The 57,671-nt window shown below is 72.0% G+C and carries 45 protein-coding genes, 1 tRNA gene and 3 pseudogenes; 28 read left to right on the forward strand and 21 right to left on the reverse strand.

From position 1 onward, the window contains the following. A pseudogene (locus ACH4KB_RS25590) lies at positions 1–640 on the forward strand (hypothetical protein); the annotation flags it as partial. 111 nt (positions 641–751) lie between these two features. On the opposite strand, the gene ACH4KB_RS25595 reads toward ACH4KB_RS25590, so the two are convergent. Next, positions 752–1,444 carry an HAD family hydrolase gene (locus ACH4KB_RS25595; protein ID WP_398068353.1) on the reverse strand — a complete coding sequence of 231 codons (693 nt, stop codon included), beginning with the start codon at positions 1,442–1,444 and terminating at the stop codon, positions 752–754. Positions 1,445–1,754: 310 nt separating this feature from the next. On the opposite strand from ACH4KB_RS25595, the gene ACH4KB_RS25600 reads away from it, so the two are divergent. After that, a complete protein-coding gene (locus tag ACH4KB_RS25600) occupies positions 1,755–4,337 on the forward strand; it encodes a bifunctional FO biosynthesis protein CofGH (protein ID WP_398068231.1) in 2,583 nt (860 codons plus the stop codon). Positions 4,338–4,409: 72 nt separating this feature from the next. Here ACH4KB_RS25600 and ACH4KB_RS25605 read toward each other — a convergent pair whose 3' ends face one another. From ACH4KB_RS25605 to ACH4KB_RS25615, 3 genes are read right to left on the reverse strand one after another with little or no spacing between them, the layout of a single operon-like run. Beyond that, entirely contained in the window at positions 4,410–4,928 is a 519-nt protein-coding gene (locus ACH4KB_RS25605) for a hypothetical protein (protein WP_398068232.1), read from the reverse strand. Then, the gene (locus tag ACH4KB_RS25610) at positions 4,925–7,069 is read right to left on the reverse strand and encodes a hypothetical protein (RefSeq protein WP_398068233.1); all 2,145 of its coding nucleotides are present in this window, start codon (positions 7,067–7,069) and stop codon (positions 4,925–4,927) included. The genes ACH4KB_RS25605 and ACH4KB_RS25610 overlap by 4 nt, the downstream gene beginning before the upstream one ends. Before the next feature lie 52 nt (positions 7,070–7,121). Beyond that, positions 7,122–7,547: a hypothetical protein gene (locus ACH4KB_RS25615; RefSeq protein ID WP_398068234.1), complete on the reverse strand. Its 426-nt coding sequence runs from the start codon at positions 7,545–7,547 to the stop codon at positions 7,122–7,124. Positions 7,548–7,698: 151 nt separating this feature from the next. On the opposite strand from ACH4KB_RS25615, the pseudogene ACH4KB_RS25620 reads away from it, so the two are divergent. Both ACH4KB_RS25620 and ACH4KB_RS25625 read left to right on the forward strand, forming a co-directional pair. Then, positions 7,699–7,899 (forward strand): annotated as a pseudogene (locus ACH4KB_RS25620) (SAM-dependent methyltransferase); the annotation flags it as partial. A 149-nt stretch (positions 7,900–8,048) separates the two neighbouring features. Next, entirely contained in the window at positions 8,049–8,945 is an 897-nt protein-coding gene (locus tag ACH4KB_RS25625) for an NPP1 family protein (RefSeq protein WP_398068235.1), read from the forward strand. 27 nt (positions 8,946–8,972) lie between these two features. On the opposite strand, the gene ACH4KB_RS25630 is transcribed toward ACH4KB_RS25625, so the two are convergent. Continuing rightward, positions 8,973–9,536: a TetR/AcrR family transcriptional regulator gene (locus tag ACH4KB_RS25630; RefSeq protein WP_398068236.1), complete on the reverse strand. Its 564-nt coding sequence runs from the start codon at positions 9,534–9,536 to the stop codon at positions 8,973–8,975. Positions 9,537–9,610: 74 nt separating this feature from the next. Between ACH4KB_RS25630 and ACH4KB_RS25635 the strand changes: the two genes are divergently transcribed. Continuing rightward, entirely contained in the window at positions 9,611–10,015 is a 405-nt protein-coding gene (locus ACH4KB_RS25635; protein ID WP_398068237.1) for a hypothetical protein, read from the forward strand. Between the two features lie 493 nt (positions 10,016–10,508). Here ACH4KB_RS25635 and ACH4KB_RS25640 read toward each other — a convergent pair whose 3' ends face one another. Continuing rightward, positions 10,509–11,639, reverse strand: a complete 1,131-nt coding sequence (locus ACH4KB_RS25640; RefSeq protein ID WP_398068238.1) for a LuxR C-terminal-related transcriptional regulator — start codon at positions 11,637–11,639, stop codon at positions 10,509–10,511. A 141-nt stretch (positions 11,640–11,780) separates the two neighbouring features. On the opposite strand from ACH4KB_RS25640, the gene ACH4KB_RS25645 reads away from it, so the two are divergent. The 9 genes from ACH4KB_RS25645 to ACH4KB_RS25685 all read left to right on the forward strand — a co-directional run bounded on the left by ACH4KB_RS25645 (position 11,781) and on the right by ACH4KB_RS25685 (position 22,180). Beyond that, the gene (locus tag ACH4KB_RS25645) at positions 11,781–12,404 is read left to right on the forward strand and encodes an NADPH-dependent F420 reductase (RefSeq protein WP_398068239.1); all 624 of its coding nucleotides are present in this window, start codon (positions 11,781–11,783) and stop codon (positions 12,402–12,404) included. A gap of 42 nt (positions 12,405–12,446) precedes the next feature. Then, entirely contained in the window at positions 12,447–13,352 is a 906-nt protein-coding gene (locus ACH4KB_RS25650) for a BTAD domain-containing putative transcriptional regulator (protein ID WP_398068240.1), read from the forward strand. A gap of 339 nt (positions 13,353–13,691) precedes the next feature. Continuing rightward, a complete protein-coding gene (locus ACH4KB_RS25655) occupies positions 13,692–15,065 on the forward strand; it encodes an FAD-binding oxidoreductase (protein ID WP_398068241.1) in 1,374 nt (457 codons plus the stop codon). A gap of 111 nt (positions 15,066–15,176) precedes the next feature. Beyond that, complete coding sequence (locus tag ACH4KB_RS25660) at positions 15,177–16,529, forward strand: MFS transporter (RefSeq protein ID WP_398068242.1); 1,353 nt, start codon at positions 15,177–15,179, stop codon at positions 16,527–16,529. Between the two features lie 284 nt (positions 16,530–16,813). Further along, positions 16,814–17,872, forward strand: a complete 1,059-nt coding sequence (locus tag ACH4KB_RS25665) for a phenazine biosynthesis protein (protein ID WP_398068243.1) — start codon at positions 16,814–16,816, stop codon at positions 17,870–17,872. Next, a complete protein-coding gene (locus ACH4KB_RS25670) occupies positions 17,872–19,242 on the forward strand; it encodes an aldehyde dehydrogenase family protein (RefSeq protein WP_398068244.1) in 1,371 nt (456 codons plus the stop codon). The genes ACH4KB_RS25665 and ACH4KB_RS25670 overlap by 1 nt, the downstream gene beginning before the upstream one ends. Before the next feature lie 55 nt (positions 19,243–19,297). Next, the gene (locus ACH4KB_RS25675; RefSeq protein WP_398068245.1) at positions 19,298–19,684 is read left to right on the forward strand and encodes a tyrosinase family oxidase copper chaperone; all 387 of its coding nucleotides are present in this window, start codon (positions 19,298–19,300) and stop codon (positions 19,682–19,684) included. A 39-nt stretch (positions 19,685–19,723) separates the two neighbouring features. Further along, positions 19,724–20,644 carry a grixazone synthase gene (griF, locus tag ACH4KB_RS25680; protein WP_398068246.1) on the forward strand — a complete coding sequence of 307 codons (921 nt, stop codon included), beginning with the start codon at positions 19,724–19,726 and terminating at the stop codon, positions 20,642–20,644. A 177-nt stretch (positions 20,645–20,821) separates the two neighbouring features. After that, positions 20,822–22,180 (forward strand): MFS transporter, encoded by a 1,359-nt coding sequence (locus ACH4KB_RS25685; protein WP_398068247.1) that lies wholly within the window; start codon positions 20,822–20,824, stop codon positions 22,178–22,180. On the opposite strand, the gene griH is transcribed toward ACH4KB_RS25685, so the two are convergent. The 4 genes from griH to ACH4KB_RS25705 all read right to left on the reverse strand — a co-directional run bounded on the left by griH (position 22,155) and on the right by ACH4KB_RS25705 (position 26,133). Next, positions 22,155–23,327 carry a 3-amino-4-hydroxybenzoic acid synthase gene (gene griH, locus ACH4KB_RS25690; RefSeq protein WP_398068248.1) on the reverse strand — a complete coding sequence of 391 codons (1,173 nt, stop codon included), beginning with the start codon at positions 23,325–23,327 and terminating at the stop codon, positions 22,155–22,157. The genes ACH4KB_RS25685 and griH overlap by 26 nt on opposite strands. A 105-nt stretch (positions 23,328–23,432) precedes the next feature. Continuing rightward, positions 23,433–24,257 (reverse strand): 2-amino-4,5-dihydroxy-6-oxo-7-(phosphonooxy)heptanoate synthase, encoded by an 825-nt coding sequence (gene griI / locus ACH4KB_RS25695; protein WP_398068249.1) that lies wholly within the window; start codon positions 24,255–24,257, stop codon positions 23,433–23,435. A 56-nt stretch (positions 24,258–24,313) separates the two neighbouring features. Continuing rightward, positions 24,314–25,600 (reverse strand): aspartate kinase, encoded by a 1,287-nt coding sequence (locus ACH4KB_RS25700; protein WP_398068250.1) that lies wholly within the window; start codon positions 25,598–25,600, stop codon positions 24,314–24,316. A gap of 158 nt (positions 25,601–25,758) precedes the next feature. Beyond that, positions 25,759–26,133 carry a MerR family transcriptional regulator gene (locus ACH4KB_RS25705; protein ID WP_398068251.1) on the reverse strand — a complete coding sequence of 125 codons (375 nt, stop codon included), beginning with the start codon at positions 26,131–26,133 and terminating at the stop codon, positions 25,759–25,761. Between the two features lie 59 nt (positions 26,134–26,192). Here ACH4KB_RS25705 and ACH4KB_RS25710 point away from each other — a divergent pair, with 59 nt between their 5' ends. From ACH4KB_RS25710 to ACH4KB_RS25725, 4 genes are all read left to right on the forward strand, one after another. Continuing rightward, positions 26,193–26,990, forward strand: a complete 798-nt coding sequence (locus ACH4KB_RS25710) for an SDR family NAD(P)-dependent oxidoreductase (RefSeq protein WP_398068252.1) — start codon at positions 26,193–26,195, stop codon at positions 26,988–26,990. Positions 26,991–27,311: 321 nt separating this feature from the next. Further along, positions 27,312–29,723: a tetratricopeptide repeat protein gene (locus ACH4KB_RS25715; protein WP_398068253.1), complete on the forward strand. Its 2,412-nt coding sequence runs from the start codon at positions 27,312–27,314 to the stop codon at positions 29,721–29,723. A 9-nt stretch (positions 29,724–29,732) separates the two neighbouring features. Next, on the forward strand, positions 29,733–30,350 hold the full coding sequence (locus tag ACH4KB_RS25720) for a hypothetical protein (protein WP_398068254.1): 618 nt from the start codon (positions 29,733–29,735) through the stop codon (positions 30,348–30,350). 160 nt (positions 30,351–30,510) lie between these two features. Further along, a complete protein-coding gene (locus tag ACH4KB_RS25725; protein ID WP_398068255.1) occupies positions 30,511–31,626 on the forward strand; it encodes an ADP-ribosylglycohydrolase family protein in 1,116 nt (371 codons plus the stop codon). A gap of 85 nt (positions 31,627–31,711) precedes the next feature. Here the strand turns inward: ACH4KB_RS25725 and ACH4KB_RS25730 are convergent, their stop codons facing one another. Both ACH4KB_RS25730 and ACH4KB_RS25735 read right to left on the reverse strand, forming a co-directional pair. Then, positions 31,712–33,295 (reverse strand): sodium:solute symporter family protein, encoded by a 1,584-nt coding sequence (locus ACH4KB_RS25730; RefSeq protein ID WP_398068256.1) that lies wholly within the window; start codon positions 33,293–33,295, stop codon positions 31,712–31,714. 365 nt (positions 33,296–33,660) lie between these two features. Continuing rightward, on the reverse strand, positions 33,661–34,443 hold the full coding sequence (locus tag ACH4KB_RS25735) for an SDR family oxidoreductase (protein WP_398068354.1): 783 nt from the start codon (positions 34,441–34,443) through the stop codon (positions 33,661–33,663). A 108-nt stretch (positions 34,444–34,551) separates the two neighbouring features. On the opposite strand from ACH4KB_RS25735, the gene ACH4KB_RS25740 reads away from it, so the two are divergent. After that, entirely contained in the window at positions 34,552–35,463 is a 912-nt protein-coding gene (locus tag ACH4KB_RS25740; protein ID WP_398068257.1) for a hypothetical protein, read from the forward strand. Positions 35,464–35,564: 101 nt separating this feature from the next. On the opposite strand, the gene ACH4KB_RS25745 is transcribed toward ACH4KB_RS25740, so the two are convergent. The 3 genes from ACH4KB_RS25745 to ACH4KB_RS25755 form a co-directional block, all read right to left on the reverse strand. Continuing rightward, positions 35,565–35,771 carry a DUF397 domain-containing protein gene (locus ACH4KB_RS25745; protein ID WP_398068258.1) on the reverse strand — a complete coding sequence of 69 codons (207 nt, stop codon included), beginning with the start codon at positions 35,769–35,771 and terminating at the stop codon, positions 35,565–35,567. Positions 35,772–36,070: 299 nt separating this feature from the next. After that, positions 36,071–36,928: a helix-turn-helix domain-containing protein gene (locus ACH4KB_RS25750; protein ID WP_398068259.1), complete on the reverse strand. Its 858-nt coding sequence runs from the start codon at positions 36,926–36,928 to the stop codon at positions 36,071–36,073. A gap of 255 nt (positions 36,929–37,183) precedes the next feature. Further along, positions 37,184–37,903 carry a GPP34 family phosphoprotein gene (locus ACH4KB_RS25755; protein WP_398068260.1) on the reverse strand — a complete coding sequence of 240 codons (720 nt, stop codon included), beginning with the start codon at positions 37,901–37,903 and terminating at the stop codon, positions 37,184–37,186. Between the two features lie 192 nt (positions 37,904–38,095). On the opposite strand from ACH4KB_RS25755, the gene ACH4KB_RS25760 reads away from it, so the two are divergent. Continuing rightward, positions 38,096–40,636, forward strand: a complete 2,541-nt coding sequence (locus ACH4KB_RS25760; RefSeq protein ID WP_398068261.1) for a serine hydrolase — start codon at positions 38,096–38,098, stop codon at positions 40,634–40,636. 163 nt (positions 40,637–40,799) lie between these two features. Further along, complete coding sequence (locus ACH4KB_RS25765) at positions 40,800–42,851, forward strand: MFS transporter (protein ID WP_398068262.1); 2,052 nt, start codon at positions 40,800–40,802, stop codon at positions 42,849–42,851. A gap of 172 nt (positions 42,852–43,023) precedes the next feature. Here the strand turns inward: ACH4KB_RS25765 and ACH4KB_RS25770 are convergent, their stop codons facing one another. Further along, on the reverse strand, positions 43,024–43,818 hold the full coding sequence (locus tag ACH4KB_RS25770; RefSeq protein WP_398068263.1) for an ATP-grasp domain-containing protein: 795 nt from the start codon (positions 43,816–43,818) through the stop codon (positions 43,024–43,026). Positions 43,819–43,896: 78 nt separating this feature from the next. On the opposite strand from ACH4KB_RS25770, the gene ACH4KB_RS25775 reads away from it, so the two are divergent. Next, a complete protein-coding gene (locus ACH4KB_RS25775) occupies positions 43,897–44,325 on the forward strand; it encodes a hypothetical protein (RefSeq protein ID WP_398068264.1) in 429 nt (142 codons plus the stop codon). On the opposite strand, the gene ACH4KB_RS25780 is transcribed toward ACH4KB_RS25775, so the two are convergent. Continuing rightward, entirely contained in the window at positions 44,303–46,543 is a 2,241-nt protein-coding gene (locus ACH4KB_RS25780; RefSeq protein ID WP_398068265.1) for an MMPL family transporter, read from the reverse strand. The genes ACH4KB_RS25775 and ACH4KB_RS25780 overlap by 23 nt on opposite strands. Before the next feature lie 273 nt (positions 46,544–46,816). Here ACH4KB_RS25780 and ACH4KB_RS25785 point away from each other — a divergent pair, with 273 nt between their 5' ends. Further along, the gene (locus tag ACH4KB_RS25785; protein WP_398068266.1) at positions 46,817–47,566 is read left to right on the forward strand and encodes a TetR/AcrR family transcriptional regulator; all 750 of its coding nucleotides are present in this window, start codon (positions 46,817–46,819) and stop codon (positions 47,564–47,566) included. A 21-nt stretch (positions 47,567–47,587) separates the two neighbouring features. On the opposite strand, the gene ACH4KB_RS25790 is transcribed toward ACH4KB_RS25785, so the two are convergent. From ACH4KB_RS25790 to ACH4KB_RS25800, 3 genes and pseudogenes are all read right to left on the reverse strand, one after another. Then, entirely contained in the window at positions 47,588–48,454 is an 867-nt protein-coding gene (locus ACH4KB_RS25790) for an erythromycin esterase family protein (protein ID WP_398068267.1), read from the reverse strand. A 276-nt stretch (positions 48,455–48,730) separates the two neighbouring features. Next, positions 48,731–48,946 (reverse strand): annotated as a pseudogene (locus tag ACH4KB_RS25795) (restriction endonuclease); the annotation flags it as partial. 224 nt (positions 48,947–49,170) lie between these two features. Beyond that, positions 49,171–49,243, reverse strand: a tRNA-Arg gene (locus ACH4KB_RS25800). Between the two features lie 212 nt (positions 49,244–49,455). Here ACH4KB_RS25800 and ACH4KB_RS25805 point away from each other — a divergent pair. The 3 genes from ACH4KB_RS25805 (at position 49,456) to ACH4KB_RS25815 (ending at position 53,567) form a co-directional block, all read left to right on the forward strand. Beyond that, complete coding sequence (locus ACH4KB_RS25805; protein WP_398068268.1) at positions 49,456–50,217, forward strand: RNA polymerase sigma factor; 762 nt, start codon at positions 49,456–49,458, stop codon at positions 50,215–50,217. Then, entirely contained in the window at positions 50,214–51,419 is a 1,206-nt protein-coding gene (locus tag ACH4KB_RS25810) for a CU044_5270 family protein (protein ID WP_398068269.1), read from the forward strand. Before ACH4KB_RS25805 ends, ACH4KB_RS25810 begins: the two co-directional genes overlap by 4 nt. Positions 51,420–51,620: 201 nt before the next feature. Next, positions 51,621–53,567 (forward strand): class I adenylate-forming enzyme family protein, encoded by a 1,947-nt coding sequence (locus tag ACH4KB_RS25815; protein WP_398068270.1) that lies wholly within the window; start codon positions 51,621–51,623, stop codon positions 53,565–53,567. On the opposite strand, the gene ACH4KB_RS25820 is transcribed toward ACH4KB_RS25815, so the two are convergent. Next, positions 53,554–54,831: a M6 family metalloprotease domain-containing protein gene (locus ACH4KB_RS25820; protein ID WP_398068271.1), complete on the reverse strand. Its 1,278-nt coding sequence runs from the start codon at positions 54,829–54,831 to the stop codon at positions 53,554–53,556. The two genes, ACH4KB_RS25815 and ACH4KB_RS25820, sit on opposite strands and share 14 nt — an antisense overlap. A gap of 270 nt (positions 54,832–55,101) precedes the next feature. On the opposite strand from ACH4KB_RS25820, the gene ACH4KB_RS25825 reads away from it, so the two are divergent. Both ACH4KB_RS25825 and ACH4KB_RS25830 read left to right on the forward strand, forming a co-directional pair. Next, positions 55,102–55,806, forward strand: coding sequence for a TetR/AcrR family transcriptional regulator (locus ACH4KB_RS25825; RefSeq protein ID WP_398068272.1), 705 nt, complete (start codon positions 55,102–55,104; stop codon positions 55,804–55,806). A gap of 179 nt (positions 55,807–55,985) precedes the next feature. Then, positions 55,986–57,515, forward strand: coding sequence for an MFS transporter (locus tag ACH4KB_RS25830; protein ID WP_398068273.1), 1,530 nt, complete (start codon positions 55,986–55,988; stop codon positions 57,513–57,515). Positions 57,516–57,671: the final 156 nt, after the last annotated feature.

Below are 57,671 nucleotides of genomic sequence, written 5' to 3' on the forward strand. Positions count from 1 at the left end.
GCTCGGCAAGAAGATCACCGTCACCGTCACCGCCCGGCTGACGGGGCACGCCGACGGCAGCGCGACGAGCGCGGCGGTCACGGTCGCGAGGGGCGATGCTCCGAAGGCGACGATCGCGCCGGTGATCTCCGGCACGGTCAAGGTGGGCGCGACGGTCGGGGTCGGCCGGGGCGCGTGGTCGCCGAAGCCCTCCTCGTGGGCCTACCAGTGGAAGGCGGACGGTGTGGCGATCTCCGGCGCGACGGGCACCACGTACGCGGTGCCGGCGTCGTTGCTCGGCAAGAAGATCACCGTCACCGTCACCGCCCGGCTGACGGGGCACGCCGACGGCAGCGCGACGAGCGCGGCGGTCACGGTCGCGAGGGGCGACGCTCCGAAGGCGACGATCGCGCCGGTGATCTCCGGCACGGTCAAGGTGGGGTCCACGCTCGCCGTCGGCCGGGGCGCGTGGTCGCCGAAGCCCTCCTCGTGGGCCTACCAGTGGTACGCCAACGGCGCGGCCATCTCCGGGGCCACCGCCGCCACACTGCCGCTCAAGGCGGCCCAGCGGGGCCGGACGATCACGGTGAAGGTCACCGCGCACCTCACCGGCCACGCCAGTGGGTCGGCGGTCAGCAAGGCGACGAAGGCGGTCGTTTAGCCGTACCGACCTCCAGCGGCCTCCCACCGGGCACCCGGTGGGAGGCCGCTGTTGTTCCCGGACCGACTACCGCGCTCGCGCGGCCCCCGGGGCGATCGCCGAGGCGCCCCTCTAACGCACCGCCCGCAAAGTCCTCGGCCGCTCCGCCCGCGCCTCCCCGTCCCCGGCCGGGAGCGCCAGGCCCACCAGCTCCGTCAGCGCGTCGATGCGGAAGTCCGCCGTCTCCACCACGTCGGGGTGCTCCGCCCACCAGTGCCCGTACGGCCCCCGTCGCAGGTGCGCCGTCCGCATCCCCGCCGCCGCGGCCGGGAACAGGTCCTCCGCCGGGTGGTCGCCCACGTACAGCGTCGCCTCCGGGGCCGCGCCCGCCACCTCCGCAACCCGCGCGAAGAACTGGGGGTCCGGCTTCCGGGCGCCCCACTCGTCCGAGGTGACCACCAGATCGACGGGCAGGTCCAGGCCCCGCAGCAGCTCCCCGGCCCGGACCGTCCCGTTCCCCGCCACCACGACCCGGACGCCCGCGGCCCGCAGCTCGCCCAGCGCGGGCCGGACGTCCTGGTAGAGGTCCGACTCGTCGAGGTGCTCTCCGCGCCCGGCGGCGGCCCGCGCGCGGCAGGCCTCCTCGACGTCCATTCCGGGCCGCAGGACGCGCAGCGCGTCCGTGGCCTCGCGGCCCTGGGCGACGGCCGCGCCCACCAGCGCACTGAGCGTGTGCGGCGGTACGCCGAGCCAGTTGGCCCAGGACGCCCAGTGCCGGTCGTCGCGTACGAGGGTTTCGCCGATGTCGAGGACGATCGTTTCCATCACCGTTCCGACACTAGGCGTGAGGACACCGTCGGCGGGGTCTCATCCGGGTGAGTCGGCCCGCACGAGTGACCACGTACACGACCACGGGCAGACCACGTACACGACCACGGACAGAACACGGGCACGACCACGGACAGAACACGGGCACGACCACGGACAGAACACGGGCACGACCACGGACAGAACACGGGCACGACCACGGGCAGACCACAGGCATGACAACCGGCCGGTCGCGACCGGCGATTCCTGGACAAGCGACCCCCGATGCCCTGGTCCGGCGCGCGCGTCTCGCTCGTATGCTCGGTTCATGACCGATGCTCAGAGCGGACGCCCCACCTCCAACGCCATGCGGCGCGCACTCAAACGCGCCCGTGACGGTGTCGCCCTCGATGTCACCGAGGCCGCCGTCCTGCTCCAGGCGCGCGGTGACGATCTGACGGACCTCTCGGCGTCCGCCGCCCGCGTCCGTGACGCGGGCCTGGAGGCGGTGGGCCGGCCGGGCGTGATCACGTACTCGCGCAAGGTCTTCATCCCGCTCACCCGCCTCTGCCGTGACAAGTGCCACTACTGCACCTTCGTCACCGTCCCCGGCAAGCTCCGCCGGGCCGGCCACGGCATGTTCCTGTCCCCCGACGAGGTGCTGGCCATCGCCCGCGAGGGTGCGGCGATGGGCTGCAAGGAGGCGCTGTTCACGCTGGGGGACCGGCCCGAGGACCGGTGGCCCGAGGCGCGGGAGTGGCTGGAGGCGGAGGGGTACGACGACACGCTCGCCTACGTACGGGCGATGGCGATCCGGGTCCTGGAGGAGACGGGCCTGCTGCCCCACCTCAACCCGGGCGTGCTGACCTGGACCGACCTCCAGCGCCTCAAGCCCGTGGCCCCCTCGATGGGGATGATGCTGGAGACGACGGCGACCCGCCTGTGGTCCGAACCGGGCGGCCCGCACCACGGCTCCCCGGACAAGGAACCGGCCGTACGGCTGCGCGTACTCGAAGACGCGGGGCGCTCCAACGTCCCCTTCACCACCGGCATCCTGATCGGGATCGGCGAGTCCTACGAGGAGCGCGCCGACTCCCTCTTCGAGCTGCGGAAGACGGCCCGCGCCTACCACGGCATCCAGGAAGTCATCGTGCAGAACTTCCGCGCCAAGCCGGACACGGCGATGCGTGGGATGCCCGACGCGGAGCTGGAGGAGCTGGCCGCCGCCATCGCGGTGGCCCGGCACATCCTCGGCCCGTCCGCCCGGATCCAGGCCCCGCCGAACCTGGTGGACGCCGAGTACGCGCTCCTCATCGGCGCGGGCATCGACGACTGGGGCGGGGTCTCGCCGCTCACCCCCGACCACGTGAACCCCGAGCGCCCCTGGCCGCACATCGACGAACTGGCGCGGAAGACGGTGGAATCCGGCTTCCAGCTCCGCGAACGGCTCACGATCTACCCCGAGTTCATCCAGCGCGGCGAGCCCTGGCTCGACCCCCGTCTCCTCCCGCACGTCCGCGCCCTGGCCGATCCGGAGACGGGCCTGGCCCGCGAGGACGCGATCCCGGCCGGTCTGCCCTGGCAGGAGCCGGACGAGGGCTTCAGCTCCTTCGGCCGCACCGACCTCCACACCACCATCGACACCGAGGGCCGCACCGGCGACCGCCGTGACGACTTCGACGAGGTGTACGGGGACTGGGAGGCGCTCCGCGAGGCGGCGGCCCCCGGCATGGTCCCGTCCCGCATCGAAGCCGACGTACGCCAGGCGCTGAGCCAGGCCGCCGACGACCCGACGAAGCTCACCGACGACCAGGCGCTCGCCCTGCTCCACGCGGACGGTCCGGCGCTGGACGAGCTGTGCCGGATCGCGGACGCGCTGCGCAAGGACGTGGTCGGCGACGAGGTCACGTACATCGTCACGCGGAACATCAACTTCACCAACGTCTGCTACACCGGCTGCCGCTTCTGCGCCTTCGCCCAGCGCCGCACGGACGCCGACGCCTACACGCTCTCCCTGGACCAGGTCGCCGACCGGGCGGCGCAGGCGTGGGACGTGGGCGCGGTCGAGGTCTGCATGCAGGGCGGCATCCACCCGGACCTGCCCGGGACGGCGTACTTCGACATCGCGCGCGCGGTGAAGGAACGCGTACCCGGCATGCACGTCCACGCTTTCTCGCCCATGGAGGTCGTCAACGGGGCCACCCGCACCGGCCTGTCGATCCGCGACTGGCTGACCGCCGCCAAGGAGGCCGGGCTCGACTCGATCCCCGGCACGGCGGCGGAGATCCTGGACGACGAGGTCCGCTGGGTCCTCACCAAGGGCAAACTGCCCACGGCCACCTGGCTGGAGGTCATCAGGACCGCCCACGAGGTGGGCCTGCGCTCGTCCTCGACGATGATGTACGGGCATGTGGACCAGCCCCGGCACTGGCTCGGCCACTTCCGTACCCTTGCCCGGCTCCAGCAGGAGACCGGCGGCCTGACGGAGTTCGTGACGCTCCCCTTCATCCACACCAACGCCCCCGTCTACCTGGCCGGCATCGCCCGCCCGGGCCCGACGGACCGCGACAACAGGGCCGTCACCGCCATGGCGAGGCTCCTGCTCCACCCGCACATCACCAACATCCAGACGAGCTGGGTGAAGCTCGGTACGGAGGGCGCGGCGGAGATGCTGCGCTCGGGCGCGAACGACCTGGGCGGCACGCTGATGGAGGAGACCATCTCCCGTATGGCGGGGTCGGGTTACGGCTCGTACCGCTCGATCCAGGGCCTGGAGGCCATCGCCGAACTCGCGGGCCGCCCGTCCCGTCCCCGTACGACCCTGTACGGGGAGGTCCCCGCCGAACGCGTCGCGGCGGCCACCGCCTCGGATGGGCATCTGCCGGAGCTGCTGCCGGTGCTGCCGAGCTGAGGGCGGGCGGAGGGCGGTGGGGAGGCCGGTGCGGGGCGGGGAGCGAGCCCGCCCGTACCGGCCTCCCCGCTCTCAGCAGCCCAGGGCGGCGAGACCGGTCGGCAGATACGACCTGACGAAACGCTCAAGGTCCTCGCTGTGGTCCTTCTCGGTGTTCGGCAGGTCCAGGTCGAGGATGTAGTTCTTGCCGGACTTCGGGCAGGGAGCCATCACCACGGTCCGGGTGTGGGACACCACGGCGTTGTCGCTGACGTCCGAGGCCCTGAGCTGCTCGAAACCCCCGAGCTTCCCATCCTTCGCGCGCTTCAGCACGTCGAACTCCCGTTGCCCGGAATGCTCGGTGAAGGCGAACTCCATGGCGTCGTCGATGTAGATCTCGCACGAGAACGGTTGGTCGGACACTGACGACTTGTCCCGTAGCTTCCCGCCGCCGGGCAGGAGTTCCGCGAGCCGGTCCTTGTCCATGTCCCGTCCGCAGGCCTTGCTGGGAACGGTGTACTCCTGTGCGTCGCCGCACGCCGCGACGCCTGCCAGGAGAAGGGCGGTGAGGGTCAGGTGAACGGCGGTGGTCCGCGTCCTTCCGGTCATCATGATCCCACCGTTCCGTTCGCGCTCTTGTTTCCGTTGAGGGCGGCGAGGGAGATGTCCATCTGCCGCAGGTATGCGTCGCCCTCCGCCGAGAGCTCGTGGTCGGGATTGACGCGGCTCCACTCCTCGCCGAGGGCGGTGAGATAGGCCTGTCGGCTCTGGAAGTTCTCGCTCTTGTCGATGGCGAGTTTGTCGTCGATGCGCCCTTGCTCCTCCACCTGCCAGGCGTAGGCGCCGGCGTCCACTCCTCGCTGCAGAACGTCTCCCACCACGGGGACGAAGTTCGCCACGCTCCCTGCGCCGTGGTAAGCCCATTTGGCCGGCCACGAGGGGTCGTCCTTGTCCGTGTCCAAGGCGTGATAGCGCGCAGACTCCATGAACCCGACCGTCTGACCGGCCCGCAGCAGCTCCTCCTTCGGGTTTCCCTCGTGCGGAGCATGCATATCGGCGATGATCGCCTGGTTCACGCCCTCCATGAGCATCCCGTAGGAGTCCTGGTCCCTGGACACCTGCTTCGATACTTCAAGGAGGTCCTTGTAGTCGAGTGGGCCGCTTCCCGATTCCAGCGAACTGGCCGACTGATGCACGGCGTCGCCGTGGTTGCCGAGCAGCGCGGCCATGTCATCGCGGAGTTCGGGCGGGAACTCGTCCTTCTTACCGGCCAGCACGTCCAGGGATTTGTCCAGCACCGCGCGCTGGTCGGGAGTGCGGTCGTAGCCGGTGACCACGGCGGGCTCGTCGGGGTCGAGGCCGGTGCCGGCGGCGAGCAGCGCCTTGCCGAGGGCTTCCCGCGACTGCATGGTGCCGTCGCCCTTGCCGAAGGGGTCGTCCTCGTCGTAGAACTCCCGCTCGGACAGCAGATAGTCCGCCATCGTCCTCGTCGGCGCGTTCGGGTCGTCGTTGTCGCCGGGGAGTTCCTTGAGAAACAGGTCCGTCGCGAAGTCCGGATTGTGCGACACGGCCTTGAGGTAGCCCGCCATGGGGTCGCTGCCCGGCGTGCCGCCGGCTCCCGTGTAGTCGAGCTGGGCCGCGATAAGTGGGTTGCCCCAGACGGACGCCGGATTGAACTGAGCTCCCTTGGACTGCTCGAACGTCCGCACCGCACTGCCGTAGTCGTCCAGGAAGCCGCTGTCGAACTTGCCCTTGACCATGAGATTGCTCATGATCTGGAAGCCGTACGGCTTCACCATGATGCCCTCGTGGCCGAACTGCTTGCCGCCCGAGGCGATGATGTCCTTCTTCCAGGCATCCATGGCGGGACTGTCCACGTGGGACGCGGTCGCCAAGGACATGCTGAGGTTCTCCTGGACCTGGCCGAGGAACCTGGCCCTTTCGCCTTCGGGCGTCTTCCCCTGGCCCGGGTCTGCGATGTCCCGCCAGAACTGCATCGTGCCGTCCGCGCCCAGCGTGGTGGCGAACCGTTCGCTGAATCCCGGATTGTCACGCTGGTCGATCAGCATCTCGTTGAAGCGCTCGATCTCCTTGTCGCTCCACTCCGAAGGATCGCTCTCCTTCACCTTCTTCGCCCAGTAGTCGGCGTCCGCCTTGCCCTGTCGGTCGTCGGCCTCCTTGAGCCCGCCCGGACCGTCGCCGGTGAAGTCATGCTTGTTCTTGGCGAGGGCGCGCAGGGCGCGGGCCACGATGCGGTCGGTCTCGCTCGCCTCCCGGAGAACCCGCTTGACCCGGCGCTCCGCGACGGCGAGTTCCTCGTCACTGGGGGTGGGGATGTCCCCCTTGCCCGCCGCGGCGCCCGAGGGCACGGAGGCGATGGCGCTGCCCTTGGCGTTGATGTAGATGTTCTGCTTGGCGACGTCGTCGATGACCGTGCGCAGGGCGGCCTTGTGCTTCTTGAAGGCCGCGCTAGCGTCGCGCAGGATGCCGAGCACGCTCGTGGCCTGGCCCGCCACGTCCTGGAACTCGACGGCCGTCTTGGAGACGAAGTCCTTGGTGACGGTGGCGTTGAGGCCGTTCCAGTCCGCGGCGTTCGCCTCCGTCTGCAGCCTCTTGGCGTTCACCCCGCCCCCGTCACCGGTGGAGAGTGCCTTGAGGCGCCTGGCCATGGTCTCCCAGTCCGCGATCGCCGTGTCCAGTGTGCCCAGGCGCAGATCCGTCAGTTCCTGCGCGGTCATCGTCTCGGTCGCCATGCGTTGTCCAGCCCCCGTGTGTTCTTCGCCGGAACTTTCCGGTTTGCGGAAGTTACTTTATGTAGCTGTCGATCTTGGAGACGGGCATGCTCGTCGCGACCTGGACCTGGTCCTTCGCGTGCTGTGCGCGGCTGTAGTCGAAGTGGTTGGAGATGTGCGCGCAGGCGTCCTTGAGCGTCTTCGTCTGGCTGTTCCACGCGTCGTGGAGCTCGGTCAGGGCCGCGCCCATGTCGAGCCCGTCGTTGAACAGGTCGATCGACGCCGCGAACGTGCCGGGGCGGGCGAGGTCGCTGTCCACGCCGAATTTCTGGCGCAGTTCATACGCGGTGTTGCCCATCCGGCCCAGCTCGTCGTCATGGACGGTCAAGTCGCCGGTGCCCGTGGTGCCGCCGCCGGGGGGTACCCCGTTGAGCTGAGTGGAGGCGGAGGACCGCTGCGCCGCTTCGCTCTTGAGCTGTTCCCATTCGTCCCATGCCATGAACTGAACCGTCCCCCTGCGCGCGGTTGACCACGAACTCATTCACCCTGCACGTTAGCAACCTGCGTGTCATGTGAACCTGTCGGAGGGTGATCCACACGACTCGGTCACACCCGTAGGCGTCCGTCCGGGTGCGGCATAACCTCGCGGGATTCTGAAAGCCCCGCCCCTGGGCCAGATCCGGCAGTCGTACGACGCCGTCGCCGCCGACTACGCCCGGTCCGTGAAGAATCCGAGCGAGCTGGACCCGTCCTCGCGCGCCGTGCTGGGCGGCGTCCTGGCGTTCTACTCCACGCGTCATCTGCCGTCGGAGTCGCTGCCCGGAGTGTTCGCCGAGTTCCATCGGGGTTTGATCGTTTGCCGGGTGGACGCCGACTGAATGCCGGCGGGCAGGTGGGAGGCGGTCTTCCGTTTCGCTTTGTCATGCTCCGGGCAATTCTTGCGGGGGTCGATCCCCGTCACCGCGAGTCGATGTGTCCGATGAATCAGGAGCGAGAAGCCATGCGAACTCCGCCGAAACCGACAACTCCGACCGGGATCCCCGGCGCCGCACCCGCTGTCGCGGGAGCCCCCCTGCTCTCCGTCCGCAACGGGTCCGTCGCCCGTGCCGACGCCGGTGCCGCCCGCAGGCGCGCCACCCGCACCGCCGCCGTACTCGCCGCCGCAGGTCTCCTCGTGCTGGGCACCGCCTCCGCCGCCCACGCCGACCCGCCCGGCAACCTGCCCCAGAACGCGGGCGGTTACGAGCAGGCGTTCTCGCCCGCCTTCGACTACGACGGCGACGGCTGCTACGCCACCCCCGCCATCGGCCCGGACGGCACGCTCGCGCCCGGGCTGAAGACGAGCGGCGCGATCAACGGCAGTTGCCGGGACCGATGGGACCTGGACAACTCCCAGACGTACGCCCGCTCGAAGTGCAACAACGGCTGGTGCGGCATCGTCTACGCGAGCTACTTCGAGAAGGACCAGGCCGTCCACGGCAGCGGACTCGGCGGCCACCGCCACGACTTCGAGCATGTGATCTCCTGGGTCAACCAGGGCTCCGACCAGGTGGACTACGTCTCGACCACGCAGCACAGCACGGTGAAGACCTACCCGCGCTCGCAGGTGCGGTTCGACGGTTCGCACCCCAAGGCCGTCTACCACAAGGACGGGCCGAGCACGCACTTCTTCCGGCTCGCCAACGGCAACGACGAGCCGCCGGAGAACCACTACGGCAACTGGCGCTACCCCCCGGTCGTCGACTGGAACGGCTTCCCCAGCACGGGGTTGCGCGACAGGCTCATGAACGCCGACTTCGGTGCCGCGACCATCAAGGTCACCGACAAGGACGACCGCTTCCGCAACCTGCTCAACAGCTCCAAGCCGGCGGGCATCCCCTTCGACCCCTGGGCCTGACGGCTTCGGAGACGGCCACGGAGAAGGTCATCCGGGCGGGCGGCGCTCCTCGTCGTGGCGGGGCAGGCCGCGCAGCAGGGTGCCGAGGTAGAGGCCGAACGGAGGCTCGGCCGGGGCGTCGCCCGCCGCCGCCAGCCAACGGACCACGCCGAGGCCGAAGACGGACCAGTTCTGTTCGGCCTGCGGGGTGTCCGCGCCGCCCGCCCGGAACGCGGCGACGGCGCGGTCGTGCAGCCGCTCGAAGGACGCGGGGTGGTGGCGGTGCGGGCGGGCCACATGCGCGGCGTATCCGGGTACCGCCAGGAACTCGTCGTGCATCGCCCACGCCAGCCGCTCCAGCCAGTCGAGCCAGGTCCCGGCGTCGGGTTCGTCCCCGGGGAGCACCCGGTCCACCATGACCTCGCTGACGAGGTCCAGTACGCCGTCGCGGTCGGGCACCCACCGGTACAGCGACGAGTGCGAGACCCCGAGCCTCGTCGCGAGCTCACGCATGGTGAGCGTCGCCACGTCCCCCTGCAAGGCGGCATCGGCGATCCGCTCCCGGCTCAGCCGGGGCGGCCGCCCGGGCCCGTTCCTTCCGGTGCTTTTCATCGGGGCAAGCGTATGCGGGGAGGAATGAACCCTTATTAGTGACCAGTGGTCGCTAATGCTGTTAGGGTCGGCTGATGGACATGCGGGAAACGGCACGGACACCACGCGAGATCGACGCCTCGGGGCTGCCGATGGACCAGGCCCAGGCGCTCGTCCTCGACGAGCTGCGCGCTCTCACCGAGCGCGTCGAGCCCTTCACGGCGATCCTCCTGATGCCCGCACCGCCGGAGGGGCGCCCTACCGCGGCCGTGGCAACGGCGTCCGGCACCTCCTCGGCCGACCGCGTCCGCACCCTCAAGTCGATCCGGCCCGGCCTCGCGGCGTACTGCCTCGGTCTCGCCTTCGTGGCGCCGGCGGACATCCCGGCGGAGCGCGCGGCAGAGATCCACAGCGGCGAGCAGCTGTGGGGGTGCCCGACGATGGCCACGCAGGACGTGAGGGCCGCCCGCGCCTGGGCGGGGGCGCGGGCCGAGGGGTGACGAGGGAGGCTCGGCGGGAGGGGGGTGACGAGGGCGGCTCGGCCGAGGGGTGACGAGGTCGGCTCGGCCGGGGGAGCCGGCGGCTCGGCCCGGAAGCCTTGGGGGCCGGTACTCAGGGAGTGCCGGGAGAATCCGCACCGACAGATGAGAAGGTCCTCACCTACATTCGGACGAAGTGGGTGCGGGGCCGCCCCCGGCCCGCGACCGAAAACCCTCCATCCGGATGCGGCGGTCCCGGTGGCCCAGCGATGCCGGGGCCATGCGGCGTACGGTCACGGTCAGCTGTGGTGCGTTCTTATGTCCTGACGGCCTCTTCCTCGTGACCGAACGGAACGGCGGGGGGCTACTACGCGCCTATTCCCGATGGTCCGATTCCCTGCCGTCATGGCCGGAGAACATACCGAGAGCAGGCACCGTTCTCAGAAGTGCCCCGCACGCGCGCCCGGGGCGAATGGGGGGAAAGGTGTCGCTGCTTCGGTGCGTCGTCCGTCGCTCAGCTGGTGTGGACCCGCGTCATGTTCCGCTCGGCGAGCGGCGCGTAGTACTCGGTGAACAGTTTGCCCACCAGTTCGCCGCGGCTGGAGACCCCGACCTTCTCGAAGACCGCCTTGATGTGGTCCCGGACCGTGTGCGGGGAGAGGTGCAGCTGAGCGGCGATCTCGCCGGTCGGGAGGCCGCGTGCGATGTACTGGGTGACCTCGGTCTCCCGGTCGGTCAGTTCGTACGCGTCCACGATCAGCGGGACGATCTCCGAGGTCTTCGCGGGCTCGATCACCACCGCGGACGCGCCGAGCCGGCCACCCGCCTCCCGGAGGCAGGAGGCGTGGCAGACCAGCCAGCGGCCGGCCCGGTTCCGTACGCGTGCACGTGCCTGGCCGCGGTCCCGCTGCTGGGCGACGGCGCGGGCCTTCATCGCGGTCGCCTGGACCCAGGCCGGCACCCGGATGCCCTGGGGGGAGGGCACGGAGGGGCCTTCGGGGAGGGTGTCGAGATAGGCGAGGGCGTCGTCGTTGACCGACAGCAGCGCGCCGCTCGGATCGAACAGGAGGAGCCCGGGGCCGTGCGGAGCGTCCGGCAGCGGCTGCGGGGCGGGTTCGGCGAAGGAGCGCAGCTGCTTGGCCAGCGGAGTGAGGACGGAGGCGATCAGCTGGGTCTCGGCGTCGTCGAAGGCCGGGCGCCCCTCGGCCCGGAACAGGCTGATGTGACCCTGGGGGTGGCCTCCCACGCGCAGCACCGCGCGCAGTTCGTCCTGGAAACCGCGGGGCCGCATGAAGGTCTGGTAGAGCGTGCTGCGCGCGGGCAGGTCACCGGTGGTCTGCCGGAGCCCGGCGACCGGGACGGAGGCCTGCGCCAGATCGCGGAACAGGTTGACGTTCTCGGTGAACAGCTCGGATTCCCAGTAGACGGCGCAGCCGCCCTCGTCCAGGTTCTCCGCGCGGATCGGCGCGGTCATCATGCCGGTCACCGGGTCGGTGACCCGCCATACCGCCGCGTCGTACGGGATGAGCCGGCGCAGCTGGGTCGAGGCCTCGGCGAACATGCTGAGCGCGTCGGTGGCCTTCGCGGACCGGGAGAGCAGTTCCGCCCGGCCTACCGAGGTGCGCGAGATCGTCGAACTGGTCATCCCCCGACTGTGTCAGCCCCGCCGCCCGGCTCCAACCCCCCGTCTGAGGGGGACGGTTCTTTCACGCCGCTTCTCCGGGGGGCTTCGCCCCCCTTGATTGCGGGATGGGAACCGCGCCCGTATCCCGCAAGTGTGCCGTTCATGCGGATTGGGATTATCGGAGCGGGAATGCTGGGGCTTGCCGTCGCCCGGCGGGCGGCGCTGGCGGGCGCCGCGGTGCAGCTGGCGGACCGGAGCATCGGACGGGCCCGAGCCGCGGCGGCCGGGGCGACGACGGCGGGGGCGGCCGGCACCGTGGTGGCCACCACGGTGGCCGCCGCGCTCCGGCCGGAGATCGTGGTCTTCGCGATCGGGTGGCCCCAGGCTCTGGAGCTGACCCGGCTGCACGCCGGGCTGCTGGCCGGCAAGGCGGTCGTGGACCTGAGCGTTCCCTCGCGGACCGATCCGGCGTCGAGCGCGGTCCGGCAACTGGTCGGTCTCGCACCCGAGGTGCGGTGGGTCAAGGCTCTGACCACCGCCGACGCCGGTGCACTGCACCGGGGGTCCAGCGACGGGCTCCCGGTGGACGTGTTCGTCGCGGCCGATGACGACCGCGCCAAGGTGGCCGTTGTGGAGTTGTTCGACCGGTCGGGGCTGCGCGCCTTCGACGCCGGTGGCCTGGACAACGCCTGGGTGCTGGAAGGCATGGGGCGGCTGGGGCAGGAGGTGGGAGAGCGGCTTCAGCTCAGCGAGAGCTGGAGCTTCAAGTTCATGCCCAGCTGGTGATCTCCCGGACATTGCGGTTGAGTTTCAGGAAGGCGTTCACATATGTCTACGCACCATCAATTCTCCGTTCTCGGTCCACTCGTCGTCCAAGGTGCGCACGGGCCCGTGCGCCTCGGCGGAAATCGGCAGCGGATTCTGCTGACCCTGCTGTTACTGGAAGCGAACCGGGTGATCGGCGTGGGCCGGCTGATCGAGGCGATCTGGAGAGAGGCGCCCCCGGCGACGGTCCGCAGCCAATTGCGGATCTGCGTATCCGGCCTCCGAAGACTTCTTTCGGCCGCTGGGGTCGCGGCCGAGATAGAGACGCACCCCTCGGGCTACCTGATCCGCGTGCCCCGGATGCATCTGGACCTGTCCCACTTCGAGGATCTTCTCAGCCGGGCGCGGATGGAGGCGCGGTCGGCGTCACCGGAACGCGCGGTCGTGCTGTTCCAGCAGGCGCTTCAGCTCTGGCACGGGCCGGTCGGGTCCGGGCTGGGAAGCTCGCTCCTGGAGACCGTGGCCCTCAAGGTGAACGAGGACCGGCTGTCCGCGATCGAGGACCGCATCGAGCTCGAACTCGCCCTGGGCCGGCACCGCCAGGTGCTGGGCGAGCTGAGCCGGCATGTGGCGGAGAACCCCTTCCAGGAGTCCCTGTGCCTCCAGTTGATGCTGGCGCTGTACCGGTCCGGCCGGACCGCGGAGGCGCTGTCCGTCTACCGGGACACGCGCAGGAGGCTGGCGCGGGAGCTGGGTCTCGAGCCGAGCGAGAAGCTGCGCATGATGGAGCGGCTGATCCTGGACCGGCGCCCGGCGGGAGAGCTCTCGCCGAGCCTCACCCTGGTGCCGCCGATCCCCGTGCGCGCCGTCGCCACGGGGCCGCAGGACCGGATCGCCCTGCTGGAGCGGGAGATCGCGGACCTGCGCGACGCGAGCATGGCGCGTGACACGAGCGTGCGTCCCGGCTGACCGCTGTCCGCCACCGCGTGCGTGCGTCCCGGCTGACCGCTGTCCGCCACCGCGTGCGTGCGTCCCGGCTGACCGCTGTCCGCCACCGCGTGCGTGCGTCCCGGCTGACCGCCGTCCGCCACCGCGTGCGTGCGTCCCGTGTTCCCGGGGCCGACGCCGGGGCCGGGCCGGGGTCGGGGCCGGGGCCTCGGCCGGGGTCGGGGCCCCGGTGGAGGGGTGCCTCCTCTCCCATCCCCCCTAAGCAGGGGATGGGAGAGGGCCCGCCGGACGAGAACACTGCTCCTCATCGCCGCCGCGCCATGCGGGACCGCCGCGCGGCACGGGAGGAAGGACACGATCGTGGCAGGACAGGCCGGACACGCCGATATCGCCGAGAGCGCCCTGGACGGGCTCGTCGCACGGCTCAAGGGTGAGGTCTTCACTCCGCGGGACGCGGGGTACGAGAGGGAGCTCGCGGGGTTCAACCGGGTCGGGCGGCACCGGCCGGACGTGATCGTCGCCGCCCAGTCGGCCGGGGACGTGTCCGCCGCGGTGTCCTTCGCCGCCCGGGAGGCGCTCCCGGTCGCCGTCCAGGCGACCGGCCACGGCATCGCGGCGTCCGCGCGCGGCGGTGTCCTCGTCTCCACCCGCCGGATGAACGCGGTCGCCGTCGACCCGCTGACCCGTACGGCACACGTGGAGGCCGGAGCACAGTGGCACCAGGTGATCGCCGCCGGCGCGCCGCACGGCCTGGCGCCGCTCAACGGGTCGTCGCCGCTGGTCGGCGTCGTGGGCTACACGCTGGGCGGCGGGCTCGGTCCGCTGGGCCGGCAGTACGGGTACGCGGCGGACCACGTGACCTGCATCGAGGTCGTCACCGCCGACGGAAGCGTCCGGCGGGTCACCCGCGACGAGCACCCGGACCTGTTCTGGGCGCTGCGCGGCGGCAAGGGGAACTTCGGCATCGTCACCGGGATGTGGTTCGGCCTGCTGACGGTGCGCCGGCTCTACGGCGGCGGGATCCACTTCCCCGGGGAGCAGGCGGCGCAGGCCCTGCACACCTGGCGGCAGTGGACCGCGACCGTCCCCGAGGAGATGACCTCCTCCGTATCGCTGCTGCGGCTGCCGGACGTGCCGGACGTGCCGGAGTTCCTTCGCGGGACGTTCGCCGCGCATGTGCGGATCGCGTTCACCGGCCCGGCCGAGGAGGGGGAGCGGCTCGTCCGTCCGCTGCGCGAGTGCGGTACGCCGCTGGCGGACACGGTCGCCGAGATGCCGTACACCGCGGTGGCCGACATCCACCAGGACCCGGTGCATCCCCTGGCGTACCACGAACGCAACATCGTGCTGCGGGAGTTGGGCTCCGAGGCCATGGAGGCGTTGCTGCGGGCGGCCGGAGCCGGTTCGTCGTGCGCCGATCTGATGGTCGAGGTGCGGCACCTCGGCGGCGCGCTCTCCCGGCCCGCCGAGGTACCCAACGCGGTCGGCGTCCGCGAGGGCGCGTTCACGCTCGCGACGCTCTCGCCCCCGGACTCGCCGGACGTGGTCCTCGGGGCGATGGAGCCCTGGAGCACGGGCCGCCGCTATCTGAACTTCCTCGCGGGCGCGGACACGGCCGACTCGGCGGCGGAGTGCTTCGACCCGGAGACCCTGGGCCGGCTGCGGCGCGTGAAGGCCGCGGTCGACCCCGACAACCTCTTCCGGCTCAACCACAACATCGCGCCTCTTCCGTAGGGCGGCAGCCGCCCGCGCCCGCATCGCCGAGCGGGCCCTCGCGCTCCGGTGGACCGGGGCGGCCGAGCCGCCGGCGATGCGACAGGTTCTCGTCAATCCTTGGAGCCCATCATGACCACGCACGAGGCCGCGTCGACCGCGGCCACAGGCACCGTCTCCTCCCCGGGGGCCCGCTCGGACGGGCTGCGCTACGGCGCCCTGTTCGGCCCGGTCGTCTTCGGCGTCACCGCCGCCGGCGTCGCCCTGCCCGACGTGGCGTCCTCGCTCGACGCCTCGTCCACCGCCACGGCCTGGGTCCTGACGGCCCACGCGCTCGCCCTCGGCGTCGGCACCGCGCTGTTCGGCCGCCTCGCCGACACCCGGGGCGTGCGTGCCGCCCTGCTGCTCGGCTCGCTGGCGCTCGCGGTCGGCGCGGTCATCTGCCTCGTCGCGCCCAACCTCGGCGTCCTGGTCGCCGGGCGCTTCGTCCAGGCCGCCGGCTCCGGCGCCATGGCGGCCTGTGCCATGGCGCTCACCGCCTCGGTGCCGCCGGACCGGCGGCCCCAGGTCTTCGCCGGATTCGGGGCCACGATGGCGATCTTCTCCGCCAGCGCCACCCTGGCGGGCGGTGTCTTCACCGAGTGGGTGACCTGGCGGATCGCCCTGGTCCTGCCCGCGCTCTCCCTGCTCATCGTTCCGCTGTGCCTGGCCGGGGCGCCGGCGCGCAAGAACTCCGGCCGCTCGATGGACCTGCCGGGCGCCGCCCTGCTGACGCTCACCGCCATGTCGTTCCTCGTGCTGATCCAGTCCTCCGCGCTCGCCCTGAGCACCCCGCTGGTGATCGCCACCGCCGCCGTACTGGTCCTGTCGGCCGCCGGACTCACCTGGCGTACCCGCGGCAGCGACACCTCCTTCGTGCCGCGCGCGCTCGTCACGGACCGCGTCTTCCTGAAGGCCGCCGTCATCGGCATCGGCGTGTACGGGGGCCTGTTCGCCGCGATGTACGCCGTACCGCAGCTCCTCGTCAGCGACCACGGCTGGAGCGTCCTGTCCGTCGGCGTCTGGCTGCTGCCCGGCGCGGTCGTCGGCGCGGTGCTCTCCAGGCTGGCCGGCCGGCTCACCGCGGGCGACCACGGCAACCGGCTCCTCGCCGCGGTCTCGCTCGCCTTCGCCGCGGCCCTCGCCGGCGCGCTGACCGGCTCCGGTGTGCTGCTGCTGATCCTCGGCGCCTCGCTCGGCTTCTCCGCGTTCTCCGTCACCCAGGTCTTCACCACCGCACTGATGTCGGGACACATCGAACCGGCCCGGCGCGGCGGTGCGATGGGGCTGCTCAACCTCACGTTCTTCGTCGGCGGCGGCGTCGGCAGCGCCACCGCGGGCGCGCTGGCGAAGTCGATGTCGCTCTCCACGGCCCTCGGCGTGGTGGCGCTCTTCCCGCTGATCGCCGCCCTGGTCGCCTTCACCCTGGGCCGGCGCACACCCTGACGCCCCAGGGCCCCTCACGCGCCTCACCGGACCGTCCGTCCGCGCCGGACCGTCCGTCCGCGCCGGACCGTCCGTCCGCGCCGGACCGTCCGCCCGCGCCGGACCGTCCGCCCGCACCGATCCGTCCGCCCGCACCGATCCGTCCGCCCGCGCGGCACCGCAGAACGGTGCCGCGCGGGCGGACGCGTTCCACGACGCACAGGCGATACGTGGCCGATAGGCCTCGCCAGCACGATGGGTGCCGTACCGCCCTTGCCCCGTGATCAGGAGAGCGGAAGACCGACATGAGCCTCATCGATGATCCCGAATTCGACAGTCACGTAGTGAAGTTGATGGCATGGCACTTCGGTGCGGAGACCGGCTCGCCGTTCTGGCTGGGAAAGCTGGACGGGCTCGGGTTCGATCCCGTCGCCGACGTCCAGGGCCTGGCCGACCTGACCCGCTTCCCGGACGTCAGCGCCGAACTCCGTTCCGTACCGGCCCAGGACCTGATCCCGCGGGGGCTGTCGACGCGTCCCTTCCGGGTCTACGACTCGGGCGGCACCACTGGATCGCCCAAGCGCATCGTCGACAGCGCCTACCGGTCGCAGGTGACCGAGTGGGCGCGGGAACGCCTGATCGCGAGCGGCGTCCCCGCGGACGGCAACTGGCTGCACCTGGGGCCCGGCGGCCCGCACGTCATCGGGTTCGACACGGCCCGCTACGCCGCGCTCGGCGGCGGCGTCTTCTACACCGTCGACCTCGACCCGCGCTGGGTGAAGCGGCTCCTGTCCCAGGGGCGCGGCGAGGAGGCCGACGCGTACATCCAGCACCTCCTGGACCAGGCGGAGACCATCCTGGAGAGCCAGGAGGTCGCGGTGCTCAACACCACCCCGCCGCTCCTGGAGGCGATCTGCGCCAGGCCCCGCCTGTACGAGCTGGTGCACGCCAAGGTCCGCGCGATCATCTGGGCCGGGACCTCCATCAGCCGGGAGAGCCTGACCCAGCTCGGCGACGTCTTCTTCCCGGCGGCGAGCGTCGTCGGCGTCTACGGCAACAGCCTGATGGGCGTGGCTCCGCAGCGGCCGGCCCGGCCCGGCGACGCCCACCCGTGCGTCTTCGAGCCGTTCCCCGAGACCACGCGCCTCCACCTCGTGGACGAGGACGGCGAACCGGTGGCCTACGGCGAACGCGGCCGGGTCCGCCTCCACCTGGTCTCGGAGGAGATGTTCCTGCCGAACGTCCTGGAACGGGACACCGCGATACGTGTCGAGCCGGTGGCCGGCTCCGCCGTGGACGGTCTCGCCGATGTGCAGACCTACCGCAGCCTCGACGACGTGGCCATCATCGAAGGGGTCTACTGATGAGCACGGTCGCGCCCCCCGCCGTCGTCCTCGATCCGCGCGTCTGCGGTCGCCGCGTCGCCAGCGCCGACCGCACCCGCCTGCCGAGCGTCCTCGGCGGCGACCTCGCCGACATCGGGACCGCGCCCCGGCTGCTCGCGGTCGCCGCGCTCAACGAGATCCGCGCCCACGCGGACGGCAGACCGCCCGCCTTCGAGGTGTTCACCGAAGCGGCCCGGCTCTTCGGCACCGCGACGCTGGACGGCGAGAGCCCGCAGGAGTACGCGAGACGCGTCTGCCGCGCCACCGGCCTCACCGCCACCGCTGTCGAACAGGCCGTCGCCGACCTGACCGGCGAACTGCGCGCCCTCCCGGCGACCACCGCCGCCGAACTGCCCGCCACCGGCTTCGGCGACGGCTTCGACACCCGCTGGGTGCCGCGCGGAAGGGTCTTCGCCGCGGTGATGGCGAGCAACCACCCCGTGCCGAACATCTCCTGGGCGCAGGCGCTGTTCCACGGCTACAGCGTGCTGGTCAAGCCCGGCAGCCGGGACCCGTTCACCCCGGCCCGGCTGCTCGCCGCGCTGACCGAGGCGGGCCTGCCGCCCGCCAGGGCCGCGTTCCTGCCGTGCTCGCGCGAGGTCGGCGAATACCTGCTGCGGGAGGCCGACCGGGGCATCATCTACGGCGGCGACAGCGCCGTCGCCACCTGGCACCAGCGGGAATCGGTGGCCGTCCGGGGCCCCGGCCGGACCAAGGCGCTCCTGGACCGGGCTCCGGACGACGCCGTCATCGACCACCTCGCGCTCTCCGCCTCCTTCGACGGCGGCACCCGCTGCACCAACCTCTCGGCGGTCCTGACCACCGGACCGGTCGAGGAGGTCGCCGACCGGCTCGCGGAGCGGCTCGCGCGGCTTCCCTCGCTGCCGGCGACCGACGAGGCGGCGACGCTCCTGGTGGTGAACCGGGCCCGCGCCGAGCGGCTGCGCGAACAGGTCGCCGCCCTCCGGGCCTCGCTCACGGACCACAGCGCCCGCGCCGGGGAGCCGGAGACCGTCGTGGAGCTGGCCGACGGTTCGTTCCTGCTGCGGCCGGTCGTCCTCTCCGCCGACCGCGCCGACCACCCGGCGGTCGGAACGGAACTGCCGTTCCCGTTCGTCGTGGTGGCCCCGTGGACGGAGGCCGACGGCGTGGCGCCGCTCCGCGACTCCCTCGTCCTCAACCTGCTCACCGACCGCGAGGACCTGGTGGAGAGCGCGGTCCGGGAGCCGAGCGTCCGCAAGGTGACGCGCGGACGGGTCCTGCCGTGGACCGCGACGCCCGGAATCCCGCACGACGACAACTACACGCAGTTCCTCCTGGAGCCCAAGGGCGTCGTCGCCCGGCGCTGACGTCTCCCGCCGACCACCCCCCGAAACGCACGAGACCCTGAGAAAGGCAGTCCGCATGCCCATGAACAGGCGAGAAATGGTCACGGCCACCACCGGAGCGGCGCTCGTCGCCGCCGCGGCCGCCGTCCCCCTGCTGAGCGGCGGCGACGGCGAGAAGGCCGCCGAGGCCGCCGCCGCACCGGGGAAGGCCACCGCCCAGGAGCACACCGAGCGCTACCTCGGGCGGTCCATACGCGTCGCCACCCCGGCGGAAGGCGGCGGCGTCTTCATCGACGGCCGGCCGCTCCACATCATGAAGTTCGCCGACGACGCCTACCTCAGCTCCATGTGCCACTACGAGATGGCCCCCACCCCGCTGCACGCCGCCCGGCGTGCCGTCGAGGAACTGCGCGGCGCCGCACTCCAGCCCTCCACCCACGGCACCCACGTCACGCACCTCTGACACCTCCGGAACCGGCCCCGCAGCGAAGGAAGCCCAGCAATGGTCCACGTACGCAAGAACCACCTCAACATGACGGCCGAGGAGAAGCGCCGGTTCGTCAACGCGGTCCTGGAGATCAAGAGACGAGGCATCTACGACCGGTTCGTCAAGCTCCACATACAGGTCAACTCCACCGACTACCTCGACAAGGAGACCGGCAAGCGCCTCGGCCACGTCAACCCGGGGTTCCTGCCGTGGCACCGGCAGTACCTGCTGAAGTTCGAACAGGCCCTCCAGAAGGTCGACCCGCGCGTCACCCTGCCGTACTGGGACTGGACCACCGACCACGGCGAGGACTCGCCGCTCTGGTCCGGGGAGTTCATGGGCGGCAACGGCCGGCCCGGCGACCGCCGCGTCATGACCGGGCCCTTCGCCCGCCGCAACGGCTGGAAGCTCAACATCAGCGTCATCCCGGAGGGCCCGGAGGACCCGGCCCTGAACGGCAACTACACGCACGACGACCGTGACTACCTCGTACGGGACTTCGGCACCCTCACCCCGGACCTGCCGACCCCGCAGGAGCTGGAGCAGACGCTCGACCTCACGGTCTACGACTGCCCGCCGTGGAACCACACCTCCGGCGGCACACCGCCGTACGAGAGCTTCCGCAACCACCTGGAGGGCTACACCAAGTTCGCCTGGGAGCCGAAGCTCGGCAAGCTCCACGGCGCCGCCCACGTGTGGACCGGCGGCCACATGATGTACATCGGCTCGCCGAACGACCCGGTGTTCTTCCTCAACCACTGCATGATCGACCGCTGCTGGGCCCTGTGGCAGGCACGCCACCCGGACGTGCCGCACTACCTGCCGACCGTGCCGACCCAGGACGTGCCCGACATCAACACCCCGCTCGGGCCCTGGCACACGAAGACGCCGGCGGACCTGCTCGACCACACGCAGTTCTACACCTACGACCAGTAGGGCCCCGCGCCCTGCCCCCACGCGGCGGCGCCGGACAGCGGATCACCGCTGCCCGGCGCCGCCGCGTTCTGCGTACCCCACCGCACCGAAGCCCCACCGCACCGAAGCCCCACCGCCCCCCCACCCCCCCCACCGCCCCGCACCTCCACCGCACCCAACCGAACCGGGAGAGACTCCGTGTACGCAGTACTCGCTCTGTGCTGGCTCGTCGTCTTCTTCGACGGCCTGGACGTCACGGTCTACGGCGCCGTCATGCCGTACATGCTCGACGACACCGCCTTTGGGCTCGACGCCGCGGCGGCCGGCCGGATCGGCAGCTGGACCACCTTCGGCATGCTGATCGGCGCGCTGACCGCCGGCAACCTCACCGACTGGATCGGCAGACGCACCGTCCTGGTCTGGTGCGTGCTGCTGTTCTCCGCCGGATCGGGCGTCTGCGCGCTGGCCGGTGACCCGTTCCAGTTCGGCGCCGGCCGGTTCCTGGCCGGACTCGGCCTCGGCGGCCTGATGCCGATCTGCCTGGCCGTGGTGGCGGAGTTCTCCCCACCGCGGCGGATGGCCCTGGCCACCGGAGTGCTGATGACCGCCTACCACGCGGGCGGCATGGCGGCGACGGGCCTGGGCCTCGCGCTCGCTCCGGACCACGGCTGGCGGTGGCCCTTCGCGGCGGGCGTGCTGCCCGCGCTCATCGCCGTACCGCTGCTGCTGCGCCATCTGCCGGAGTCGCCGGGCGTGCTGTACGCCCGCGGCCGGTTCGAGCAGGCGCGGTTGACCGCCGAACGGTACGGACTTCCCGAGCCGTCCGCCGAGGACGCGCCGGCCGCCGGGGCCTCGGGCCGGCTGCGCGCGGTCCGCGACCTCGTGGCGCCGGGCCGCGCCCTGGCGACGCTGCTGCTGTGGGCCGCCTCGTTCTGCGGGCTGCTGCTCGTGTACGGCATCTCCACCTGGCTGCCGCAGCTGATGCGCTCCGCCGGCTACGGCCTGTCCACCTCGGTCGGCCTGCTCATGGTCATCAACGCGGGCGGCATCGTCGGCATGCTGGTCGCCGGACGGGTGGCCGACCGGTTCGGCGCGGTCCCCGTCGCGACCTGCTGGTTCCTGCTGACGGCGGCCGGACTGGCCCTGCTGGCCACCGGCCCTTCGCTGGGCCTCACCTACGCGGTCGTCGCCTTCACCGGCGTCTGGCTCTTCAGCGCCAGCACCATGGTCTACGCGGTCGCCGGACGCTTCTACCCCGCCGCCGACCGCGCCGCGGGCCTGGGCTGGGTCACCGGGGTGGGGCGGCTCGGCGCGGTCGTCAGCCCGATGCTCGGCGGAGCGCTGGCCGTCCGGGGGATGGGGAGCGGCGGGTTTTTGGTCTTCGCCCTCGGCGGAGTCCTCGGAGCCGTGACCGTGTTCCTGGTGCCCCTCGTCGCGGCGGCCCGCACCCGCACGGACGCCGGCCGCGCCGCCGGGAGGGAACCGGGCGACGCGGCCGGGGCCGGGCGGGAGACGGGCTCCCGGGTGGGACCTACTTCTCCAGGCAGAACTCGTTGATCGGGTAGCCGACGTGACGGTCCTCGACGGGCAGGTAGCCGAGGACCGTGTCGCCGGGCTTCAGCTCGGTGCTGTTGAGGACCGTGCCACCGGGACCGAGGACCCGGACGTGCCAGTCGTCCTGGAGGATCAGGTTGACGCGCCGGCCGTCCGGGGCCTCGGCGTCGATGGAGATCAGCGGGCGGGTCTCGATCTTCACGCGGCCCACGGTCACCAGCCGGGTGTTGCCCTTGATGTCGACGGCGGTGAGCTTGCTGCCCGTCTTCAGCTCGCTGAGGTAGTTGGTGCGCTCGTCCTTGCCCAGCGTGTACGAGTGGATGGCGCCGGCGTTGACGCGGAACGGCCGGGTCGGCATGTACGGCAGCGGGTGGGTCTCGCTGACGCAGAGGATCATGCCCTTGGAGTGCGAGCCGACCAGGATGCCCTCGTCCTCGCCGAAGTGCGTGGTGGTGTCCACGCAGGCCCGCTCGCCCATGCCGATGTGGCTGGTCTCCACGACGCGCAGCTCGGTGAGGTCGAGGTTGGGAATGCCGGCCTCGGCGATCCGCTTCAGCTCGGCGGCGTCGCCGACCGTCTTCGGAGCCATCATCACGCCGTCCGAGCCGTGCTCCAGCACGCCGAAGAGGATCTCCGCCTCCTCCAGGTCCTGCGCGATGGTCACCATCGAACCGGTGGCGCGCGCGGCGGCGGCGATCACGATCTCCAGCGGGATCTTGGTCGGGTCGCGGAACAGCAGGACGGACCACTTCTCGGTCCGCGAGGACTCGCAGGCGTCCTCCAGCGTCGGCGCGTCGATGATCTCCACGAACCGCCCGAACTCGATCTCCGGGTGCTTGATGGCCAGTTCGGCGGGGGTCACACCGTGCTGCGACGGGTCGACGACGACGACCGTCGCCTCGCCGAACTCCTCCGGGATCTGCTTCCCCAGGACGAGCAGGACCTTGGTCACGGTGGGCGGCAGGCCCGCGAGGTGGGCGGGGTCGTCGGCGACCAGCGCCTCCACCCGGTGGTGCAGAGCTTCCTGGACGATGGCGGCACGGGCCTCACCCACCGAGCGGATGTCGAGCCAGGTCAGTTTCGAGGACGAAGCCGAGGTCGAGGACGAAGTCGAGGTCGAGGTCGAGGTCGAAGCAGGAGACGAAGACATGGAAGAACTCCTCAGTAGCGATGGGACGTGAACAGGGCGGGGACTCGTGGTGCGGAACAGGGTGTGGACGCCGGCCGGATCAAGCGGCTCATGGCGCCGGCCGGATCAAGCGGCTCCGGGCGCCGCGCCGGCCGGAGCCCGGACCGCGCCCCTGTCGCCGCTGTTGTGGATGAGGTCGGAGAGCTTGTCCGCCATCGCGCCGGGATCATGGGCCTGGAAGACGTTGCGGCCCATGGCGACACCGGCCGCGCCGCCGCGCAGCGCGTCGTCGACGTAGGCGAGGGTCCGGCTCTCGTCGCTGTCGCGCGGTCCGCCGACCACCACGACCGGAACCGGCGAGGACGCGGTGATCTCGGCCATCGCCGCGACCGATCCGACGTACAGGGTCTTGACCAGGTCGGCGCCGAGATCGACGGCCACCTGGACGGCGTGGGCGACGAGCGCCGGATCGCGCGGGTTGTCGATCTTGGGGCCGCGCGGATACATCATCGCCAGCAGCGGTACGTTCCAGCGGTCGCAGGCCTCCGCGACCGCCGCCATGTCCGCGATCTGGTGGCGTTCCTCGTCGGAGCCGAGATTGACGTGGACGCTCACCGCGTCCGCGCCCATGCGCAGGCTCTCCTCGACGCTCGACACCAGGTACTTGGCGTTCGGGTCGGGTGCGTGCACGGTGCTGGCGCTGAGGTGCACGATCAGCGAGGTCCGCGTGAACCACTCCGGGTCCACATGACGCAGCGAGCCCTTGTGCAGGACGATCCCGTCGACGTGGTGCGACGCCAGTTCGCCGACGAGCGCGTCGAGGCGGTGGGCGCGGGTCAGCGGGCCGTCGGTGATCGAGTGGTCGAGCGGGACGATGAACAGCCGCTCGGGGTCGTGGTGATGGAGCCGTTGGAGTCGCAGACTCCTGGCGAAGGGCGCGTTCGGGGCCATCGGTGCTCCTGTCGGGTGTCGCCGGAGAGCGTCGGCGGAGGGTTTTCCGGCCGGGATCAGGGCCGGGGAGTGAGGCTGGCGGGGACCGCGCCCGCTTCGGCGCCGAGGCCGAACTCGCTGTGCAGCAGGCCGACCGCGCGGACCGCCTCGGAGCGGGGAACCGTCACCGAGACCCGCAGCTGGGACGCGGACAGTGACCGGGCGCTGATGCCGGAGCCGACGAGTGAGGCCAGCATCCGGGACGCGTACTCGGGTCGGCTGAGCAGTCCCTGACCGACGATCGAGACCTTGGCGACCTGGTCCTCGACCTCGACTCCGTGCCGGTGCGGGGCCATGAGATCGCTGAACGACCGGCTGACGTCCGCCGCGTGCGAGCGGTGCACCGTGAGGCCGAGGGAGAAGCCGCCGCCGGGCGCGGAGGAGACCGTGGTCATGTCGGCGGGAATGGACTCCTTCGCCAGGAACCGGAAGACGGCGGCGGAGGGGTCGGGGGTGTCGTGGGTGCGCAGGGTGATCCGGGCGACGTCGGCGTCGTGGACGACGGCCATCACCGCGGTCCTGTCCTCAAGCATGTCGTTTCCGTCTCGTCGATGGATACGGGTGCCGGTCCGCGCGGCCGTCGATCGGCCCACGAGGATGTCGACGTCGTAGAGGGCGGCCAGTTCGACGGCCCGCGCGTGCATGACCCGGGCTCCGGCGAAGGCCATCTCGGTCATCACGTCGATGTCGACGTCGGGCATGAGCCGGGCGTCGGTGACGACCCGCGGGTCCGCGGTGAACACGCCGGGTACGTCGCTGTAGATCTCGCAGTGGCCGGACCGCAGTTCGGCCGCGACCGCGACGGCCGTGGTGTCGGATCCGCCGCGGCCGAGCGTGATGATGTCGCCGTCGGCGGTGACGCCCTGGAAGCCGGCGAGCACCACGGTCCGCCCGGCGTCCAGGAGCGTGTGCAGTTGGTCGGTGTCGACCGCGACGATGACTCCCGCGCCGTGCGGTCCGGTGGCGAGAACGCCGCTCCGGGAGCCGGACAGCGCGGTCGCGGCCAGGCCGCCCCGCTGGAGGGCCATCGCCATGAGCGCCGCTGAGGCGGTCTCGCCGGTGGCGAGCAACTGGTCGAGTTCGTGGCCCGCCGGGTGCGGGTTGACCGCGTCGGCCCGGCCGACCAGCTCGTCGGTGGTGTCGCCCTGTGCGGAGACCACGACGACGACGCGCCGTCCGGAGCGGGCGAGCGCGCCGACCCGGTCGGCGACCTGACGTACCTGGGACACGGTGGCGAGCGAACTGCCGCCGTACTTCTGGACCACCACGTCGCCGCCCGTGGGACGGCTGCCCTGCGTAGTCACGCGCTGCTTCCCCCCGCCTTGTCGGGCCCGGCTTCCCGAGCACTGCGACGAGCTTCCAGGAGGGGGATATCGACGCCGTGTCTCCGTCGCACCGGCGGGCTATTGCGCGCGTATCAGGACAGGGCGGACGGGGCGGGGGCCGGCCCGGGGCCGGTGGCTCAGGCGCGTCGGCCGCCGGTGATCGCCTCGCCCGCGTGGATGATCGAGCCGAGCATGGTGTGGGCGGCCTGGAGCTGTTCGATGGAACGGCCCATGCGCTCGCGTTCACGCTTGAGGTCCTGGGCCATTTCCTCGCAGGTCGGCGCCAGGATGGCGCCCTCCTCGGCCATGCAGGGCAGCACTTCCCGGATCAGGTCGGTGTTGAGCCCGGCCGCGAGCAGGATCCGGATCCGGCGTACGGCGGCGACGTCGGGCTCGCTGAACTCGCGGTAGCCGCTGGTCCGTCGCCGCGGTCGCAGCAACCCCTGCTGCTCGTAGTACCGCAGGCTCCTGGTGCTGATACCGGTGCGCTTCGACAGCTCGCCGATGAACATGTGACTCCCGGCACAGAAGATTGACTCTGACGTCAATGTCAAGGTCTAGCTTCACCGGCATGACAACGAACCGCAAGACCCAGCACCGTCCCACCATCGACCCGCAGGCCCTGGCCGGCCGGAAGGCGGTCGTCACCGGCGGCACCATCGGCATGGGCCGCGCCATCGTCCGGGCGCTGACCGACCGCGGCGCCGAAGTGATGTACACCGGGCGCAGCGACCGGCGGCTCGCCGAGGCGCAGGCGGCGCTCGGCACCGCGCTGGCGCACCCGGTGCGCTCCGACGTCACCGACGCCGGGGCCATCGACGCCCTCCGCGACCAGGTCGCCGACCGCCTCGGAAACATCGACCTCCTGTTCGTGAATCAGGGCATCGCCGAGTTCCAGACGCTCGACGAGGCCACGGAGGAGTCGTGGGACCGCATCTTCGACGTGAACGCCAAGGGGGCCTTCTTCACCGTCCAGCGGCTGGCACCGCTGATGGCCGAGGGCGGTTCGATCGTGTTCACCACCGTCTCCAACGACCAGATATTCCCCGGCCTCAGCGCCTACTCCGCGGCGAAGGAAGCGGTCGCCGCCTTCTCGAAGGTGCTCGCCGCCGAGCTGCTCCCCCGGGGGATCCGCGTCAACGCGATCGCCCCCGGCTTCATCCTCACCCCCACCATGGGCGTCGCCGAACTGACCGAGGAGCAGCGCGCCGAGTTCGTCGAACAGGGCAACGCCTCCACGCCGATGGGCCGGGGCGGCACCGTCGAAGAGGTCGCCGCCGCCGCGTTGTACCTGGCGGTCGAGGCCACCTTCACCACCGGAGTGGAACTGACCGTGGACGGTGGGTTCGGCCAGGGCCTCGGCGTCTGACGGACCCGGGCCGGTAGGTGCCGGGGTCACGGGCGGCAGGACCGGGCCACCCGGTTCCCGATCGCCCGGCCGCCGGCTCCTGGCTGCGTGGCCCCCGCACGGCCGGCCCGGCTCCTGGCTGTGTGGCCCCCGCACGGCCGGCCCGGCTCCTGGCTGTGTGGCCCCCGCACGGCCGGCCCGGCTCCTGGCTGTGTGGCCCCCGTACGGCCGCCGGCTCCTGGCTGCCCGGCTCCCGGCCCGCCGGCCCCCCGGCTCGCCGGGTCCGCTGACAGACTGGCCCGCCGGCCCCCGGCCCGCCGGGTCCGCTGACAGACTGGCCCCATGCATCCGCCGACCCCCCGCCGCCTCTCCCTCCAGCAGATCGTCGAAGGGCAGCGCCGCGCCGCCTTCGTCGGGCGGGAGGCCGAACTTGACCTGTACCGGGCCAACTTCACGCGGCCGCCCGAGGACCCCCGGCACCGGTTCGTCTTCCACGTGCGGGGCAACGCCGGGGTCGGCAAGACCTCGCTCGTACGGGAATGGCGCGAGGCGGCGGGGGAGTTCGGCGCGCTGACCGCATCGGTCGACGAGAGCGCCGACTCCGTACCCGACGTACTCGCCGACTTCGCCGCGCAGTTCGCCGAGCAGGGGCACCCGCTCAAGGCGCTGGACCGGCTGCTCGCCACCTACCGCCGCGCGCGCCACGACGCGGCCGGCCGGCTCGCGGCGGACAGCGAGACGCCGGGCGGGGCCCCTTCCCCCGGGGCGCTCGCCGCCGCGCAGGCCGGGCTGATCGCGGCCGGGGCGATACCCGTCGTCGGGGCGCTCGCCGGAGGCATCGACCCAGCGGTCGTGGCGCGGGGCGCGGGCGGACTGCGGGCGGTCTTCGGGGGCCGGGCCCGGCAACAGGAGGAGGCCCTGCTGCTGGCGGAACCGGTGCGGGTCCTCACCCCGGTCTTCGTCGCCGAGCTGGACCGGGTCGCGGACACCGTGCCCTGGATCGCCCTCTTCCTGGACACCTACGAGCGCACCGCACCCCAGCTGGACCGGTGGCTGGCGGACCTGCTGACGCCCGGCCGGTACGGCGACCTGCCCGCCAACCTCGTGCTCACCCTGGCCGGCCAGCGACGCCTCGACCCCGTGCACTGGGGCGACCGGAGCCGGCTGGTCGCCGACGTACCGCTCGGCCCGTTCACGGAGGCCGAGTCGCGCCAACTCCTGCACGAGCGCGGGGTGGTGACGGAGTCCGTCGTACGGGAGGTGCTGCGGCTCTCCGGCGGACTGCCCGTCCTGGTCTCCACGCTCGCCGCCAACCCGGGGGCGGCCGGGGAGGCGAACGCCACCGCCGTCGAACGCTTCCTGGCGGGGGAGAGCGACCCGGCCCGCCGGGCGGCGGCACTCGCCTGCGCGCTGCCGCGCCGGTTCGACGAGGACCTGGTCGCCGTCGCCGTGGCCGCACCGAGGAACGGGACGCACGCCGTGCCCGATCTCTACGACTGGCTGCACGAGCTGCCGTTCGTCGCCGAGCGGCACTCAGGCCACTCCCGCTACCACACCGTCGTCCGGGCTCCGATGCTCCGCCTCCAGCGCACCGGGTCGCCGCGACGGTGGAAGGCGGCGCACGACCGGCTGGCCGAAGCCTTCGTCGCCCGGCGGGACGCGGCGGCCGAGGGCATCGACCCGGAGCGCCTCTGGGCCGAGCAGCCCTGGCGCCGGGCGGCCCTGGACGTGCTCTACCACCGGCTCTGCGCCCGCCCCCGCGCCGCGCTGCCGGAGGCCCTGCGCGCCGGGATCGAGCTGTGCGGGCAGGCCCCGTCCCGCGCCCGCCACTGGGCCCGGACCCTCGCTGAGGCGGGCGAGGACGCCGACGACGCCGTACTGCGCGACTGGGGCCGGGACCTGCTGGCCGCCATAACGGACCACGGCCCCCGGCCCACCGCCGCCCTGGGCCTCCTCCTGACCCGGGCCGAGCTGACCGACACGGACCGGGCCGCCGCCCTCGTGGTGCGCGCCTGGCACCGCTTCCGCGCCGGGGAGCTGGAGGCCGCGCTGTCCGACCACGGGCGGGCGATCGCCGTGGACCCGCGCAGCGAACGCGCCCACCAGGGCCGGGCGGTGATCCTGCGCTCGCTCGGCCGCTACGAGGAGGCCCTCGCCGATCTGGACCGGGCCGAGGAGATCGCGCCCGCCTGGGCCTGGGCGGTGCGCGAACGGGGGGAGACCTACCGGCGGATGGGCCGCCTGGAGGAGGCCCTGCGCGTCCTGGACCGGGCGCACGCCCTCGACCCGTCCGACGCCGTGCCACTGGGCAGCCGGGGCCTGGTCCGCCATGCGCTGGGCCGGCACGAGGAGGCGCTCGACGACTTCGACCGGGCGATCGCGCTGTGGCCGGAGTACGCCTGGGCGCTGGTGAGGCGGGCCCGGGTCCGCACCGTCCTGGGCGACCCGGTGGGAGCCCTCGCCGACCTGGACCGGGCCGAGGAGCTGTCCCCCGGCCTGGCCGGAACGGAGGGGGAGCGGGGCGAGGTGTACCGGTCGACGGGCCGGCCCGGGGAGGCCGTCGCCTGCTACGACCGGGCCGTGGCCCTGGACCCCGACTACGCCTGGGCGCACGGCAGCAGGGCCCTCGCGCTGGAGGCGCTCGGCCGGATCCCGGAGGCGCTGGCGGACCTCGACCGGGCGCTGGAGCTGGACCCGGACTACGCGTGGGCGCGGGCGCAGCGGGAGCGGCTGGGGGCGGCGGCCGGGTCGTAGGGTCGGGGGATGCGCGATGTGCGGGTGGTGCTGATCGGCGGGACCTCGAACACCGGGAAGACGACGGTCGCCGAGGCGGTGGCGGAGCGGCTCGGATTCGAGCACCGCTCCACGGACGGCCTGGCCCGGCACCCGGGACGGCCCTGGCGGACTCCGGAGCACGAGGTGCCGCCGCACGTCGCCGAGCACTACGGGACCTTGACGACCGACGAACTCCTCGCCTCGGTCCTCGACCACTACGAACGGCTCTGGCCGCGTGTCGAGGAGCTGATCACCGACCGTGCGGGGGCCGGGGCCCCCGGCCTGGTCCTGGAGGGCTCGGCGCTCTGGCCCACGTGGGTCGCCAGGCTGACGGTTCCCCGTACGGCCGCCGTATGGCTCACCGCCGACGACACGGTCGTACGCGACCGGGTGCGGTCGGCGGGACGCTACGAGGAGGCGACGGACGCGGAACGGCACCTCATGGACCGGTTCCTGACCCGTACCGTCCGCTATCAGGCGCGGATGCTGGACGCCGTGGCGGCGCTGGGGCTGTCCCGGGTCGACACGGGCGGTGGACGTACGGTCGAGGAGCTGGCCGATGCCGTGCTGTCGGCCCTGGCGGCCCAGGTGGGGCCCGGTCGCTGATCCCCGCACCGGTCAAAAACGACCTGCGGGACGTCCGTCGACATACCCGTACGTACCCAGATCGCCCCCTCTACCGACCGTTCCCGTTCGATTACAGTGCTTGCGCGGTCGCCCGCAGAGGCCCGCGCGGGCGGGTACGTGGCGACGGGGAGGGTGCGGGGTGAGCACAGGGACCACGGCGGTGTGGGGCCGGGCCGAGCAGCAGGACTTCCGCAGCCGGGTCCGCGGGGCGCTGCTCGGCGGAGCCGTCGGGGACGCGCTCGGGGCCGGGGTCAGCGGGCTGGTGCTGGAGGAGATCCGCGCCGCCCACGGCGTCGAGGGGGTCGTCGACTATGTCCCCGCGCACGGCAGACGCGGCGCCGTCACCGCCCTCACCCAGCTCACCCTGTTCACCGTCGACGGGCTGATCCGCGCCCAGGTCCGCCGCGACACCGGGGCCTGGCACCCGCCCACCGATGTGCACCGGGCCCATCTGCGGTGGGCCGCGACCCAGCACGACTGGGGGCCCGACGAGCGGCGCGAGGACAACGGCTGGCTGGCCGCCGAGGAGTGGCTCTACGCCCGCCGCGAGCCGGCCCGGGAATGCCTGGGCGGTTTCGGCGACCCCGTCATGGGCACCCTCGACCGGCCGAAGAACCCCACCGCCCGGGACGCGGGCGCCCTCACCCGGTCCGCGCCGTTCGGGCTCCTCGTGGGCTGGGAGCCGGGGCTCGTGCTCCAGCTGGCCGTCGAGTGCGCGGCCCAGTCCCACGGGCACCCCGCCGCCCAGCTGGCCGCCGGAGCCTTCGCCCTGCTGGTGCACGGTCTCGCGCGGGGCGAGAGCCTGGACGGTGCCGTGCAGAACGTGCTGGCCCTGCTCGCCGAGCGCCCCGGCCACGAGCCGGTGACCGAGGCCCTGCGGCAGGCCCTCGGCTCCGTGCGGCAGGGCATCCCGGGCCCGGCCCTGATCGAGGCGCTGGGCGCGAGCGACGCCGCGGAGGAGGTCCTCGCCGTCGCCGTGTACTGCGCGCTGGTCAGCGAGGACGTGCGGCACGGGCTGCGGCTCGCGGTGAACCACAGTGGCCCCTCCCGTGCCACCGGGTCGGTCTGCGGGGCGCTGCTCGGGGCGCTGCACGGCGAGACCGCGCTGCCGCCGGCCTGGCTCGCGGAGCTGGAGGGGCGGGCCACGCTCCTCGAACTGGCCGACGACTTCGCGATGGAGATGACCCAGGGCCCCGCCCTGCACAGTCCGGCCGCCGTCGCCCCGGGCTGGCTGGCCCGCTACCCGCGCGGCTGAGGGGCCGGGCGGGCCGGCCTACCCGCGCGGCTGAGGGGCGGGGCGGGGCGGCCTATCCGCGCGGCCGAGGGGTGGGGCGGACCGGCTATCCGCGCGGCCGAGGGGTGGGGGCCGGGCCTCCGTCCTGGGCGGGGATCACGGCGGCCGCCGCCGTACTGTCCCCGCCGTCGTCGTCCCCGTCCCCCTCGTTGATCCGGGTCAGCAGCGCGTCGCGCTCCGGGGTGTCCTCCGGCTTCACGTAGCCGATCAGGATGTAGAGCACGAGCGAGACGGCGAGCGGAACGGACACCTGGTACTGGAGCGGCACCCCGCCCTCGACGGCCCAGTGGATCGGGTAGTTGACCAGCCAGAAGGCGAACAGGCCCGAGGCCCAGCTGACCAGCGCCGCCGTCGGCCCGGACTTCCGGAACGGGCGCAGCAGACCCAGCATGAACGGGATCGCGATCGGGCCCATCAGCCCGGCGACCCACTTGATCACGACGGTGATGATGTCCTTGAACGCGGGGGAGTTGATCTGCGTCGCGATGGCCATCGACAGCGCGAGGAAGGCCACGGTGGTCCAGCGGGCGGCGATCAGCCCGGCACGCTCGTTCCAGCCGCGTGCCGCCTTCGAGAGCGTCGGGGCGATGTCCCGGGTGAAGACGGCCGCGATGGCGTTGGCGTCGGAGGAGCACATGGCCATCGTGTGGGAGAAGAAGCCGACGATGACCAGGCCCAACAGGCCGTGGGGCAGCAGCTGTTCGGTCATCAGGGCGTAGCTGTCGGAGGCGTCCGGCTTCTGCGCGTCGACCAGCAGGGGCGCGACCCACATGGGGAAGAACAGCACCAGCGGCCAGACGAACCACAGGATCGCCGACAGCCGGGCGGACCGGGTGGCGGAGGCGGCCGAGTCGGTCGCCATGTACCGCTGGGCCTGGTTCCACATGCCGCCGTTGTACTCGAACGTCTTGATGAACAGGAATGCCATCAGGAACGTCACCGTGTACGGGCCGGCGGTCGGGTCCGCGTGCCCTTCCGGGAGCTTGTCCCAGACCGTCCACAGGGTGGCGAAGCCGTCGAGCTCGCGCATCACGGCGAACAGCATCGCCAGCCCGGCGAACAACTGGATGATGAACTGGCCCAGTTCGGTGAGGGCGTCCGCCCACAACCCGCCGACGGTGCAGTAGATCCCGGTGACGATCCCGGTGATCAGGATGCCCTGGGTGATGGAGAGCCCGGTGAAGACGGACAACAGGGTGGCGATGGCGGCCCACTTGGCGCCGACGTCCACGATCTTCAGCAGCAGCCCCGACCAGGCGAGCGCCTGCTGGGTCTGGATGTTGTAGCGGTTCTTGAGGTATTCCAGCGGCGAGGCGACGTGGAGCCGCGAGCGCAGCCGGTTCAGCCGGGGTGCGAAGAGCTTCGCGCCGATGAAGATGCCGATCGCGATGGGCAGTGACCAGGTCACGAAGGACGTGATCCCGTACTGGTACGCGATGCCGGCGTAGCCGGTGAACATCACCGCGCTGTAGCCGGACATGTGGTGCGAGATGCCCGACAGCCACCACGGCATCTTGCCGCCGGCCGTGAAGAAGTCGCTGACGTTGTCCACGCGCTTGTGCGACCAGAGTCCGATCGCGACCATCACGCCGAAGTAGCCGATGAGTACAGCCCAGTCGAGACTGTTCATGTCCCCCTCCAGGGGTCCGCCTTGTGAACGGGAACGCACTTCGTCGGTACGGCCGTTCAGCGGTGTCCCCTTGCGGGAGCGGGGACTTCGGGGATTGAACCCCCACTGAGGGCACTCGGTCAAGGCCGCCTGTAGTTCACATATATGAACACAAGTCAGCAAGGAGAACGATTTTACTCGTTCTTGACCTCGTGGGGCGTTGTCGCGAACGTGACCGCGACCACACGATGGGCGGGCACTTCGTCAGGCTGTGCAGAGAAGGTCAGGGAGTACGCGGCAACGCGCGAAGGCCGCACGGGATGCGGGTCCCGTGCGGCCGGGAAGTCGAGAGGGAGGGCGCCTGCGCGAGCTGGGTGGCGCGTGCGTCAGCGCATCAGCTCGCCCGCGTTGACCAGCAGTGACTGGCCGGTGATCGCCCTGGCCCGGTCGGAGGCCAGGAAGACGACCGCCTCGGCCACATCCCCGTCCGTGGCCGGCTCGGGCAGCGCCATCCGCTCGGTGAGCCGGGCCAGCACCTCGGACTCCGGCACGCCCTCGGAGCCCGCGGTGAACCGGACGTACGCCCGCACCGGCGGCCCCCACATCCAGCCCGGCAGCACCGTGTTGACCCGGATCCGGTCCGGGCCCAGCTCCTGGGCGAGCGAGTACATCGCCGAGGTGAGCGCCCCCTTGGACGCCGCGTACGCCGCCTGCCGCACCTGGGAGGGTGCGGCCACCGCGGACTGGGTACCGATCACCACCACCGAGCCGCCCCGCTCCTTGAGCGCGGGCAGGCAGGCCCGGGTCATCCGTAGGGTGCCCAGGAGGTTCACGTCGATGACCGACTGCCACGTGGTGAAGTCCGCGTCCTGGAGTCCGCCGAAGTAGCTGTCCCGGGCGGCGACGTGAACCACCGCGTCGATCCCCCCGAACCGTTCCACCGCCAGGGCCGCCAGCGCCTCGCACTGCGCTTCGTCCGTGATGTCGGTCGGCAGGTGGGCCGTGTGCCGGCCCTCCGGGTCGATCTCCGCCGCCGACCTGGCCAGATTCGCCGCCGTACGCGCTCCGAGCACCGCACGCCCGCCGTCGCGGACGACGCTCGAAGCGACCTGGTGCCCGAGTCCAGGCCCGACGCCCGACACGATGACGGTCTTCCCCGCGAGCAGCATCGGAGCCTCCCGGCCCTGGAAGTTCATCTGACGCACCGTCAGAATATGGGGAAGCGAGAACAGATGGAAGAGGACGGAAGCGGACGGAAGAGGGAGGCGGGCAGGGTGATGGCCGATGGCGCCGGCGCGGGGAGCAGCGGCACGGACAGCGGTGGCGGTACGGGGAGCAGCGGCACGGACAGCGGTGGCGGTACGGGGAGCGAGCGGTACGCGGAGCTGGCTGGGGCGGGGCCGTACGGGGTGCGCCCGGGGCACGCCCTGATCACCATGGTCGAACCGCATCCCGGCCATGAGTACGCGTACAACCGCTGGTACGAGGACGACCACTACTACGCGGGTGCGACGGCCATGCCGTGGATGTTCGCCGGACGCCGCTGGGTGGCCACCAAGGACCTCCAGGAGCTGCGGTACCCGGAGACGTCGGCGGTCGCTCAGCCGGTCGGCGCGGGCTGCTACCTGTCGACGTACTGGGTGACCGAGGGGCGCTACGACGACCACATGAAGTGGACCGTCGCCATCAACAAGCGGCTGAACCGGGACGGCCGGGTCTACCGGGACCGGACCCACGTGTTCACGGCCTTCCAGGACCACGAGGCCACCGTCTACCGCGACGGGGCCGCCGGCCCCCGGGACTTCCACGCGCTCGACCACCCGTACGCGGGCCTCGTCCTCCAGGTCGTCGACGCGGAGGGGCCGGGACAGCGGGCGGAGCTGCTGGAATGGCTGCGCTCGCGCCATCTCCCGCAGCGGCTGAAGGGGTCGCCCGCGGCCATGGTCACGGTGTTCCGGCCGACGCCCCTGCCCGGTGACCGGATGACGTACGTGAAGCAGGTCGAGGGGGTCGACATCCGGCTGACGCTGCTGTGGTTCCTCCAGGAGGATCCGCGGAGCTGCTGGGAGGAGCGCTTCACCGGCCTGGACGCGGCGGTCGCGGAGACGGGTCTCGGGCGGGTCGAGCTGGTCGCGCCGTTCGTGCCGACCGTGCCGGGGACGGACCGGTACGTCGACCGGCTGCGGTGACGCCGTGGAACAGCGCCGGATCGTGCCGAGCCCCCTCGGCCAGGACGGCGAACCGGTCGAGAGGGCTCCATCAGGTGGTTCGGTGGTGCGGTGGTGCGAGGTCAGGCGTTGACCGTGCCCGTGGCGACGTCGCGCACGAACGCGTTCCACGCACCGGGGACGAAGGTGAGCGAGGGGCCCTCGGGGGCCTTCGAGTCACGTACGGCGATGGACAGCGCGACCGGGGACTTGACCTCGACGCACGCGCCGTTGCCCCCGGAGTACGACGACTTCGTCCACTTGTCCGTAGCACCCTGAAGAATTGCCATGTTCACTCCGGTTCAGAGAGTTGGGTGGGTCGCACCAACCTGATTCCGATTGGCGTGATCGACGCTACTCGCCAAGCCCCGTCCATGAGATGGCCGTTCACTCGACCGGATGGTCTTTCCCCGTCAGGCCTTCCGTGGTGAATGGGCGGCGGTGTACCATCCCGCCGCCCATTCACTCCCGGAAGGGCCCGTACCCGATGCGCCGACTCGGACGCGCCGACTCGGACGCGCCGACTCGGACGCGCCGACTCGGACGCGCCGACTCGGACGCGCCGGCTTCGGCGCGCCGGCTCCGCGCGTCAACTCGTGTACGACTTAGCGATCTTGCTGATGAACTCCCGGGTCTGCTCCACGTTCAGCGCCTGCGCCCGCAGGTGTTCGTACATCACGCTGTAGCGCTGCACGTCGTTCGCCTTCTCCAGGTAGAGATCGCTCGTGACGCCCTCGATGTAGACGACGCTGGAGTCCGCGGCGTCCGGGAACTCCAGGATCGCGTACTGGCCGTTGATGCCCGGGTGCGCGCCCATGTCGAACGGCAGGACCTGCACGGTGACGTGCGGCAGGTGGGACTGCTCGACGAGGTGCTCCAGCTGTTCGATCATCACCTGCTTGTCGCCGACCACCCGGCGCAGCGCCGACTCGTCGATCACCGCCCACAGCCGCAGCGGGTTCTCCTGCGCGTTGACCCGCTCCTGGCGTCGCGACCGTACGTTGACGCGCTTCTCGATGTCCGACGGGGGAGCCTCGGGAAGCGCGCCGCTGATCAACGCCTCGGCGTACGCTCGGGTCTGGAGCAGGCCCGGGACCATCTGGGGCTCGTAGACCCGCAGCGACTCCGCGTCGGTCTCCAGGCCGATGTAGACGCTGTACGGGATGTCGCCGAAGGCGTGCCACCAGCCCTGCTGGCGGGAGTCCTTCGCCATCTGCATCAGCGAGTCGACGATGCGGTGGTCCTCGACCTCGTACACCCCGCAGAGGTCGCGTACATCGCGCTGGCTGATGGACCGACGGCCGTTCTCCAGGCGGCTGATCTTCGACTGCGATACCAGCAGTCGCTCCGCCACTTCCTCGGCCGTCATGCCTTTGAGTTCGCGCAGGCGGCGCAATTCCTGGCCCAGCCTGCGTCGCCTGACAGTGGGATTGACGTTGGACGGCACGGAAACGGCACCTCCGGCTATGTAGCTGTGCGTATCTACTGCTCAGCAGATTGCCACCCCTTGCCCCGGCCGCGCTGGGAAACGGCCACACGCGGGGCGCGGGGGCGCACGCACCGGTGTGCGGGAGGGCGCGCAAGCGCACGGGGCAGCCGGTGGTGGTGACTACCGGCTGCCCCGTGCGTGGTGCGGCTCCCGGACCGGGTCCGGTGATGGCGGACGACGGTACGGCGTTGTGCTGTTCTCAGGTCCGTGCGGTCAGCTCGCGGCGGTGTGCGCCATGCTGCCACGACGGGCCTGTGCTTGCGGCTGCAACGGAAGGCCCGCTGCCTGCTGCGTACGGCGTGGCTGGACGGCCACTCCGTTCTGGACGTCCATCACGGCGTGCGCCACGAGTCCACCCATCGGGTCGTGCCTGATCAGGTCCCGGAGCCGGGAGCGCGAAGAGCGCCCCTCGTTCCCGGGGTACAGATGCTTGCCGAGTCCGACCGCGTGGGCCAGTGCGGCGAGCGCCGCGGTCCGCGGGTCCGGCGGTACGCCGGTACGGATCGCGCTGTCCAGCCGGTTCCTTATGTCCCGGCTGATCGCTGTCTCCGTCGCTTGGTAGCGAGTCGTCGGCAGCACTCCGCACATCTGGCCCGCCACGGCATGAACCATGCCGCACCGCTCCAGATGAGCGAGATAGATCTGACGCAGCCCCAGGCGGGGCCCGCCGATCCAGTGGACCGCCCGAACCGGGCTGCCACGACGGCGCAGCAGCTCCAGTGCGGAGTCCAGAGTCGGATCTCCTGTCGGCCGTGGCATCACCACGGCGATACGATCCCCGTCAGGGGCTATCCGTCCTGCCAGAGCCAGCTCCACTAGCTGTGCCCCGGCCAGGCCGAGGTCGAGCGACTGCGGCTGCGCTGTGGTACCCGTGGTCGGGTCCAGAGCGAGCAGCAAAAGCTCCTCCGGGATTGTTCTGCGGCTCCTGCCCATCCATGCCTCCCCGCGTGGATGTCTGACAGGGTGACCCCTCTCACATTGGTCTGTCGAGAGCGCCTGCCTGCTTTGTGAGGGAACCAGTAGGTATGTCGTTCTCGTCTAGCAGCTCGGCCAGGGGTTCACACAGGACACTGGTAGATGGTTCGGACAGCGCGGGGCGACCCCGCAGCGCATGAGGAGGCATCGGTGGCGGGCGAGTCCCCCGACAAAACGGAGCAGCAGAAGTCGTCGGGGACGGCTGCGGAGGAACGCGACCCGCGCTTCGCCGTGTTCCGTGACCCCGGCGCGGACACGGACGCGGACACGGGCGGGAACGCGGATGCGGGCGGGAACGCGGGTGCGGGTGTGGGTTCGGGTGTCACGTCCGACACGGCGACCGCTGTCTTCCGTCCCCGGCTTCCGGAGGACGCCGCCCGGCGCGAGCCCGGGGAGGATTCCGCTGCCGCGGTGCGTGAACCGGAGGCCGCGGCCGAGCCGGACGTCGAGCCGGCGGCCGAGCCGGACGTCGATTCCGAGGCCGGTTCCGGGGCCGAGGCCGACGCGGAGACCGCCGCCGAGCCGGAGAGCGCGCCTGTGACGGCCTCCACGGCCTCTGGGGAGGCCGACGCCCTTTCGGAGGGCGCGGGAGTCGCCGAGGGCGGCACGAGCCCGGACACGGGCGCGGAGACGTCCGGCACGGAGACGGTGGCCGATGCCGATGCCGATGCCGATGCCGGGGACGGCCGGCTGCGTGCCGCGGTGGCCGCGTGGGTCGATGCCGATGCCGAGGGCAAGTCGGCGGCGGACACCCAGGACGACGCGGACTCCGGTGCCGCGTCCGCGTCCGACACCGAGGACGAACCCTCCGCGAAGGACGAGCCGGACGCGGGGCCGAAGGCGATGCCCGAGGCGGACGCGACGCCGAAGCCCGAGAAGGCGGACGGGGACGCGGCGGACGCGGAACCGGAGTCGAAGGGCGAGCCCGACGACAAGCAGAAGGCCGGCCCCACGCCCACCGCCACGCCCGGATCCACGCCCACCGCCACCACCGACTCCACGCCCGAACCGAAGGCCGACGCCGAGCCGGACAGCGCGTCCGACGCCTCCGACCTGCGAGGAATCGATCAGCCCACCGCCATCTTCAAGGCGGTCAAGCCGGTCGGCGCGGCCGACCGGGTCGACCAGGCGACGACCGCGCTGAAGCTCCCGCCGAGCGAGGTCGGCCCCGGGGGCAGGAGCGGGACCAAGTCCGAGAGCAAGCCCGAGACCAAGCCCGGGAACAAGCCCGAGAGCGATGCGGAGCGCACGAGCACGTTCGTGCCGCTGCGCTCCGACGACGTACGGTCCGCCCCCGCGCCCCGCACCCCGGAGCCCGGGGCTGGACCCGCGGCAGGACCCGAGGCGACCTCGGCGCCGTCCTGGGCGGCGGCCGAGCGGACCCGGCAGCAGCCGCTGCCGCCGAGGCCGCCGCTCGACCTGCTCGCCGAGCTGACGAACACCCCGCCGCCCCCGGAGACCCCGGTCCGGACCGCCGTCCGGCGGGTCAAGATCTGGACCCCGCTGGTGCTCCTCCTGCTGATCGTCTTTGCGATCGTGCAGGTGATGCGCCCGCTGCCGGAGCCCTCGCTGGAGCTCACGGCGAAGCCGACGTACACCTTCGAGGGCGGCGAGACGAAGCTGTCCTGGCCGGGCCAGGGGCAGTCGGCCGTGATGGTCGACGGCGTCGGGTCGCTCGGTTCCGAGGGCGCGCAGAAACCGGCCCCGATCGCCAGCGTCGCGAAGGTCATGACCGCCTACGTGATCCTCCAGGAACACCCCCTCAAGGGTGACGAGGAGGGCGAGACGATCACCGTCGACCAGAAGGCCCAGGACGAGTCCAAGCGGCCCGACGAGTCGACGGCCCCGCTGACCAAGGGGCAGAAACTCAGCCAGCGGCAGATGCTCCAGCTGCTGATGATCCCCTCGGGCAACAACGCGGCGCGGCTGCTCGCCCGCTGGGACGCCGGCTCCGAGGGCGCGTTCATCGACAAGATGAACGACGCGGCCAAGGAGCTCGGCATGTCCGGGTCGACGTACACGGACCCGAGCGGGCTGGAGAAGACCACGGTGTCCACCGCCACCGACCAGCTGAAGCTGGCGCAGGCGGTCATGCGCAACGAGGTCTTCAGGAAGATCGTGGACATGCCCGAGATCGAGATCGAGGGCATAGACGGCAAGATCTACAACAACAACAACCTCCTGTTGCAGCCGGGCGTGAGCGGCATCAAGACCGGGTCCTCCACTCCGGCGGGCGGCAACCTGCTCTGGTCCGCGAACACCAAGGTCGACGGCAAGATGCTGTGGATCTACGGAGCGGTCATGGGCCAGCAGGCCGGTACCGGCCGGGTCTACGACAGTCTGGAGCTGTCCCTCCAGAACAGCCTGAAGCTGATCAAGGACGCACAGGAGGCCGCGACCTCGGCGACGGTGGTGAAGAAGGGCGATGTCGTCGGGTACGTGGACAACGGGTTCGGCGGACAGACCCCGGTGATCGCCACCAAGAACCTCAAGGCGGTCGGCTGGTCCGGCCTGGAGGTCGAGCTGAAGGTCACGGACAACGGCAAGGGCATCGAGCACGCCGCGAAGGCCGGGAGCGAGGTCGGCATGGTGACCGTGGGCACCGGCACCGGAAAGGTCACGGCCCCGGTGGTGCTGCAGAGCGATCTGACCGAGCCGGCCTTCGGCGACAAGCTGGCCAGGATCGGCTGAGACACCGGAGCGGGGGAGGGGCGGGCGAGGCTGTGGGCCGCCCCTCCCCGTATATGACAGAGATACGTGCAGGGGGTACGTGTTAGCGTCCCCGGACAACTCAGGGACGCTGGGACGCGTCCTTGAAGAGGTACGGGGCCGGCGGAGGACGGGGAGAGCCGTAGTGACCACCGCGGAGCCGAAGCCCGGCCGCGAGGCGGACGAGACCACAGGGGGCGGGGGCGACGCCCTGCACGTTCGCGTGCCGTCCCCCCGTGTCCCGGAGTCTCAGGAGACCCCTGAGTCTGCGCACTCCCCTGAGCCTCCGGACTCCCCTGAGCCTCCGGACTCCCGTGATTCCCCCGGGGCCCCTGACGCTGGTTCCCTCGCGACCTCTGATTCCGCCGTGGCCGCTGTGCCCGCCGGGGCCACGGGGCCTTCGGGGTCCACGAAGCCCTCCGGGGCCACGGGCCTCTCCGCAGATCCTGCGGCGGGACCCGCCGCTCCCGAGCCGTCGTCAGCCAGGGCCCGTCGCCTGCTGCGGCACCCCGTCACCATCGCGACGGCCGCCGCCGCCGTCGGCCACCTCCTCTGGTTCTTCTTCTTCGCCAACACGGGCGGCGACATCGCCGCGCAGGACGCCTGGGCCGAGTTCGTGGGCCGGCACCCCGGCACGGCGTACAACCTGGCCTGGTACGGGGGCATGCACCCCGTCTCGTACAGCGTGGTCTCGCCCTACCTGATGTCGCTGCTCGGCGTCCGTACGACGATGATGATCGTCGGCACGGTCTCCTCCGCGCTGACCGCGCTGATCCTCGTGCGGGTCCCGGCCGTCCGCAATCCGCTGGCCTGCTCGCTCGCCGGGGTCTTCGCGTTCCTGTGCAACGCGCTGTCGGGCCGGGTGACCTTCGGGCTCGGCATGATGTTCGCCGTCGGCGCGGTGGCCGCGGTGTTCTGCTGGCCCTACCGCTGGCGGTACAAGCGGTGGGCCAAGGCCGGCGTCGCCGCCCCGCTCGCCGCGCTCGCCACCGCCTCCAGCCCCGTCGCCGGACTCTTCCTGGGCGTCGTCGCGGCGGCGCTGTTCCTCCACAAACGACGCCCCGGCGCGTACGCGATCGGGCTCGCCCCGGTCGCCGTGGTGGGGCTGTCCGCCTTGCTGTTCCCCTTCTCCGGTACGCAGCCGATGTCGCTCGGGACGCTGTCGCTGCCGTTCCTCTTCGCGGTCCTCGTGTACGTCCTCGTACCGCGCGACTGGAGCACGGTCCGCACCGCCGCCGCCGTCTACGGGATCGGCACGCTGCTCACGTACGTCATCGACTCGCAGATCGGGTCGAACATCACGCGCATGGCGATGCTGTTCGCCGGAGTGGCGCTGCTCGCCGCCCTGCCGTACACGGTGCCGCGCAGCCGCCGCTGGTACGCCCTGGTCCTGGCCTTCGTGGGCCTCAACTTCTGGATCGGATTCAAGGGCGTGGACGACATCGTCCGGACCGCGCCCGCCGCGTCCTGGAACCGGGAACTGGCCCCGCTGATCAACCAGCTCCAGCAGGTGGAGGCGGAGCGCGGCCGGGTCGAGGTGGTGCCCGCGAGCAGTCACCGCGAGTCATCGGCGCTCGCCCCGTACGTCAACCTGGCGCGCGGCTGGAACCGCCAGGCGGACATGGAGCGCAACCCGCTCTTCTACGACGACACGCTCGACCCGGTGAACTACCGGGAGTGGCTGGACCGCTGGGCCGTGCACTACGTGGTGCTGCCGAAGGACCGGCCGGACAACGGGGCGATCCAGGAGGCGGAGCTGGTCGAGCAGGGGCAGCCGTACCTGCGCGAGATCTGGGGCGACGCGAACTGGAAGCTCTTCCGGGTCCTGGACCCGGTGCCGCTCGCCGACCCGCCCGCGACGGTGGAGCGGGCCGGCGCGGACGAGCTGACGATCACCGTGAAGTCGGCGGGCCGGGTGCTGATCCGCATCCCGTACACGCGCTGGCTCGCCCTCGTCGACGAGGAGGGCAAGAGCGTGGAGCGCCCGTTGGAGACCGAGGAGTCGAAGGCGCGGTCGGAGGCGGACGAGACCGCGCCGAAGACCTATCTCAACACCAACGGCTGCCTGAACAAGGTCGAGGAGGGCCCGTACGGCGACGAGTGGACCGAACTGCTCGCGCCGCGACCGGGCGTGTACCGGCTGGCGGCCCCGTACCAGCTCCAGCCGGGCACGCCCTGCCCCGAAGAGCTGAGCTGACCGTTCCCAGCCCGTGTGCATGAGTGGGTCTTGGAACCACTGATGTGTTCTGGGCTCATCCCGAACGGTTTTGGGTGTGCCTGAGTGCCTGAGTGCCTGAGTGGCACTGAGCGACCGATTGGCTGGGCGGCTGCGCGGAGGCGCGCGCCCGCGAGGGCCGACCGTGCCCCGGCTACCGCACGAAGCCGCGGTCGTGCGGCGACAGACCCGTGGCGGGTCCGGCGGCGCGGAGGACCGTGTCGAGGGCCCGGTCCGGGTCGGCCGAGTAACACCCGCTCGCCCAGGCGGCGTTGGCTTCGATCACGGCCCATCGGCCCTCGTCGTCACGGCCGACATCGACGACGATCGCGGACGGCAGGGTCTCCCCGGCGGCTGCGATGACCTCCCGCCCGAAGGCGAGCGCGTCGCCGCCCGCCGGCCCGATCCGGAGCCTGCCGGACTCGCCGTACTGCCCGGCAGCGTGGACGGCCCCGTCGAGCAAGTGGAGCCGGTACTCGACGGCGAACGTCATCACGTCGCTCACCAGCACGACGGTCGCCGGGTCCACGGCATCCGGGCCGGGCAGCCGGGACCCGTCGGCGTACACGAGCGCCGGAATGCTCTTGTCGTTGGGCGACTTGATGAAGGCGGGGCGTCGCAGCCGGTACGCCTCGTCGATCGGCATCGCCCGGATGTCCCGGCGGGTGAGCGCCCGGGGGAGCCGAGCGAGCCAGTCGGCGGGGGCCTCCAGGAGGGCGATCCCGAGCGCGGGGGCCACGACGTCGGCGAAGGAGGGCCCGGCGTGCAGATGCACGGCGTGCCCTTCGCCTTCGGTGCTGCCGGCCCCGAGGGCACCCAGCCCCTCCGGTACGGCGGAGGCCGTCGCCTCCACGGTGCGCAGCCCGCGCCGCAGCGCGGCGGCACGCAGCGTCCGGGCGGAGGCGGTGAGCCGGGGCGGGAGGACGAGGGTGCGCGGCGGGCGGGTCATGGCCGCAGATCCTCCCGTACGGGGACGCCGCGCCGCACCGGCTTTTCTCGGGGGCGGCGGGGGACGGGTCCGTTGTGCGTGCCCGGGACCACCCGGTTCTCTTCGGCTTTCGAACTGCTCGCGGCCGATCTGGCGGAGTTCGTGCCGGCGCTGCGCCGGACCGACCCGGCGGACGCCCCGCCCGCCCGCCTGCCGCGGCGAGCCCCCAGCCTCCCGCGACACGGCACCCCGTACGACACGGCACCCCGTACGGCGGGACGCCCCGTACGGCGGGACGCCCCGTACGGCGGGACGCCCCGTACGGCGGGGCGTTCCGTACGGCGGTCGCGGCCGACGACGCCACCTGGACGCGAGGGCGGGGCTGGGCGCGCACCATCGCCCGCCCTGATGGAGCGCGCGCACTACCGGGACACGAACCCGGTGAGGGCGAGGACCGCGGCGCACGTGATCGCCGAGATCCTCACCGACCACTCCCGTGCGCGGGTCAGCCCCCCGTCGAGTCCTTGACGCGCGGGACGCGCGGCACGTTCACGGCGGGTGCCGGAGCCACCCCGGGCACGCCCTCACTGAGCCCGAACCGGTCGTGGAACCTCCGCAGGGGGCCGGGCGCGTACCAGGCCGAGCGGCCGAGCAGCCGCATCGCGGCGGGGACGAGCACACCGCGTACGGCTATGGCGTCGATGAGGATGGCCAGCCCGCTGCCCAGGCCGAACATCTGCATGAAGCTGATCTCGGCCGTGCCGAAGGCGAAGAAGCTCACCGCGAGCAGGAGCGCCGCCGCGCTGACGATGCGCCCGGTGCGGCCGAGGCCGTGGGTCACGGCGGACTCGTTGTCCTCGCCGAGATCGTGGAGTTCCTTGATCCGGCTGGTGACGAACACCTCGTAGTCCATGGAGAGACCGAAGGCGACGCAGAACATCAGGACGGTCATCGCCATCTCCATCGGCTGGGCCGTGAAGCCGAGCAGGGAGGAGAGGGCGCCGTCCTGGAAGATCCAGGTCATCACGCCGAGGGTCGCCGCGAGACTGACGACATTGAGGACCAGGGCCCGCAGGGGCTGCACGACGCTGCCGGTGAAGAGGAAGAGCAGGACGAAGGTGGTGACGACGATCAGGGCCACGGCGATGGGCAGTCGGTCACCGATGGAGGCCTTGGAGTCGACCAGTTGGGCATCGGCGCCACCCACCAGCGGGCTCGCCCCGGCGGGCGGATCGGTCGCCCGTACCTCCTTCACCAGGCTCTGGGCCGCGTCCGACTTCGGTTCCAGAGCGCTCACCACGGTGATCCGCTGCGCGTCGGGCCGGCCGAGGGCGGGGTTCCCGGGGCCGGTGGCGGTGGGCTCTCCCCCGGCGTAGCTTCCCGAACCGGTCTCGACGCGTACGACGCCGTCGAGCCCGGACAGCCCGGCCGCGTACGACGCCAACGGGGCCTCGGCCACCGGCTGGTCGATGACGACATGGAGGGCCGATTCCTCGCTGCCGTCGAAGTTCTCCCGCAGCGCCGTGGCGACCTGGCGGCTCTCGGCGCCCTCGGGCAGCACGCGCTCGTCCGGGGTGCCGAAGGTGATGCCGAGCAGCGGGCTCGCCGCCAGCAGCAGCACGGCGAGCGCGGGCAGGGCGGTGATCGCGGGCCGTCGCATGACGGTGCGGGCCAGCCGCCCCCACAGGGGTGTCCGGTCATCGACGCGCCCCCGCTTCACCCACGGCAGCCGGCCGCTGTTGACGCGGTGCCCCAGGACGGCGAACAGCGCCGGCATCACGAACAGCGTGGCTACGGCGGCGACGGCCACGACACCGACTCCGGCGAAGCCGAACGAGCGGAGGAAGTACTGGGGGAACACCAGGAGGGACCCGAGGGCCGCCGCCACGGTCGCGGCGGAGAACGCGACGGTACGGCCCGCCGTGCTCACCGTGGACCGGACGGCGTCGTCCACGCTCGCACCGGCCGACAGCTGTTCCCGGAAGCGGCTGACCATCAACAGGGCGTAGTCGATGCCGAGTCCGAGGCCCAGGGCGGTGGTGAGGTTGGTCGCGGTGTTGGCGACATCGGTGACACTGCCGAGGAGGGAGAGCTGGGCGAACGAGCCGAGGATGGCGATGACGGCGATGACCAGCGGCAGCAGGGCCGCGACCACGCTGCCGAAGACGAACAGGAGCAGGACGAGGGTGAGCGGTATGGCGATGGCCTCGGCCAGGATCAGATCGTCGACCACCTGACCCGACAGATCGCTGCCCACGGCCGCACCACCTCCGGCCCGGACCGTGAGGCCACCGTCCTGTGCGCCGGTGTAGCCGTCGATGATCCGCTGTGCGTTCTTCTGCTGCCGCGTCTCGTCGCCCGTCACATGGGCGAGCACCATGGCTTCCCGGCCGTCATCGGAACGGAGATCGGGGCTGCCGGTGTCCCAGTACGAGACGACATTGGTCAGCCCCTTCTCCTCCTTGAGGCCGGCGACCAGGCTCTGCCCGCTCAGCCGTACGGCGGGGGATTCGACGGAGCCGTCGGCGGCACGGACCAGCAGCACCAGGTTCGTCTCTCCTCCGAACTTCTCGTCGATGACCACCGCGGCCCGGGAGGAGGGGGACGACGGGTCGTCGAAGCCCCCGCCGAGCAACTTGCCGAACGCGCCCGCGCCGACCGCGCCCATGAGCACCAAGGCCACAGCGGCCACGACGAGTACCGACCGGGAACGGCGGATCGCCAGTTCGGCCAAGCGTTCAAACACGCCACATCTCCTTTGCCTCCAACGGTGAGGACGACGGGTGTCTGCCTGGTGCACAGGGGAGCGGGCGCAGTGCCCCGCGGAGCCCTTCTCCACCAGGGAGGGGCGCGGTGTCGCACGCTTCGTCGCCGTGAACGACGTTAGTGAGAGGACGAGTTGTTGAGCAGTGCGAGATTTACCTGACACCGTCAGGTTTTTCGACCAAGCGGTAGAATTTTCGGGCAGACGGTCGCCGAGGCCTCCCGGTACGGCGGGGTCCGCCGTAGGCTCGGCCGCATGCCCGCAGACGCACACCCGTCGGCTCCGCCCTCCCTGCGACAGCGACGCCGGGCCGTCGCCACCCAGGAGATCGTGAAAGCCGCCGAACTCCACATCACCGAACACGGCTCCGCCGCCCTGTCCCTGCGCGCGGTGGCCCGGAGTCTCGGCATGAGCGTGCAGGCGCTCTACCACTACTTCCCCGACCGGAACGCCCTGGTCACGGTGCTCATAGCCCAGGCGTACGAGGACCTTGCCACCGCCGTGCAGACCGCCGCCGACACCACCCCGCCCGACCCGTCCGTACCGCGCTTCGTGATCGCGGCCGAGGGCTACCGCCAGTGGGCCGTCTCCCACCCCGAGCGGTTCCAACTCCTTTACGGGACACCCCTGCGGAGCTATGCGGCACCCGTCGGCGGCCCGACCACCCGGGCGATGCAGCAGATGAGCGCGGTCTTTCAGCGCGTCCTGTTCGGCGACTTCACCCCGGAGCAACTGGCCGGGGCGGACACGCCCACGCTGTCGCCCCCGTTCCGCGCCCATCTGGAACAGCTGTCACCGGACGGCCTGGCGGCCCTGCCACCGCAGGCGACCGCGCTCCTCCTCAGCGGATGGGGCCACATGCACGGCCTCGTCGTCCTGGAGGTGTTCGGCCACACCTCGTTCCTGGGCGACCACCAGGCCGAGATCTTCCGCCTGGCGATGCGCGACCTGGTGACGGACATCCACCGCCGCATCCCCGCCGGGCACGGGAACGGTCCCGGATGAGAGTGCCGGGACGCGAGCCACTCACGGTGGCGGTCGGTGGAAGGGGCGGGCCGGAGTTACCTGCCGCAGATGGGCGAGCACGTCGAACCACTCGGACGGAGAGCCGCCCGTCATGTGGTGACCGGTGTCGCGTCGCGGGTCGTGGCGTGGTCCGATGAGCCGGGACCTGGAGGTCCGGGTGAGCCAGTCGGCGACCTTCCGCGGAGCGTCCGTGCGGAGGTCCAGCAGATAGTCGCCCAGAGGTGGTACGGGGCCGGGCACCCGGTGGGCCGGGGCGCCGGTGTAGGTGGCCAGTTCCCCCGCACCGAAGATGATGCCGATCGACAGGTACCGGGTGCCGAGGTGTTCGCGCAGGTAGCTCCCCGCGTTCCGGGACGGAGCGGCCGGGCCCGGCGGGAAGCTGACGACCCTGGTGCGCGCGTCGGCGGTGTGGGAGCTGGAGACCAGAACAGCATCCTGCGGCCGGTGTGCTGCTGCCACCACAGGACGTTCTCGGCGAAGAACCGCTCGTAGCAGGCATGTTGTGCGGGCCAGCGGATCGTCGTCGTGGTCGTGGAGCTCGTAGTACTGGACGATCAGCCGTGCGTTGTGGAGTGCCCACGCATGCCCGTCGTGGCCCGGCGCTCCCGCCACCAGGTCGTACGCCGCCGGTGCGCGGTCGCGGAAGGACCGCCTGTCGGACAGGGCCCGGAACCGGCTTGTGTGCGCGGACACGTCGCCTTCGGGGCGGAGGCCGGCGTAGCAGCGCTCCAGTTCGTCCATCAGTGCGGGTTCGGCCCCGCGAACATAGCCGGCCACCGTGTCGTACGCCGAGACCCCCGTCTCATGAGGACTGACCCCGACAAGGCGGACCGGATCACCGGGGTGGCTCTCGTTGAAGACCCGCATCCACCGGACGAGGGCGAGGCCTCCTCGGTGCGGGAGAACGGCTCCGCCGCCAGCAGGGCCACGGGGTCCCCGGTCCCGGAGCGGACATGGGCGTCGAGCCGGGCGACGAGCGTCCCGTCCTGGTCGAGGGCGACAGCGCGGAAGCCCGCCTCACCGACCAGCAGCCGGGCCATCCGCGTCTGGAGAGCGAAGACCTGGTGTGCGCCACGCGTCCCGGCACCGTAGCCCACCACAACCGCCCGCTCACCGACCATGCCGAGCAGCGGAGGCCGAACTGTCCGGCGCTGTCCGCTGGGCGGGTACGGTGCGTGCGCCGCTCCCCAGGCGTCCGCGCAGTCCGTGGCGGTGCAGCAGATCGACAAGCTCGGAGCCTGCCACCAGCTCCAGAGGCTTGCCATGGGCGAAGGTGTGCGAGCCGGGGCCGAAACCGGACGTTGTAACCAGAACACCTTTGTTGGCGCCGGCCGCGACGACATCCTCGACCTGACCGTAGCTCTGGCAGCGGAGTACGGCCTCGCGGTCAGGGTCTGGCTCGAACCCAGGCATCAGTCGATGCGGAGACGCGGGTGTCTGTACCGGATGGTGCTGGTCTGTGGGCCGGACCGGGGAGGCAACTCCCGCGTCCGCTCACGCAAACGGCCCCGGACGAGAGGTCCGGGGCCGAGCAGGTACCACTCCCTGGGGGAGGAACCCCAGGTCAGAGCGGTGATGTGTTGTGCCCCCGGCAGGATTCGAACCTGCGACACCCGCTTTAGGAGAGCGGTGCTCTATCCCCTGAGCTACGAAGGCGCGGGATGTGGTGGAGGCCCCGTCATGGAGACTGGGCCGCCGCCGACAGTGTAGCGGGTGGGGTGAGTGCCGTTCCTCGGGTTTGTTGATCGCGCGCCTGTCGGTGGCCCTGTGTTTTCGCGGCTCGCCTCGGTGCCTCGGGCGGGCCCGCCGTGATGCGCGTCACGGGAACCTGTCCGGGCGGGCGGACAAGTCAGGGAGTGAACTACTCGATGCACGCGCGTATCCGCGCGGGGGATCCGGATGCCTTCCGGGAGCTGTTCCGCGAGCATGCCCAGCTCGTCTTCCGGCACGCCGTCCGGACCACCGGAGACTGGAGCGCTGCCGAGGACGTCGTGTCGCTGACGTTTCTGGAGGCGTGGCGGCTGCGCGGGAAGCTGCGGGACGAGGGGGAGAGCCCGAGGCCCTGGCTGATGGGCATCGCCGTCAACGTGTTGCGCAACAGGGGGCGCGCCGCCCGCCGTCATGAGCGGGCGCTGGCCCGGGTGCCGTTGCGGGACGTTCTGCCCGACTTCGCCGACGAACTCGTCGGGCGGATCGCCGACTCCGACGAACTCGCGGCCGCCAAGCGCGCGTTGGGGCAACTGCGGCGTTCCGAGCGGGAGGTGTTCGCGCTCTGCGTGTGGGCCGGTCTCGGTTACGGCGAGGCCGCGGAGGCGCTCGACGTGCCGGTCGGCACCGTGCGGTCCCGGCTGTCTCGTGCGCGGGCCCGGCTCCGCAGGCTTACCGACAGCGAGTTACGGCGACGGGGCGGCAGGGCGGGGCCCCGTATGACGGAGCTCCGTGTGACGGAGCCCGGCCGGGAGGAACCCCGCAGGACCGAACCTCGGAGGGCCGAACCCCGCACAACGGAACCCGATGGGACGGAACCCGATGGGACGGAACCCGATGGGACGGAACCCGGCGGTTCCGGCGGACAAGTACAGGGTGGCCGCATCGCCGCGGCCCGGTCGAACGAGGAGAGAACCCGATGATCCGCACCCCCTGGCGGCGGCGTGAAGAGCCGCTCGACCACGCGGAACTGGCCCGGCTGCTGCCCGCACCCGGTGATCCGGAACTCTCCTCCGACCGCCTGAGCGGCCTTGAGGAGCACCTGATGACCGAGATCCGGAACCGGACGCCCGACACCGCGCCAGACCCCTTGCCCGGGGCTTCGGCCGGCGCCCCGCCCGCCGGTGCGTACGCGGGGGACCACGCCCCCCGGCCGGCCCGCCGCTCCGGCCGTCGCCCGGTCCTGGTCGGCGTTGCCGCCGCCCTGGCCCTGGCCGCCGCCGGGGTCGTCGGGCTCGCGGGCAGCCCGGGCGGCTCCGGCGGTCCGGAGAGCCCCGGCCGTGTGGTCGCCCCGCCCGCAGGGGCCGTTCCCGCCCCGGTCGTCCAGGTGGTCCGGGGCAGCACCGCGGGGCTGGCGGGCGCGGTGGCCGACATCTCCGGGGCGGCGGCCGGGGCGGAGCTGCCCGAGCCGGGCCCGGGGCAGTTCCTGTACGTCCGGAGCGAGGTCTCCTGGCTGGTCTCCTGGGAGGGCGCCGACGGGAGGAACAAGAGCTACGTCGACAAGATCCATCCTCGCGAGGTCTGGATGTCGCCCGACGGCAGCAAGGGCTGGCTGAGCGAGCCCGACAAGGAGACGATCGGCCGCGACGGTGTCACGCTCGACGACCCCGAAGGAGGGGAGCGCACGCTCAACTCGCCAAGCCACGACTATTTGAAGACCCTGCCCACCGACCCCGATCTCCTGTTGAAGAAGATCTACGACGAGACCCGGGGCATGGGCAACGGCCCCGACCAGCAGGCCTTCAGCACCATCGGCGACCTGCTGAGGGAGCAGGTGGTTCCGCCGAAGCTTGCCGCCGGCCTCTACCGCGCCGCCGCCCGGATCCCCGGGGTGGTCCTCGTCGACGACTCCGTCGACGCGGCCGGCCGGCACGGGATCGCCATCGCCCGTACCGACGAGGAGGACGGCGCGCGCACCGAGTGGATCTTCGACCGCGAGACGTACACGTATCTGGGAGAGCGCACCGTGCAGACGCGCGATGTGGAGGGCATCGAGGCGGGCACGGTCAAGGGGCATACCGCGGTGACGGACCGGGCCGTCGTCGACGCCGTCAAGCAGCGCCCGTCCGGCTCGGCTCCGGGCGAGCGGGCCGCCGCCCCGGCCACCCCGTCCGCCGGAACCTGACCCTTCTTCCCGTGCCCGCCGCCCCGGCCACCCCATCGGCCGGGACCTGACCCTTCTTCCCGTGCCCGCCGCCTCGGCCGCCCCGTCGGCCGGGGCGGGACCCGTCCGTGCGCACCGCTCCTCCGGCCTTGGCGGCGCGCTTCCGTCCGCATAGCGTCTCGCGTAGCAGTCAGCGTCAGCTCAGCGCGAGAGAGGCCGTCCGTGCCGCACACCCACCCGTCCCCGTCCCCGGCCCCCGAAGACGCCGGGGCCCCCGCGGAACGCGCCCGGCGCGCCGCGCGTATCGAGGCCTCCCTCACCGCGCCCGGCGCGCCCTTCGCCGTGGTCATCGGCGAGCAGGGGACGCCGGAGTACGCCGACGGGCCGCGCACGCTCCGGGAGTTCGTGGAGGCCACCTGGGCCTACCGGGACACGCCTTTCCTCGTCGCCGGCGAACAGCGTTACTCCTACGCCGAGTTCTTCGCCGCGGCCTCCGCCCTCGCCGTACGCCTGCGGGAGCGGTACGGGCTCCGTTCCGGCGACCGGGCCGTGATCGCGATGCGGAACCACCCCGAGTGGCAGATCGCCTTCTGGGCGGCCCAGTTGGCCGGCATCGTCGCCGTACCGCTCAACGCCTGGTGGACCGAGGACGAGTTCGTCCACGCCCTGGAGGACTGCGAACCCGGGGTGCTTTTCGTGGACGGGGAGCGGCTGGGGCGGGTCTCCGGCTGGGCCCGGCGGACCGGGACGCGCGTCGTCCTTTTCCATGGGGAACACGGTGCTGGGCACGCGGCGCAGGGGCTCCGCGTCGAGCGGTACGAGGAGTTCCCCGCCCCCGACCCGCTGGCCGCGCCGCCCGACGTGGAGCCCCGGCCCGAGGACGACGCCACGATTCTCTACACCTCCGGCACCACCGGCCGCCCCAAGGGCGCGGTCGCCACCCATCTCGCCCAGGCCGGGGCCGCGCTCAACCCCCGCTACCACGCGGCGGCCTCCGCGCTGGCCCGCGGCGTCATCCCGGGGCAGGGGCCCGCCCCCGTCTCCCTGATGACGTTCCCGTTCTTCCACGTCGCCGCGTTCACCGGCTTCTACGGGGCGATGGCGGCCGGCGGCACCCTCGTCCTGATGCACAAGTGGGACGCGGACGAGGCGCTGCGGCTGATCCGGGCGCACCGCGTCACGCACTTCGCCGGGGTGCCCACCACAGGCCTCCAGCTGCTGGAGGCCGCGGAACGGACCGGGGACGGGCTGGAGAGCCTCACGCTGTTCAGCACCGGGGGAGCCCCCGCCCCGCCCGCCCTGGTCGCCCGCCTCACCGCCCGGTACGGCGAACGCGTCGAGCCCCGCAACGGCTACGGCCTCACCGAGACCAGCGGCGGGGTCCTCGCGCACTTCGGGGACGCCTACCGGGCGGAGCCGGGCGGGGCGGGACGGCCCACCCCGGTCACGGAGGTGAGGGTCGCCGCCCCTTCGGGCGAGGAGCGGCCCGACGGGGAGGCGGGGGAGCTGTGGCTGCGCGGCCAGTCGCTGTTCCGCGGCTACTGGCGCGACGCGGCGGCGACCGAGGAGGCCTTCGGCGACGGCGGCTGGTTCCGTACGGGGGACCTCGCCGTACGCCGCGAGGGGCGGGTCTCCATCGTGGACCGGATCAAGGACGTGGTGATCCGGGGCGGTGAGAACGTGTACTGCGTCGAGGTCGAGGGCGTCCTGCACGACCACCCCGACGTGGCCGACGCCGCCGTCCTCGGCATCCCGCACCCGGTGCTGGGGGAGGAAGTGGCGGCCGTCGTCCGGCCGCGCCCCGGGGCCGGGGTCACCGCCGGGGGCCTGCGCGAGCACGTCGGCGCGAGGCTCGCCGCCTTCAAGGTGCCCGCCCGGGTGCTGTTCACCGACGAGGAGCTTCCGCGCAATGTCACCGGGAAGCTCCTCAAGCACCGCCTCCGCGCCTTCGCGCAGGGCGGCACTGCGGAGGGCGGCACGGGGGAGGGCGCTGCTGCGCACGGCGGCACCGAGGAGGGCATTCCGGAGGGCGGCACGGGGGAGGGCGTTGCGCACGGCGGCGCCGAGGGGAGCGCTGCGGAGGGCGCTTGGAGGAGCGCCGAGAAGGACACCCCAGCGTGCGGGCCGGAGCGCGCTGCGGAGGCCGAGCCCCCGCTCACGGGCGCGTGACCCGCACCCGGTAGTTGCCGTCGCCGTCCTCGTCCAGCACGGATATCCGTACGCCGTTGGCCCGGTCGATGAAGGTCTGGCCGGGGCGGAACGGGGCGTCGGACAGTTCCGCGTGCACGTTGGGGCGCCGGGTGCAGCCGCCGCTGTCCTCCGTGGCGTCGGCGACGGAGACCGGGCCCTGGCCGGTGTCCACGTCGGAGCTGACCTTGTAGATCAGGACCCCCGGCCGGCAGACCGCCTCGTCGTTGCCCGCCGCCGTACGGACCTCCACGGCGTAGCCGGACCGGTCGCTCAGCGGGACGAAGGCGAGCTTGGTGCCGCCCTCGGCGGCCAGCGGGCCGAGGGTGTGCTCGCTGACGCCGGCCCGCGACGCGCAGCTGATCTGCTCGTTGTCGAGCCAGCCGAGCTTCCACTTGTGCCAGGCCAGGAAGTCGTTGTTGGCGCCCCAGTCCTCGGACATGATGTCCCAGTGCCCGACCGAGCCGCCGCCCTCCATCGTGTAGAGGTCGGGCAGCCCGAAGACGTGGCCGTTCTCGTGTGGCAGGACGCGGTAGCCGGTCTCGGCGTACGACCCCGATCCGTCGTCCTGGCGGCTGTAGACGAACGACGTGTTGGAGAGCGGGACACCGTCCGCCGTCGGGGCCTCGTCGTTGCCGGAGAAGGTCACCGAGAGCACGGTGTCCAGCGCGGAGGGGCCGGCGTTCGGGCTGACCAGGACGTTGACCAGGTCGTACGCGGAGAAGTCGACCCGGGGGTCGGCGGCGGCGACGATGTCCTTCACCAGTTGGCGGTAGCCCGGCTCGAAGGGGGAGCCGCGCTCTATCCCGTACTCCGTGAAGGGCATCGGCATCCGCAGCCAGTCCTTGACGGGGGCCTCGGGCCGGTAGACGAGCCGGCCGTAGGAGCTGGCCCTGAACCACTCGGAGGTCTGCGGGAAGAACTCCGCGTACCGGTCCGTCGCGGGTTCCGTTCCCTCCGCGTCCGGGAAGTCGATCATCAGGTTGAGCGCCCTGACCTCGCCGGTCGACCGGGCGTAGCCGGGCGGGGTCGGCAGCCCCTCGGACATCTGTACGCCCATGGTGGCGGAGATTCGGCACGGGGCGAGCGCGGATTCCTGGCTGGTGGCCGCCGGCCCCGCCGAGGCGCGGCCGGCGCTCGGAAGGGTGGTGCTGGCCGAGGCCACGGCGGCTATGACCAGCGCGGTCGCTCCGGCCAGGGCGATCGGGCGGCGGTGTCTGCGTATCCGGTGGCGGGGCTGCCGCATAGAGGCGCCTTCGGGTCCGCGGCAGCCGGCCGACCCCTGACTGCGCTCTGGCGATCAGCCTGTGCCGGGTGGTCCGGGGCCGCTCGCTGGGTGCGCCGATCGGAGGGTTTTCTCCCGGAAGTGTTGTGACGCAGGACACATTGAGGGGGGAAATAAGCGGGGAGCGTCTCCCCGTTTGCATACGTGTCCCCCGCTAAACGGGGAAGCGGTCCCCGGTTACGGATGGGGGTCGGCCGGCTACCCAGAGGGAAGAAGAGGAGGAGCGTCGTCGTGGAGACCACCGCCGGGGCCACCAGGACCGCCGCGAAGGGCACCGCACCGGCAGCCGTCGGCGGCACCGCACCCGCGGCACCGTGCCGGGCGCCGCGCCCGCGGGCCGACGCGCTGCGCAACCGCGAGCGGATCGTCGCGGCCGCGCGCGAGCTGTTCGTCGAGTTCGGGCCGGACGTGGCGCTGGACGACGTCGCACGGCGGGCCGGCGTGGGCAACGCCACGCTCTACCGGAACTTCCCCGACCGGGCCGCCCTCACCCATGAGGTCGTCCTCGCGGTCACCTCCCGCACGACGCTCCGGGCCGAAGAGGCCGCCGCGGCGGAGTCCGACCCGTTCGCCGCGCTCAGCCGCTTCGTGCACGCGGCCGCCGACGAACGGATCGGCGCCCTGTGCCCGATGCTGTCCGGCGTCTTCGACAAGGACCACCCCGAACTGCTCGCCGAGCGCCGACGCCTGGAAGAGGCCGTCGAAGGGCTCGTGGCGCGCGCCATGTCCGCGGGGCGGCTGCGCACCGACATCGCCGTCGGTGACGTACTCGTCGCCCTCTCCCAGCTCACCCGGCCGCTCCCCGGCATCGCCTGCCAGGGCATCGACCGGTTCACCCACCGTCATCTGCAGTTGTTCCTGGACGGACTGGAGTCCCCGGCCCGCTCCGAACTGCCCGGATCGGCGGCGACCTTGGAGGATCTGCGGCGCCCCTAGGACCTGTTGTCGAACCGCTCCGGCCCCGCACCGACCTGAACCTTCCGGCCGTGTCCTGAGAGGCCCGGCCCACCGCCTCACCTCACCTCACTCACCCGTCGCGCGTACCCGAACACGTACCGCCGACGCCCACTTCGCGACGCCTCGGCGCCCTCGCACGTCCTTAGGTGGATACACCCATGCCAAAAACGGCTGACACCGCCCTCCCCGATCCGAGTCGCTGGAAGGCCCTGGCCTTCATCGCGCTCGCCCAGCTGATGGTCGTCCTCGACGCGACCATCGTGAACATCGCTCTGCCCTCCGCCCAGACCGACCTCGGCATATCCGACGGCAACAAGCAGTGGGTCATCACCGCCTACGCCCTCGCCTTCGGTGGGCTCCTCCTCTTCGGCGGCCGGATCGCCGACCTCTGGGGGCGCAAGCGCACCTTCGTGGTCGGGCTGATCGGCTTCGCGCTGGCCTCCGCGCTCGGCGGCGCCGCCCAGAACGAGGCGATGATGTTCGGCTCCCGGGCTCTCCAGGGTGTCTTCGGCGCCCTGCTCGCCCCGGCCGCCCTCTCCCTGCTCGCCGTGATGTTCACCGACGCCAAGGAGCGCGCCAAGGCCTTCGGCATCTACGGGGCCATCGCCGGTGGCGGTGGCGCGGTCGGGCTGATCCTCGGCGGCTTCCTCACCGAGTACCTGAACTGGCGCTGGACGTTCTTCGTCAACATCCCGTTCGCCATCGTCGCCGCCGCCGGCGCGTACTTCGTCATCCGCGAGCCCTCCGGCGCCCGCAACCGCGCACCGCTGGACATCCCCGGCGTCGTGCTCTCCACGCTCGGCCTGGTCGCCCTGGTGTACGGCTTCACCCGCGCCGAGTCGGCCGGCTGGTCGGACACGCTGACCGTCTCGATGTTCATCGCCGCCGTCGTGCTGCTGGTGGCCTTCGTCGTGACCGAGGCGCGGGTGAAGTCGCCGCTGCTGCCGCTGCGCGTCCTCACCGAGCGCAACCGTGGCGGGGTCTACCTCTCGCTGGGGCTCGCCATCATCGCGATGTTCGGGCTGTTCCTGTTCCTGACCTACTACCTCCAGGTCGTGAAGGGCTACTCCCCGGTGAAGACCGGCTTCGCGTTCATGCCCATGATCGTCGGCATGATCACCGGCTCCACCCAGATCGGCACCCGGCTGATGACCCGGGTCCCGCCGCGCCTGCTGATGGGCCCCGGCTTCCTGGTCGCCGCGGTCGGCATGCTGCTCCTGACCCAGCTGGACCTGAACACCAGCTACGCGGCCGTCATCCTGCCCGGCATGCTGCTGCTCGGCCTCGGTATGGGTACGGCGTTCATGCCGGCGATGTCCCTGGCCACGCACGGCATCGAGCCGCGTGACGCGGGCGTGGCCTCCGCGATGGTCAACACCTCGCAGCAGGTCGGCGGCGCCATCGGCACCGCCCTGCTGAACACCATCGCCGCGAGCGCCACCACCGCGTACGTCGCCGATCACGCGGCCCGCGCCACGGACCCGCAGCTCCTGGAGCTCCAGGCCATGGTCAGCGGTTTCGCCGCCGCGATCTGGTGGGCCGTCGGCATCCTCGTCGCCGCCGCCGTCATCGCGATCGCCCTCATCAACACCGGCCGCCCCGGAATGGGTTCGGGGTCCGGTGGGACGGACGGCGCGTCCGACGCGGATGCCGAGGAGGAGTTCAGGATCCCGGTCGTCGCCCACTGACGACGGCGGTTCCTGCCCTGCCCCGCCCCGCCCCGGTAGCGCGCCTGCCCGTGGCTCCCTGCCTCGCGGCTTCCCCGCCTCGCGGCTTCCCCGCCTCGTGGCTTCCCTGCCCGTGGCTCCCCGCCCGTGGCTTCCCTGCCCTGGTTCCGCTCAGCG

It is taken from the genome of Streptomyces sp. NPDC017520 (assembly GCF_044329855.1).
Classification (GTDB): Bacteria; Actinomycetota; Actinomycetes; order Streptomycetales; family Streptomycetaceae; genus Streptomyces.

Coding starts and splice junctions, on each gene's coding strand:
- ACH4KB_RS25595 (WP_398068353.1), bottom strand. CDS start 1,444: ATGGAAACGATCGTCCTCGACATCGGCGAAACCCTCGTACGCGACGAC.
- ACH4KB_RS25600 (WP_398068231.1), top strand. CDS start 1,755: ATGACCGATGCTCAGAGCGGACGCCCCACCTCCAACGCCATGCGGCGC.
- ACH4KB_RS25605 (WP_398068232.1), bottom strand. CDS start 4,928: ATGATGACCGGAAGGACGCGGACCACCGCCGTTCACCTGACCCTCACC.
- ACH4KB_RS25610 (WP_398068233.1), bottom strand. CDS start 7,069: ATGGCGACCGAGACGATGACCGCGCAGGAACTGACGGATCTGCGCCTG.
- ACH4KB_RS25615 (WP_398068234.1), bottom strand. CDS start 7,547: ATGGCATGGGACGAATGGGAACAGCTCAAGAGCGAAGCGGCGCAGCGG.
- ACH4KB_RS25625 (WP_398068235.1), top strand. CDS start 8,049: ATGCGAACTCCGCCGAAACCGACAACTCCGACCGGGATCCCCGGCGCC.
- ACH4KB_RS25630 (WP_398068236.1), bottom strand. CDS start 9,536: ATGAAAAGCACCGGAAGGAACGGGCCCGGGCGGCCGCCCCGGCTGAGC.
- ACH4KB_RS25635 (WP_398068237.1), top strand. CDS start 9,611: ATGGACATGCGGGAAACGGCACGGACACCACGCGAGATCGACGCCTCG.
- ACH4KB_RS25640 (WP_398068238.1), bottom strand. CDS start 11,639: ATGACCAGTTCGACGATCTCGCGCACCTCGGTAGGCCGGGCGGAACTG.
- ACH4KB_RS25645 (WP_398068239.1), top strand. CDS start 11,781: ATGCGGATTGGGATTATCGGAGCGGGAATGCTGGGGCTTGCCGTCGCC.
- ACH4KB_RS25650 (WP_398068240.1), top strand. CDS start 12,447: ATGTCTACGCACCATCAATTCTCCGTTCTCGGTCCACTCGTCGTCCAA.
- ACH4KB_RS25660 (WP_398068242.1), top strand. CDS start 15,177: ATGACCACGCACGAGGCCGCGTCGACCGCGGCCACAGGCACCGTCTCC.
- ACH4KB_RS25665 (WP_398068243.1), top strand. CDS start 16,814: ATGAGCCTCATCGATGATCCCGAATTCGACAGTCACGTAGTGAAGTTG.
- ACH4KB_RS25670 (WP_398068244.1), top strand. CDS start 17,872: ATGAGCACGGTCGCGCCCCCCGCCGTCGTCCTCGATCCGCGCGTCTGC.
- ACH4KB_RS25675 (WP_398068245.1), top strand. CDS start 19,298: ATGCCCATGAACAGGCGAGAAATGGTCACGGCCACCACCGGAGCGGCG.
- griF (WP_398068246.1), top strand. CDS start 19,724: ATGGTCCACGTACGCAAGAACCACCTCAACATGACGGCCGAGGAGAAG.
- griH (WP_398068248.1), bottom strand. CDS start 23,327: ATGTCTTCGTCTCCTGCTTCGACCTCGACCTCGACCTCGACTTCGTCC.
- griI (WP_398068249.1), bottom strand. CDS start 24,257: ATGGCCCCGAACGCGCCCTTCGCCAGGAGTCTGCGACTCCAACGGCTC.
- ACH4KB_RS25705 (WP_398068251.1), bottom strand. CDS start 26,133: ATGTTCATCGGCGAGCTGTCGAAGCGCACCGGTATCAGCACCAGGAGC.
- ACH4KB_RS25710 (WP_398068252.1), top strand. CDS start 26,193: ATGACAACGAACCGCAAGACCCAGCACCGTCCCACCATCGACCCGCAG.
- ACH4KB_RS25715 (WP_398068253.1), top strand. CDS start 27,312: ATGCATCCGCCGACCCCCCGCCGCCTCTCCCTCCAGCAGATCGTCGAA.
- ACH4KB_RS25720 (WP_398068254.1), top strand. CDS start 29,733: ATGCGCGATGTGCGGGTGGTGCTGATCGGCGGGACCTCGAACACCGGG.
- ACH4KB_RS25730 (WP_398068256.1), bottom strand. CDS start 33,295: ATGAACAGTCTCGACTGGGCTGTACTCATCGGCTACTTCGGCGTGATG.
- ACH4KB_RS25735 (WP_398068354.1), bottom strand. CDS start 34,443: ATGCTGCTCGCGGGGAAGACCGTCATCGTGTCGGGCGTCGGGCCTGGA.
- ACH4KB_RS25740 (WP_398068257.1), top strand. CDS start 34,552: ATGGCCGATGGCGCCGGCGCGGGGAGCAGCGGCACGGACAGCGGTGGC.
- ACH4KB_RS25745 (WP_398068258.1), bottom strand. CDS start 35,771: ATGGCAATTCTTCAGGGTGCTACGGACAAGTGGACGAAGTCGTCGTAC.
- ACH4KB_RS25755 (WP_398068260.1), bottom strand. CDS start 37,903: ATGGGCAGGAGCCGCAGAACAATCCCGGAGGAGCTTTTGCTGCTCGCT.
- ACH4KB_RS25770 (WP_398068263.1), bottom strand. CDS start 43,818: ATGACCCGCCCGCCGCGCACCCTCGTCCTCCCGCCCCGGCTCACCGCC.
- ACH4KB_RS25785 (WP_398068266.1), top strand. CDS start 46,817: ATGCCCGCAGACGCACACCCGTCGGCTCCGCCCTCCCTGCGACAGCGA.
- ACH4KB_RS25790 (WP_398068267.1), bottom strand. CDS start 48,454: ATGCGGGTCTTCAACGAGAGCCACCCCGGTGATCCGGTCCGCCTTGTC.
- ACH4KB_RS25805 (WP_398068268.1), top strand. CDS start 49,456: ATGCACGCGCGTATCCGCGCGGGGGATCCGGATGCCTTCCGGGAGCTG.
- ACH4KB_RS25810 (WP_398068269.1), top strand. CDS start 50,214: ATGATCCGCACCCCCTGGCGGCGGCGTGAAGAGCCGCTCGACCACGCG.
- ACH4KB_RS25820 (WP_398068271.1), bottom strand. CDS start 54,831: ATGCGGCAGCCCCGCCACCGGATACGCAGACACCGCCGCCCGATCGCC.
- ACH4KB_RS25830 (WP_398068273.1), top strand. CDS start 55,986: ATGCCAAAAACGGCTGACACCGCCCTCCCCGATCCGAGTCGCTGGAAG.